The organism is Paenisporosarcina quisquiliarum (genome assembly GCF_043641925.1).
GTDB lineage: Bacteria > Bacillota > Bacilli > Bacillales_A > Planococcaceae > Paenisporosarcina > Paenisporosarcina quisquiliarum_A.
In genome coordinates, this window is sequence record NZ_JBHZRU010000022.1 from 1 (window position 1) to 57,671 (window position 57,671).

General features: G+C 36.7%; 63 protein-coding genes, 2 pseudogenes and 1 riboswitch (1 of these 66 running past the window's edge). Of the genes and pseudogenes, 31 read left to right on the forward strand and 34 right to left on the reverse strand.

Annotation, left to right across the window (positions count from 1 at the left end; translation table 11 throughout):
• The 3 genes from ACHUE4_RS14575 to ACHUE4_RS14585 all read left to right on the forward strand — a co-directional run.
• Positions 1-237: zinc ribbon domain-containing protein (locus ACHUE4_RS14575; RefSeq protein WP_394191316.1), on the forward strand; the 237-nt coding region annotated here is incomplete at its 5' end.
• Positions 238-468: 231 nt separating this feature from the next.
• On the forward strand, positions 469-906 hold the full coding sequence (locus tag ACHUE4_RS14580) for an NUDIX hydrolase (RefSeq protein WP_394191318.1): 438 nt from the start codon (positions 469-471) through the stop codon (positions 904-906).
• A 121-nt stretch (positions 907-1,027) separates the two neighbouring features.
• Positions 1,028-1,600, forward strand: coding sequence for a GNAT family N-acetyltransferase (locus ACHUE4_RS14585; protein WP_394191320.1), 573 nt, complete (start codon positions 1,028-1,030; stop codon positions 1,598-1,600).
• Positions 1,601-1,998: 398 nt separating this feature from the next.
• Here the strand turns inward: ACHUE4_RS14585 and tnpB are convergent, their stop codons facing one another.
• On the reverse strand, positions 1,999-3,132 hold the full coding sequence (gene tnpB / locus ACHUE4_RS14590; RefSeq protein ID WP_394191322.1) for an IS200/IS605 family element RNA-guided endonuclease TnpB: 1,134 nt from the start codon (positions 3,130-3,132) through the stop codon (positions 1,999-2,001).
• Positions 3,133-3,624: 492 nt separating this feature from the next.
• Positions 3,625-3,713, forward strand: a riboswitch (cyclic di-GMP riboswitch).
• A gap of 170 nt (positions 3,714-3,883) precedes the next feature.
• Here tnpB and ACHUE4_RS14595 point away from each other — a divergent pair.
• The 10 genes from ACHUE4_RS14595 to ACHUE4_RS14640 are packed head-to-tail and all read left to right on the forward strand — an operon-like array spanning position 3,884 to position 11,110.
• On the forward strand, positions 3,884-4,240 hold the full coding sequence (locus tag ACHUE4_RS14595; RefSeq protein WP_394191324.1) for a DUF192 domain-containing protein: 357 nt from the start codon (positions 3,884-3,886) through the stop codon (positions 4,238-4,240).
• Positions 4,241-4,242: 2 nt separating this feature from the next.
• Entirely contained in the window at positions 4,243-4,425 is a 183-nt protein-coding gene (locus tag ACHUE4_RS14600; protein ID WP_394191326.1) for a Flp family type IVb pilin, read from the forward strand.
• Positions 4,426-4,458: 33 nt separating this feature from the next.
• Positions 4,459-4,977 (forward strand): A24 family peptidase, encoded by a 519-nt coding sequence (locus ACHUE4_RS14605; RefSeq protein ID WP_394191328.1) that lies wholly within the window; start codon positions 4,459-4,461, stop codon positions 4,975-4,977.
• Positions 4,974-5,357, forward strand: coding sequence for a TadE/TadG family type IV pilus assembly protein (locus tag ACHUE4_RS14610; RefSeq protein WP_394191330.1), 384 nt, complete (start codon positions 4,974-4,976; stop codon positions 5,355-5,357). The genes ACHUE4_RS14605 and ACHUE4_RS14610 overlap by 4 nt, the downstream gene beginning before the upstream one ends.
• A gap of 9 nt (positions 5,358-5,366) precedes the next feature.
• Complete coding sequence (locus ACHUE4_RS14615; protein ID WP_394191332.1) at positions 5,367-6,269, forward strand: pilus assembly protein TadG-related protein; 903 nt, start codon at positions 5,367-5,369, stop codon at positions 6,267-6,269.
• A gap of 8 nt (positions 6,270-6,277) precedes the next feature.
• On the forward strand, positions 6,278-6,952 hold the full coding sequence (gene cpaB / locus ACHUE4_RS14620) for a Flp pilus assembly protein CpaB (protein WP_394191334.1): 675 nt from the start codon (positions 6,278-6,280) through the stop codon (positions 6,950-6,952).
• Between the two features lie 12 nt (positions 6,953-6,964).
• The gene (locus ACHUE4_RS14625) at positions 6,965-7,780 is read left to right on the forward strand and encodes an AAA family ATPase (protein ID WP_394191336.1); all 816 of its coding nucleotides are present in this window, start codon (positions 6,965-6,967) and stop codon (positions 7,778-7,780) included.
• A gap of 13 nt (positions 7,781-7,793) precedes the next feature.
• Positions 7,794-9,230, forward strand: a complete 1,437-nt coding sequence (locus ACHUE4_RS14630; protein ID WP_394191338.1) for a CpaF family protein — start codon at positions 7,794-7,796, stop codon at positions 9,228-9,230.
• The gene (locus tag ACHUE4_RS14635) at positions 9,227-10,189 is read left to right on the forward strand and encodes a type II secretion system F family protein (RefSeq protein ID WP_394191340.1); all 963 of its coding nucleotides are present in this window, start codon (positions 9,227-9,229) and stop codon (positions 10,187-10,189) included. Before ACHUE4_RS14630 ends, ACHUE4_RS14635 begins: the two co-directional genes overlap by 4 nt.
• 3 nt (positions 10,190-10,192) lie before the next feature.
• Positions 10,193-11,110, forward strand: coding sequence for a type II secretion system F family protein (locus tag ACHUE4_RS14640; protein WP_394191342.1), 918 nt, complete (start codon positions 10,193-10,195; stop codon positions 11,108-11,110).
• A 199-nt stretch (positions 11,111-11,309) separates the two neighbouring features.
• Here ACHUE4_RS14640 and ACHUE4_RS14645 read toward each other — a convergent pair whose 3' ends face one another.
• The 4 genes from ACHUE4_RS14645 to ACHUE4_RS14660 all read right to left on the reverse strand — a co-directional run bounded on the left by ACHUE4_RS14645 (position 11,310) and on the right by ACHUE4_RS14660 (position 15,013).
• Positions 11,310-12,128 (reverse strand): GNAT family N-acetyltransferase, encoded by an 819-nt coding sequence (locus ACHUE4_RS14645; protein WP_394191344.1) that lies wholly within the window; start codon positions 12,126-12,128, stop codon positions 11,310-11,312.
• Between the two features lie 32 nt (positions 12,129-12,160).
• Positions 12,161-13,027: a DMT family transporter gene (locus ACHUE4_RS14650; RefSeq protein WP_394191346.1), complete on the reverse strand. Its 867-nt coding sequence runs from the start codon at positions 13,025-13,027 to the stop codon at positions 12,161-12,163.
• A gap of 366 nt (positions 13,028-13,393) precedes the next feature.
• On the reverse strand, positions 13,394-14,239 hold the full coding sequence (locus ACHUE4_RS14655; protein ID WP_394191348.1) for a DUF1206 domain-containing protein: 846 nt from the start codon (positions 14,237-14,239) through the stop codon (positions 13,394-13,396).
• Positions 14,240-14,317: 78 nt separating this feature from the next.
• Complete coding sequence (locus ACHUE4_RS14660) at positions 14,318-15,013, reverse strand: class I SAM-dependent methyltransferase (RefSeq protein WP_394191350.1); 696 nt, start codon at positions 15,011-15,013, stop codon at positions 14,318-14,320.
• A gap of 145 nt (positions 15,014-15,158) precedes the next feature.
• Between ACHUE4_RS14660 and ACHUE4_RS14665 the strand changes: the two genes are divergently transcribed.
• Entirely contained in the window at positions 15,159-16,139 is a 981-nt protein-coding gene (locus tag ACHUE4_RS14665) for an aldo/keto reductase (RefSeq protein ID WP_394191352.1), read from the forward strand.
• A 33-nt stretch (positions 16,140-16,172) separates the two neighbouring features.
• A complete protein-coding gene (locus tag ACHUE4_RS14670) occupies positions 16,173-17,066 on the forward strand; it encodes a phosphotransferase family protein (protein WP_394191354.1) in 894 nt (297 codons plus the stop codon).
• 38 nt (positions 17,067-17,104) lie between these two features.
• Here the strand turns inward: ACHUE4_RS14670 and ACHUE4_RS14675 are convergent, their stop codons facing one another.
• Positions 17,105-17,776 carry a DUF1129 family protein gene (locus tag ACHUE4_RS14675; protein ID WP_394191355.1) on the reverse strand — a complete coding sequence of 224 codons (672 nt, stop codon included), beginning with the start codon at positions 17,774-17,776 and terminating at the stop codon, positions 17,105-17,107.
• Entirely contained in the window at positions 17,763-18,104 is a 342-nt protein-coding gene (locus tag ACHUE4_RS14680) for a PadR family transcriptional regulator (protein ID WP_394191357.1), read from the reverse strand. The genes ACHUE4_RS14675 and ACHUE4_RS14680 overlap by 14 nt, the downstream gene beginning before the upstream one ends.
• Before the next feature lie 140 nt (positions 18,105-18,244).
• Between ACHUE4_RS14680 and ACHUE4_RS14685 the strand changes: the two genes are divergently transcribed.
• The 3 genes from ACHUE4_RS14685 to ACHUE4_RS14695 all read left to right on the forward strand — a co-directional run bounded on the left by ACHUE4_RS14685 (position 18,245) and on the right by ACHUE4_RS14695 (position 20,198).
• The gene (locus ACHUE4_RS14685) at positions 18,245-18,556 is read left to right on the forward strand and encodes a hypothetical protein (RefSeq protein ID WP_394191359.1); all 312 of its coding nucleotides are present in this window, start codon (positions 18,245-18,247) and stop codon (positions 18,554-18,556) included.
• Between the two features lie 362 nt (positions 18,557-18,918).
• Positions 18,919-19,455 carry an RNA polymerase sigma factor gene (locus ACHUE4_RS14690; protein WP_394191361.1) on the forward strand — a complete coding sequence of 179 codons (537 nt, stop codon included), beginning with the start codon at positions 18,919-18,921 and terminating at the stop codon, positions 19,453-19,455.
• The gene (locus tag ACHUE4_RS14695) at positions 19,452-20,198 is read left to right on the forward strand and encodes a hypothetical protein (RefSeq protein WP_394191363.1); all 747 of its coding nucleotides are present in this window, start codon (positions 19,452-19,454) and stop codon (positions 20,196-20,198) included. The genes ACHUE4_RS14690 and ACHUE4_RS14695 overlap by 4 nt, the downstream gene beginning before the upstream one ends.
• A 47-nt stretch (positions 20,199-20,245) precedes the next feature.
• Here the strand turns inward: ACHUE4_RS14695 and ACHUE4_RS14700 are convergent, their stop codons facing one another.
• The 4 genes from ACHUE4_RS14700 to ytxJ all read right to left on the reverse strand — a co-directional run bounded on the left by ACHUE4_RS14700 (position 20,246) and on the right by ytxJ (position 22,620).
• Positions 20,246-20,692, reverse strand: coding sequence for a GNAT family N-acetyltransferase (locus ACHUE4_RS14700; RefSeq protein ID WP_394191365.1), 447 nt, complete (start codon positions 20,690-20,692; stop codon positions 20,246-20,248).
• A 140-nt stretch (positions 20,693-20,832) separates the two neighbouring features.
• Complete coding sequence (locus tag ACHUE4_RS14705; protein WP_394191367.1) at positions 20,833-21,210, reverse strand: nucleotide excision repair endonuclease; 378 nt, start codon at positions 21,208-21,210, stop codon at positions 20,833-20,835.
• 102 nt (positions 21,211-21,312) lie between these two features.
• On the reverse strand, positions 21,313-22,128 hold the full coding sequence (locus tag ACHUE4_RS14710) for an STAS domain-containing protein (protein ID WP_394191369.1): 816 nt from the start codon (positions 22,126-22,128) through the stop codon (positions 21,313-21,315).
• A 150-nt stretch (positions 22,129-22,278) separates the two neighbouring features.
• A complete protein-coding gene (gene ytxJ / locus ACHUE4_RS14715; RefSeq protein WP_394191371.1) occupies positions 22,279-22,620 on the reverse strand; it encodes a bacillithiol system redox-active protein YtxJ in 342 nt (113 codons plus the stop codon).
• Positions 22,621-22,769: 149 nt separating this feature from the next.
• Between ytxJ and ACHUE4_RS14720 the strand changes: the two genes are divergently transcribed.
• Positions 22,770-22,904 carry a hypothetical protein gene (locus tag ACHUE4_RS14720; RefSeq protein WP_394191373.1) on the forward strand — a complete coding sequence of 45 codons (135 nt, stop codon included), beginning with the start codon at positions 22,770-22,772 and terminating at the stop codon, positions 22,902-22,904.
• Positions 22,905-22,936: 32 nt separating this feature from the next.
• Positions 22,937-23,134, forward strand: coding sequence for a diguanylate cyclase domain-containing protein (locus ACHUE4_RS14725; protein ID WP_394191456.1), 198 nt, complete (start codon positions 22,937-22,939; stop codon positions 23,132-23,134).
• A gap of 59 nt (positions 23,135-23,193) precedes the next feature.
• Here the strand turns inward: ACHUE4_RS14725 and ACHUE4_RS14730 are convergent, their stop codons facing one another.
• From ACHUE4_RS14730 to ACHUE4_RS14765, 8 genes and pseudogenes are all read right to left on the reverse strand, one after another.
• Positions 23,194-24,045, reverse strand: a complete 852-nt coding sequence (locus tag ACHUE4_RS14730) for a transglutaminase family protein (RefSeq protein WP_394191458.1) — start codon at positions 24,043-24,045, stop codon at positions 23,194-23,196.
• Positions 24,046-24,141: 96 nt separating this feature from the next.
• Positions 24,142-25,101: pseudogene (locus ACHUE4_RS14735) on the reverse strand (alpha-E domain-containing protein); the annotation flags it as partial.
• Positions 25,071-26,516 (reverse strand): circularly permuted type 2 ATP-grasp protein, encoded by a 1,446-nt coding sequence (locus ACHUE4_RS14740; RefSeq protein WP_394191375.1) that lies wholly within the window; start codon positions 26,514-26,516, stop codon positions 25,071-25,073. The gene ACHUE4_RS14740 and the pseudogene ACHUE4_RS14735, both read right to left, overlap by 31 nt.
• A 323-nt stretch (positions 26,517-26,839) precedes the next feature.
• Entirely contained in the window at positions 26,840-27,910 is a 1,071-nt protein-coding gene (locus ACHUE4_RS14745; protein WP_394191377.1) for an ABC transporter substrate-binding protein, read from the reverse strand.
• A 13-nt stretch (positions 27,911-27,923) separates the two neighbouring features.
• A complete protein-coding gene (locus tag ACHUE4_RS14750; protein WP_394191460.1) occupies positions 27,924-28,703 on the reverse strand; it encodes an ABC transporter ATP-binding protein in 780 nt (259 codons plus the stop codon).
• A gap of 5 nt (positions 28,704-28,708) precedes the next feature.
• Positions 28,709-29,515, reverse strand: coding sequence for an ABC transporter permease (locus ACHUE4_RS14755; protein WP_394191379.1), 807 nt, complete (start codon positions 29,513-29,515; stop codon positions 28,709-28,711).
• A gap of 157 nt (positions 29,516-29,672) precedes the next feature.
• Complete coding sequence (locus ACHUE4_RS14760; protein WP_394191381.1) at positions 29,673-29,828, reverse strand: YpzG family protein; 156 nt, start codon at positions 29,826-29,828, stop codon at positions 29,673-29,675.
• A 68-nt stretch (positions 29,829-29,896) separates the two neighbouring features.
• Positions 29,897-30,364 carry a YaiI/YqxD family protein gene (locus tag ACHUE4_RS14765; protein WP_394191383.1) on the reverse strand — a complete coding sequence of 156 codons (468 nt, stop codon included), beginning with the start codon at positions 30,362-30,364 and terminating at the stop codon, positions 29,897-29,899.
• Between the two features lie 157 nt (positions 30,365-30,521).
• Here ACHUE4_RS14765 and ACHUE4_RS14770 point away from each other — a divergent pair, with 157 nt between their 5' ends.
• Positions 30,522-31,547, forward strand: coding sequence for a potassium channel family protein (locus ACHUE4_RS14770; RefSeq protein ID WP_394191385.1), 1,026 nt, complete (start codon positions 30,522-30,524; stop codon positions 31,545-31,547).
• A 36-nt stretch (positions 31,548-31,583) separates the two neighbouring features.
• Positions 31,584-32,426, forward strand: coding sequence for a DUF1028 domain-containing protein (locus tag ACHUE4_RS14775; RefSeq protein ID WP_394191387.1), 843 nt, complete (start codon positions 31,584-31,586; stop codon positions 32,424-32,426).
• A gap of 34 nt (positions 32,427-32,460) precedes the next feature.
• On the opposite strand, the gene ACHUE4_RS14780 is transcribed toward ACHUE4_RS14775, so the two are convergent.
• Positions 32,461-32,964 (reverse strand): hypothetical protein, encoded by a 504-nt coding sequence (locus tag ACHUE4_RS14780; protein ID WP_394191389.1) that lies wholly within the window; start codon positions 32,962-32,964, stop codon positions 32,461-32,463.
• Positions 32,965-33,071: 107 nt separating this feature from the next.
• Between ACHUE4_RS14780 and ACHUE4_RS14785 the strand changes: the two genes are divergently transcribed.
• Both ACHUE4_RS14785 and ACHUE4_RS14790 read left to right on the forward strand, forming a co-directional pair.
• Positions 33,072-33,722 (forward strand): phosphatase PAP2 family protein, encoded by a 651-nt coding sequence (locus ACHUE4_RS14785; protein ID WP_394191391.1) that lies wholly within the window; start codon positions 33,072-33,074, stop codon positions 33,720-33,722.
• Positions 33,723-33,842: 120 nt separating this feature from the next.
• On the forward strand, positions 33,843-34,967 hold the full coding sequence (locus ACHUE4_RS14790) for an NADH-dependent flavin oxidoreductase (RefSeq protein ID WP_394191393.1): 1,125 nt from the start codon (positions 33,843-33,845) through the stop codon (positions 34,965-34,967).
• Positions 34,968-35,001: 34 nt separating this feature from the next.
• Here the strand turns inward: ACHUE4_RS14790 and ACHUE4_RS14795 are convergent, their stop codons facing one another.
• The 6 genes from ACHUE4_RS14795 to ACHUE4_RS14820 form a co-directional block, all read right to left on the reverse strand.
• Complete coding sequence (locus tag ACHUE4_RS14795) at positions 35,002-35,523, reverse strand: GNAT family N-acetyltransferase (protein ID WP_394191462.1); 522 nt, start codon at positions 35,521-35,523, stop codon at positions 35,002-35,004.
• Positions 35,524-35,562: 39 nt separating this feature from the next.
• Positions 35,563-36,237 carry an SOS response-associated peptidase gene (locus ACHUE4_RS14800; protein ID WP_394191395.1) on the reverse strand — a complete coding sequence of 225 codons (675 nt, stop codon included), beginning with the start codon at positions 36,235-36,237 and terminating at the stop codon, positions 35,563-35,565.
• Positions 36,238-36,352: 115 nt separating this feature from the next.
• Positions 36,353-36,967: a PH domain-containing protein gene (locus ACHUE4_RS14805; RefSeq protein ID WP_394191397.1), complete on the reverse strand. Its 615-nt coding sequence runs from the start codon at positions 36,965-36,967 to the stop codon at positions 36,353-36,355.
• Positions 36,968-37,071: 104 nt separating this feature from the next.
• Positions 37,072-38,172: a Ger(x)C family spore germination protein gene (locus tag ACHUE4_RS14810; RefSeq protein WP_394191399.1), complete on the reverse strand. Its 1,101-nt coding sequence runs from the start codon at positions 38,170-38,172 to the stop codon at positions 37,072-37,074.
• Positions 38,173-38,176: 4 nt separating this feature from the next.
• Positions 38,177-39,253, reverse strand: a complete 1,077-nt coding sequence (locus ACHUE4_RS14815; protein WP_394191401.1) for a GerAB/ArcD/ProY family transporter — start codon at positions 39,251-39,253, stop codon at positions 38,177-38,179.
• Positions 39,254-39,267: 14 nt separating this feature from the next.
• Positions 39,268-40,746, reverse strand: coding sequence for a spore germination protein (locus ACHUE4_RS14820; protein WP_394191403.1), 1,479 nt, complete (start codon positions 40,744-40,746; stop codon positions 39,268-39,270).
• Positions 40,747-40,912: 166 nt separating this feature from the next.
• Between ACHUE4_RS14820 and ACHUE4_RS14825 the strand changes: the two genes are divergently transcribed.
• Positions 40,913-41,767 (forward strand): VOC family protein, encoded by an 855-nt coding sequence (locus ACHUE4_RS14825; protein WP_394191405.1) that lies wholly within the window; start codon positions 40,913-40,915, stop codon positions 41,765-41,767.
• 206 nt (positions 41,768-41,973) lie between these two features.
• On the opposite strand, the gene ACHUE4_RS14830 is transcribed toward ACHUE4_RS14825, so the two are convergent.
• Entirely contained in the window at positions 41,974-42,366 is a 393-nt protein-coding gene (locus ACHUE4_RS14830; RefSeq protein ID WP_394191407.1) for a hypothetical protein, read from the reverse strand.
• 191 nt (positions 42,367-42,557) lie between these two features.
• On the opposite strand from ACHUE4_RS14830, the gene ACHUE4_RS14835 reads away from it, so the two are divergent.
• Positions 42,558-44,081, forward strand: a complete 1,524-nt coding sequence (locus tag ACHUE4_RS14835; protein ID WP_394191408.1) for an MDR family MFS transporter — start codon at positions 42,558-42,560, stop codon at positions 44,079-44,081.
• Positions 44,082-44,174: 93 nt separating this feature from the next.
• Here ACHUE4_RS14835 and recQ read toward each other — a convergent pair whose 3' ends face one another.
• Positions 44,175-45,929 (reverse strand): DNA helicase RecQ, encoded by a 1,755-nt coding sequence (recQ, locus tag ACHUE4_RS14840; RefSeq protein WP_394191410.1) that lies wholly within the window; start codon positions 45,927-45,929, stop codon positions 44,175-44,177.
• A 66-nt stretch (positions 45,930-45,995) separates the two neighbouring features.
• Complete coding sequence (locus tag ACHUE4_RS14845) at positions 45,996-46,589, reverse strand: DUF1836 domain-containing protein (RefSeq protein ID WP_394191412.1); 594 nt, start codon at positions 46,587-46,589, stop codon at positions 45,996-45,998.
• 139 nt (positions 46,590-46,728) lie between these two features.
• Here ACHUE4_RS14845 and trhA point away from each other — a divergent pair, with 139 nt between their 5' ends.
• Together trhA and ACHUE4_RS14855 are read left to right on the forward strand one after the other, a co-directional pair.
• On the forward strand, positions 46,729-47,376 hold the full coding sequence (gene trhA, locus ACHUE4_RS14850) for a PAQR family membrane homeostasis protein TrhA (protein ID WP_394191414.1): 648 nt from the start codon (positions 46,729-46,731) through the stop codon (positions 47,374-47,376).
• Positions 47,377-47,468: 92 nt separating this feature from the next.
• The gene (locus ACHUE4_RS14855; RefSeq protein ID WP_394191416.1) at positions 47,469-47,954 is read left to right on the forward strand and encodes a transporter; all 486 of its coding nucleotides are present in this window, start codon (positions 47,469-47,471) and stop codon (positions 47,952-47,954) included.
• A 579-nt stretch (positions 47,955-48,533) separates the two neighbouring features.
• On the opposite strand, the gene ACHUE4_RS14860 is transcribed toward ACHUE4_RS14855, so the two are convergent.
• The 5 genes and pseudogenes from ACHUE4_RS14860 to ACHUE4_RS14880 form a co-directional block, all read right to left on the reverse strand.
• On the reverse strand, positions 48,534-49,322 hold the full coding sequence (locus ACHUE4_RS14860; RefSeq protein ID WP_394191418.1) for an alpha/beta fold hydrolase: 789 nt from the start codon (positions 49,320-49,322) through the stop codon (positions 48,534-48,536).
• Positions 49,323-49,775: 453 nt separating this feature from the next.
• Entirely contained in the window at positions 49,776-50,201 is a 426-nt protein-coding gene (locus tag ACHUE4_RS14865; protein ID WP_394191420.1) for a hypothetical protein, read from the reverse strand.
• A 151-nt stretch (positions 50,202-50,352) separates the two neighbouring features.
• On the reverse strand, positions 50,353-50,613 hold the full coding sequence (locus ACHUE4_RS14870; RefSeq protein WP_394191422.1) for a protein-tyrosine phosphatase family protein: 261 nt from the start codon (positions 50,611-50,613) through the stop codon (positions 50,353-50,355).
• Between the two features lie 22 nt (positions 50,614-50,635).
• Positions 50,636-50,776, reverse strand: a complete 141-nt coding sequence (locus ACHUE4_RS14875; protein ID WP_394191424.1) for a hypothetical protein — start codon at positions 50,774-50,776, stop codon at positions 50,636-50,638.
• An 11-nt stretch (positions 50,777-50,787) separates the two neighbouring features.
• Positions 50,788-52,311: pseudogene (locus ACHUE4_RS14880) on the reverse strand (type IA DNA topoisomerase); the annotation flags it as partial.
• 184 nt (positions 52,312-52,495) lie between these two features.
• Here ACHUE4_RS14880 and ACHUE4_RS14885 point away from each other — a divergent pair.
• The 3 genes in view from ACHUE4_RS14885 to ACHUE4_RS14895 are tightly spaced (at most 9 nt apart) and all read left to right on the forward strand, a layout consistent with a single transcriptional unit that may run on beyond the window.
• Positions 52,496-53,800, forward strand: a complete 1,305-nt coding sequence (locus ACHUE4_RS14885) for a hypothetical protein (RefSeq protein ID WP_394191428.1) — start codon at positions 52,496-52,498, stop codon at positions 53,798-53,800.
• A complete protein-coding gene (locus tag ACHUE4_RS14890) occupies positions 53,787-56,714 on the forward strand; it encodes a hypothetical protein (RefSeq protein ID WP_394191430.1) in 2,928 nt (975 codons plus the stop codon). Before ACHUE4_RS14885 ends, ACHUE4_RS14890 begins: the two co-directional genes overlap by 14 nt.
• Before the next feature lie 9 nt (positions 56,715-56,723).
• Positions 56,724-57,671, forward strand: partial view of a site-specific integrase gene (locus ACHUE4_RS14895; protein ID WP_394191432.1) — the 5' portion only. The gene runs 747 nt beyond the window's last position; only the first 948 of its 1,695 coding nucleotides appear in the window; its start codon is at positions 56,724-56,726; the stop codon falls past the right edge of the window.

Sequence of the window (57,671 nt, forward strand, 5' to 3'; positions counted from 1 at the left end):
TCTGCTTTTGTATCGAAATTAGAATACAAGGCGAAATGGTATGGTAAAACCATCGTGAAAATAAGCAGATGGTTCCCATCTAGTCAAATATGTTCCGATTGTGGACATCAGGATGGCAAGAAATCTCTTGAAATAAGGGATTGGACTTGTCCTGTTTGCCACGCACATCACAATAGAGATATAAATGCCAGCAAAAATATCCTAGCCGAAGGCTTAAGAACCTTAGATTTGGCATAAACAAAAGGATAGAACCGCAGGAATCTGCGGGGATAGCTTGGTCCATAAGAGAAACCTCTGTTGACAAAAAAATACGTTAACAAGTACGCTCTGTTCCCAAGAATCTCCCACTTCAATCAGACCGTAAGGTCGATAAGTGGGGGTAGTTCAAACAACTCTATATCTTAGTATAAGTTATCTATTGGGAGAAAGGGTATACTATGTAAAAAATAATTCAAATGGAAGGTATATATGGAATATTATAAAGAACTTCGAAAATATGTAGGTCCTCGTCCTTTAATTTTACCCGGCTCTGTCGTGATTATTCAAAATGAATTTGGGGATGTTTTATTACAAGAACGACAAAAAGGGGTTTTCGGTTTACCCGGCGGATTAATGGATTTAGGTGAAAGCTTTGAAGAAACGGCTGTACGCGAAGTATTTGAAGAAACGAACTTAAACGTCACGAGTTTAGAGTTGAAGCAAGTTTTTTCAGGAAAAGAGTTTTACTACAAAGTGGATAATGGCGATGAGTTTTATTCTGTTACAGCTGTTTTTATAGCTAATTCATATGAAGGCTCTTTAAAAGCAAATCTTTCCGAATCTATTGGTATTGACTTCTATTCACTAGACGCTATGCCAAAAGGATTACTCCCCTCAAGCGAAAAATTTCTTAAAACATGTTTATAAGTGTTAGAATAGGGTATACATATCAACGAGGGTTTTTTCCCGTCTCATTTGTTCCTCTATAATCTAACCTCTTAAAACAAAAACTCCGGGCAAATTAAAACTTTGGAAGGAGACTGTTTGTATGAATTGGTACGAAAAACTAAATCAATATTTCCCAGTCGAAGAAATGAAGTCAAAAGAGCATATGGAGACATTACTTGCTGAAAAAGGCAATGTGTATATGAAAGATGAAGGTCCAAAACACGTTCTCATGTACGTGGAGTTTGAAAACTTCATCTTCGTAGACTACTTGTTTGTCTCTAAAGATGCACGTGGCGAAGGACTGGGTCGAAAGTTATTAAATAAATTAAAAGAGAAAAACAAAGCCATTCTACTTGAAGTAGAACCTGTGAACTATGAAGATACTGACACCGAAAAACGTTTGAAATTTTACGCCCGTGAAGATTTCAAACACGCCTCACGTATCGGCTATATTCGTCGATCCCTTGCAACAGGTGAAAACACAGTTCTTGAAATTTTATATTGGTCTCCTGTAGATCAAGATGAATTAGAAATTTACAAAGCAATGAAATGGACGTATGAAAACATTCATACGTTTAAAGACGAACACTTTTATGGTGATTCGTATGACCCTTCTCATGAAGTACTTGAGTACAAAGATGAGAAAAAAACAGATATGCTAAAAGAATATTAAGTACAAGAAAGAGCGCCAACTTCCCACGGCGCTCTTTTTTACATTTATAGAAAGTACATAAGTTTGGATATCCGTTTAAGAAAAACAAAAAGGATGGATTTCCATTGCGACGGACGCTTTCCGGGGGGGCATGGCTTTAGCCGCTTCCTTCGCGAGCTCAGTCCAGGGTCTAAAGGCTCACGCTATTCCCCTCGGGGTCGCCGTCTCCATTTCAACATTTGAAACGTACATAAGCAAAATATCATCATTTGAACTCCCCCCCTTATCGACCTTACGGTCTGAATGAATTGGGAGATTCTTGGGAACAGAGCGTACTTATTGACGTATTTCTTTGTCAACAGAGGCTTCTCTTATTGACCAAGCTATCCCCGCAGATTCCTGCGGTTCTACCCTTTTGTTTAAGCCAAAACTAAGTTTCTTAAGCCTTCGGCTAGGATGTTTTTGCTGGCATTTATATCTCTATTGTGATGTGCGTGGCAAACAGGACAAGTCCAACCCCTTATTTCAAGAGATTTCTTGCCATCCTGATGTCCACAATTGGAACATGTTTGACTAGACGGGAACCATCTGCTTATTTTCACGATGGATTTACCATACCATTTCGCCTTGTATTCTAACTTCGATACAAAAGCAGACCATGATACATCAGAGATTGATTTTGCTAACTTATGATTGCGTAACATTCCTTTGGTATTCAAATCTTCGATACAGACAATATCGTGGTTTTTGATGATGTCTGTACTTAATTTGTTAAGGAAATCGTGACGTTGGTTCATGATTCTTTCGTGCAATCTAGCGACTTTTATCTTTTGCTTCTGATAGTTTTTGGCATCAAGAAGGCTTATCCCCTTGTTTTTAACATTCAATGCACGTCTTGAAAGTTTCCGTTGTTCACGCTTTAGTTTCTTTTCCATCTTTGATGTGAACTTATTATTGTCAATCTTGCGACCATCAGAAAAAATTGCAAAGTCAGTGATCCCTAAGTCTATCCCAATAGATGATTCAGTTTTCTCCAATGGTTGAACGTCTGTTTCGACCAGGATGGATACAAAATATTTACCACTAGGAATTTGTCTAATAGTCGCACGAATAATACGACCTTTTACTTCACGACTTTTTGCAAAGCGAACAAGACCAAGTTTCGGTAATTTTATTTTGTTGTCTACAATGGCAATGTTGTTATTTGTTTCTTTCGTTGTGTAGGATTGCACCTTATTCTTTTTAGACTTGAAGCGTGGTGCTTTATTTTGTTTCTTTAAGAATCGTGAATAGGAATCAGCCAGGTTTTTAAGTGAGGATTGAAGGGCAATGCTGTCAACTTCTTTTAACCATACTAATTCCTTTTTTAAATGTGTTAATTCAGCCGAACAAGAGTGGTACGTTAATCCTTTGCCAGTTTCTTTGTATGTACCGTTCCATCGCCCTAAAAAGCGATTGAATACGAAACGACTGCATCCGATTGTTTTAGCAATGAGGATTTCTTGTTCTTTGGTTGGATAGATCCGGAATTTGTATGCCTTATTGACTAACATAATTTTCACCTCTATCGATACGAATGTTTGTTCTCATTGTATCATCGTGAGGAAAGTTTTGGCTACTGCCAACCGACATTCATCTTCCACCTACTCATCAGGCTTCGCCCTTTTCATTCCTTGAGGGGGAGTCTTCTGTCGTATAAAGATAAATGATAAATGATCAATTGTTGAAAAATAATGACCATAACAACTGAGATTAAACTGTATAAGGTCGGAATAAACCAAATACTTTCCTTAATTTTCAACCAATAACGGTCCATACGCCCATATCCTTCTATATAAACACTGTAACATACAGTGAATATAATCAATACGCGTGACTAATGGAATATGTCTTCTATCACATAATTATAACTTTTAGCGAATAATAAACACATCTATTGACACGCATAAAATTTACCAAAAGGAATAGTTTAGACTATATGCAGAATCTCTTTCTGCACCTATTATAGGCAATAAGAGAAATAAGTGATGTACTTCGTTACTGATTCTCGATAAAGGCAAACCTGATGAAAGTCAGCGACGCAAAGCTACAGGGGCTTCTTGTGTACCAACACAATTGCCAGCCAGCTACCGAAAGAACAGGGCATAAGATTTTAGAGATGCAAAACGAGTGATCACTATTTGCAAGAGGGTATATTGCCCCTTTTATAAAATTGGCCATCACAACATTTTGATATCTACTAATCTATTAGTGAACCCCGCTTTCGGTAGGCGGGGTTCATTTTTTTATGTTGGAGGTGAAGTTGTGCAAGTGATTGACTCGGTACAAGGAACTGTGATTGCGAATAATGTCAAACCTGCGTACTCCTTTGGAAAACGTTTAAAGGGACTTCTATTCACATCATCACTTCCTCGTCAATCCGGAATTCATATTCAACCCTGCCGATCGGTTCACACGTACTTTATGAAATACCCGATTGACATCGTCTACTTAGATGCCAATCAAGTAGTGGTTGGGCTCGAACAATTTGTCGCTCCAGGAAAACGTGGACTACACATCCCTAAAGCTTATTCCGTAATCGAATTAGCAGCAGGCCGCATCGAAGAACTCGCACTTGAAGAAGGACAAAAACTACACATACAACCAAAAGGAGAGAAATAATCATGACACAATGGATCAAGAATTTCATGAACGAAGAAGAAGGACAAGGTATGGCTGAGTACGCATTGGTATTAGGGATTATCGCAATTGGAGTAGTTGGACTATTAGTGTTATTTGGAGACGCTATTGTTGCACAATTCAGAAAAGTGACAGCTGCATTTACAGACGAAACTGCTCCAGAATAAGTTACAAATTTTAAGTGAAAGGAGAAAATAGGGATGCAACTACTAGATGGATTACTCATCGTTTTAATGACAATTTGTTTATTTACAGATTTGAAAAGCAGAAAAATCTATAACCATGTATTGCTTCCTTCCCTCCTTCTCGCTTTAATTTTACAAGTTATCACAAATGGATGGATCGGTTTATCAAGTAGTTTACTAGGATTGGTTGTTGGGTTCGCGATCCTTTTGATTCCATACATGATGAAGGGCATGGGTGCTGGTGATGTGAAGTTAATGGCAGTGATCGGAGCCATTCAAGGACCAGTTTTCATATTAACGACTGCGGTTTATATGGCAATTATTGGCGGAGTGGTTGCACTCCTTCTCATTTTGTTTAGGTTAATAAAATCAAAGCAATGGTTGACTTTATTTCACCGCAACAGCCTCATGACGTATGGAATGAAATTAGCCGTTGTGCGAAATCATTCATCTAATCAAACATTTCCGTATGGTGTTGCCATTGTAGGAGGCGCATTATGCACAATGATTTTCCAAGGAGTGATTCGCCTATGATTCGCGATGAGAAAGGTCAATCTCTCGTTGAATTTGCGCTTGTCATTCCTGTTTTTTTATTGTTTTTAGTTTTCATCATTGATCTTGGTCGAGTTGCTTACACGTATTCGACGATGCATTTTACAGCGCAGGAAACTGTTCGACTTGGTAGTTTTGGTTACACAGATGCTGAAATGGAGTCTTATGCAAAACAACATTTCACAGCTGGAAATGCGAATTCAATGGTCGTTTCGATTACACCAGGTGATAGTATTCGTGAATCAGGAGACGATGTCACTGTAACTCTTTCTTATAAAATGACCGCCATTATGCCTTTAGCTGAGTTAGTGATCAATGGTCCTATTGATATTCAAGTGGATTCGACAATTCGAGTGGAGTGAGGTTAAGCGATGAAAATTAGTGATTTTCACAAAGATGAACGAGGAAATATCATTCTGATTGCAGCTTTTTTAATGCTTGTGCTGACAGCTTTTGCTGGATTAGTCGTTGATGGTGGTCATTTGTATATGTCAAAAGCTAATCTTCAAAAAGCGGCCAACGCAGCTGCCTTATCTGGTGGTCAAGAACTAACGACGAATGCCGGGGAACCTGTAACGAATATTGTTAAAGGAATCTTAGATGCACATGATGTACTCCCCTATCTGCAAAGCATTAATATAACACCTGAGAAAAGCGTAGCTGTTCATTTAAATGAACCTGTCGCATTGTTCTTCTCTTCAATTGTTGGTTTTGACGAAGTGGATGTAAAAGTAAAAGCCACTGTCGAAGTCGGGAAAATGGGACGAGCGTCAGGGGCTGCGCCTATTGGAATTGACGATTCCATTCCCTTAATTTACGGGAATGAATACACGCTGAAAGTGGATGAAACTGCAGGCGATACAGGCTATTTCGGTGCACTAGCACTTGAAGGACCCGGAGCTAAACTATACGAACAAAATTTAATGTATGGCTTCGATGGTGAATTAAAAATTGGCGATATCATTAATACCCAAACTGGTAATATCGCTGGTCCCACTAAAACAGCTGTCGATTATTTGATTTCAACATGCAGTGATATGACAGCTAGGGATTGTCCGAGGATTTTATTAATACCTGTTTATGTTCCTTATAATCAAACCTCTAATCAAATGAAACAAGTGAAAATTACAGGTTTTGCTTATTTTTATATTTCTGAGCCAATGGATTCACATGACAAAACAATCAAAGGCGTTTTCTTAAAACGTGTCGGTACAGGTTTTCAGTTAGATGATGCATCCGAAAAAGGTGCATACACAATTCGATTAGTAGAGTAGGTGTTCACATGCGTTCTCGCACATTATTTTTATTAGCCATTGTCATGGGACTGATCACGACCCTTGTTTTTGCATTCACACTTTCTTCAAAAAATAAAGAAAGTGAAATCCCTGAAGAAACTCAGAAAGTCATCGTTTCTACTCAAATGATTGAGGAGAACACGGTCATTACTGAAGAGATGGTTACGGAAACAACGAAGCCAAAATCCTCTGTCCATGCATCAAGCTTAAAAACGGTTGATGAAGTTATTGGTAAATTGGCGACAACACGGATTGAAAGTGATGAAGTCCTACTTCCCGCTCGTGTTCAATCCGTCCAACAAATCAATGATGTTCTTTCGAAAAAAATCACTGAGGGTAAACAAGCCATTTCCATCCGCGCGAACCTAGTTCAATCGGTATCAAATCTGATTGAAGCAGAGGATTTTGTGGATGTTTTATTTACTGAAATAGTAGGTCCTACAACAGATCCAGTCGTTAAAACATCATTATTATATGGTAAAGTACGCGTTTTAGCGATTGGTCAAAAAATGACGGTTCGTGACGAAAATGATGAGCTTGTAGAATATTCATCTGTCACTATCGAAATAGATCCTAAAGATACGATAAGTTTGGTACAAGCACATGAAAGTGGAACATTACATTTAACTCTACACCGTCGTGAAGTTACGACGAATAATTAAGGAGGTGCCACCTTGGAATTACAAGGACAAATGAAAACAGGAAAAGTAGTTGCCCTATGTAGCGCTAAAGGTGGCGTCGGTCAAACATTTTTAGCTACGAACTTAGCAATTGCGCTTCAAAAAAAATATTTATCCATCACTTTAGTTGATGGAAAGCTACAATTTGGCGATATCGCGATTGCCCTTGATTTAAAAACATCTGTCACGATGAAAGATGTGGCCGAAGACATCGCAAGAATTGACCACTCTCTAATCTCCAACTATTTAACAAATCACGAATCTGGCATTCAAGTTTTAGCAGCTCCAGAACGTCCTGAACATGCAGAGCTCGTAACAAATGATGTGATGAAAAAAGCAGTTCATATGTTAAAAGATCATTACGACTATACAGTTATTGACTGTGGCTATGCATTTCATGAAACGACACTCGACCTTCTTGACATTGCGAATGATATTCTAGTCGTTACCACTCCTGATATGACGGCATTAAAAAACACCAAACAGTTGTTAGAAACATTCGATCAACTTGGTTATACCTCTAAGATAAAATTAGTCATCAATCGATACGATATGGAAGGTTTAATTAAACCTGAAGAGATTCCAGCGATGCTTCAATTGCCTGATGCAGAATTTGTTTCAAACAACTTTAAATTAGCTAGTCAATCTTTAAATATTGGCATACCTGTCGTTAGTCGTCGAAGTGGAACAGATTTAGCGAAAGACTTAGGACGCTTGGCGGATTGTATTGTTAAAAATAATCATGCTGATGATGAAACGGACATTCGAAAAGAACGAACCAAAAAACTGTGGTTTGGACGCAAAAAATAAGGAGGAGATAAACTTGAGTTTACTGAATCGATTGCAACAAAAACAGCAACCTAACGAAGCAATTGAAGTTGCAGAAAAAGTTGAGCAAGTAACACCTGTAGAAGAACGAGTGAATGTCGTTCCTTCCCCCCCTCCTTTACCTGTTGCGCCAGAAGTGAAAATTGTTAAACCCACAGCTGTGCATCAAGAAAAAGAACAAGAATTTAAAAAGCTCATTCAGAAAGAAATATTAGCGACGATTGATTTGAAAGTAGAACATGATGATTTAGATCAACAAATTGATCGATTAGTTCAAGAAGTATTAAAAGAAGAAGAATCTTATCGGAAATCGATTGACCGCAAAAAAGTGACTGCTGATTTGGTCAATGAATTAACAGGATTCGGCCCTATTAACCCCCTTCTTTTAGATGAATCGGTATCTGAGGTGATGGTCAATGGACCTGATCGTGTTTATTGCGAGCGTAATGGACGTCTTGAATTAACCGATATCGAATTTCGTGATAATGAACATGTTCTTAATGTTATCGAACGTATTGTTGCCCCTATTGGGCGTCGTATTGATGAAAGTAGCCCAATGGTTGATGCTCGACTGCCCGATGGATCTCGTGTAAATGCGATTATACCTCCATTAGCATTAAATGGACCGACGATTACCATCCGTAAATTCTCGAAGGACCCTTATACTATTAAGGATTTAATATCATTTGGAACGGTTACGGAAGAAATGGCTTTATTTATCGAAGCGTGTGTTAAAGCCCGACTCAATATTTTCGTTAGTGGTGGTACAGGATCAGGGAAAACAACTACGCTTAATGTATTATCTAGTTTCATTCCTGCGGACGAGCGGATTGTGACGATTGAAGATGCTGCAGAATTACAACTTACTCAAGACCATGTGGTGACATTGGAATCACGACCAGCAAATATAGAAGGCAATGGACAAGTGTCGATTCGTGATCTTGTACGGAATTCCCTTCGTATGCGTCCTGACCGTATCGTAATTGGTGAGGTACGTGGTGCTGAAGCACTTGATATGTTACAGGCGATGAATACAGGACATGACGGCTCACTTGCGACAGGTCACTCGAACAGTCCTCGTGACATGATTTCACGTTTAGAGACGATGGTTTTATTAGCAGGAGTGGATTTACCTGTAAAAGCGATTCGTGATCAAATTTCAGGAGCTTTAGATGTAATCGTCCAGCAATCTCGTTTAAAAGACGGAACTCGCCGGATTGTTAAAATCACGGAAGTTCAAGGGCTAGAAGGTGACATCATTGTTCTCCAAGATATTTTCGTTTATGAACAAGCCGGCGTCGATGCCTCTGGTAAGATCCGCGGGAAATTAATCCCGACAGGTGTTCGGCCGAAATTCTATGAAAAACTTGAGACTTCCGGAATCCATATTCCTCCTCATGTCTTCATTGAAAAAGACGAGATCACGTTATGACGCTAATCGGATATATATTGCTATTAGTCACATCTACTTTGTTTTTTCTAGCTTTATTGGTCAAAGTGTTTTACCAAAAACAACAAATGAACAAACGATTACAGCATTTCATTCATAGTGAAAGTGATGAGCCAAAATCCGAGAAAGAAATGCGTCGCATAGTCGATTTAACTACCGCTAAAGAGAAAGTCCGAAAACGGTTAAAAGCGAAGGATAAAAATAAATCGATAGAAATGATGCTACAACGTGCTGGGATTCCATTAAAATCGGAAGAATACGTTATGTTCCACTGGATTTCAGTCATTTTTTTCGCTTTGTTATTTTATTTATTCAAGCCAGCTATAATGTTGCTGGTGTTTGGTGCAATCTTTGGATTTGTATTACCGAAGATGATTGTTCGATCGAAGCAAAAGAAACGCCTGCAGCAATTCAATAATTATTTACCTGAAATGATTTCAACTGTTGTTAATGCGTTACGTGCCGGTTTTAGTTTCTTCCAAGCCTTACGAAATGTTATGGAAGAGTCACCTTCTCCGGTGAAAGAAGAACTAGCAATTGTTCTGCAAGAAATGCAATATGGAGCTACAGTTGAAGAATCGTTGAACCGCATGAAAGAACGTATGCCAAGTAACGATTTAGACTTGATGATCCAAGCCATTCTCATTCAGCGTCAAGTTGGTGGTAATTTAGCGGTCGTTTTAGAAAAAATCGTTCACACCATTCGTGAACGGATAAAAATTCAAGGACAAATTAAGACGTTAACTGCTCAAGGAAAGATGTCTGGAATGGTTATTGCCTTACTTCCACTTGGTTTAGCGGGTATGTTGTTCGTTGTTAACCCGCCCTATATGCTCGTATTATTCACCAATCCGATTGGTCTTGTTTTACTAGCTGTTGGTGGCGTTTCGATGATGATTGGCTTTTTCTTTATTATGAAAATCACAACAATCGAGGTGTAACGGATGATTGAATTATTTGCACTCATCACCATTTCACTTGTCTTATTAGGCTTAGTATTGGCACGCAATGAAGCCATTCTTTCAAGAAAACAACGTATTGCATTGGTTATTGGTGAAGAACGTCAAGAGAAAGTCGTAGCGACTACCGTGAATGCCAAGGAGTCCTTGTTTCAACGTTTATTTGATACACGCATTAAACAGTTTAAAAGAAGTTTTAATCGTACAAATAAACGAGGTAAAGCGGAAAAAATCGAACGGAAATTGCTTCAAGCTGGTACGCCATACAGTATGACGCCGTTTGAGTTTCGAATATTACAACTCGGATTGTTAATCGTATTGCCGATTTTCATGTTCATTGTCCTTGTACTAGCAAACGTTTCGATTGGCAAACTCCTATTCATGCTTTTAGCTACAATCGCATTAAGTATGTATCTACCTCACGCTTTTCTGAAAATGAAAATTAAATCACGCAATCATAAAGCGATAGTAGAACTTTCTGATTTTATCGATTTACTCGCAGTTAGTATGGAAGCCGGTTTAGGTTTTGACCAAGCGTTGAGTAAAGTAGTTTCTAAAAAACATGGTGTTTTAGCAGATGAATTCCAGCGCTGCCTTGAGGAATTACGTCTTGGTAAGACTCGGAGAGAATCACTCGCTGGCGTTCGTGATCGTTTACAAGTGGATGATATTCAGATGTTAATTGGGAATATAATTCAAGCAGAACAATTAGGAATTGGTATGGTACAAATTTTACGAATACAATCCGAAGAAGTACGAATTCGTCGAAAACAACGTGCAGAAGAAAAAGCGATGAAAGCACCGATCAAGATGCTCTTTCCTCTCGTTATTTTTATCTTCCCTTGTATTTTCATCATTTTATTAGGACCTGTTTTATTGCAATTGATGGAGACTTTTATGTGAAAAACGCCGAAATGGCGTTTTTTTTGTGATAAGAGAATTTTTTATTGGCGTTCGCGGGTGATATTTTGGCGTTCGAGCCTAATTTATTGTTATTTGGACGCGATAATATGGCGATAGCGAACCATAATATGTCGCAACAATGAAATTTATTGGCGTTAGGGCTTCAAAATAAAAAACGAGTCACGTGGACTCGTTTTTTCTATTTATATCGATAATAATCTTGAGCGTGGACCACTTTAAAACCAATTGATTCATAGAGCGATAATGCGTGTGCATTTTTCGTCTCCACTTCTAAATGAACAGAATGTCCCTTAGCGCTTTGTTCGTGTACTACTTGTTGCAACACTTTACGTCCGATTCCTCTTCCTTGATATGATGGCAAAATGGAAAATCCGTAGATCCAAGCTTCTCCGTCTTCACGTTTAACACGGATCTTCCCAATCACTTCCTCGTCTACTTCAATCATTAACATGTCAGTGTCTTCATCGTTATCAATTCTACTCTCATTAGCGGTAGCACTTTCTTCATCTACCCCAAAAGCTTCCACATCCAGACGAACTCGCATGGCAATATCTTTTTCATCGGCTTGTCGTAGGGTAAACCCACTAACGTCTGCCAACTCCTTTTCTTCCCACTGCATTTGATGTTCTGTGAATGCATACTCGGCACTTTGTTTATTCAAAAACTCTTTCGCCGCTTGTGAACTTGCAGGTGCATTGAGAAGGATTTTCTTGTAGCCACGCTTTTCGCATAAGTCCATGGCTTCAGAAAATAATTGTTGGAAATGACCTTTTTTACGCTCACTCGGTTTCACCATTCCACACACTTCTGCAACTGATCCAAACGGATAAATTCCTAGAAAAGCAATAAGTTCATCTTCATGATAATAAAAGAAATCCGTTTGATCCGAATCGCGTCTACGAAGCATTTCCCAGTTCAACTTCAATTGAAGTTCATCAAATGCCTCACATTCCTTTTGCAATGCCTCAATGTCTTGTAACTGTTTAGTAGATAACATGTTAAATTCCCCCTTTACTTAATTAGCTTTAATCACGGTCGTGTTGTTAAATACACCCCACATAATATGACAACCAATCCCACAATCATATGTATCGAAATTGGCTCTTCCAATAAAAAATACCCCCATAAAATGGCCGATATCGGAATTAGATAAGTGACTGAAGTTGCAAATTCCGGACTTCTTTCATTCATGATGTAAAAGAACAATAAATGAGCGATTCCAGAACCGAAAAAGCCGAGACCAATTACTGCGATTAGCACTTCCCCACTTACGTTTTGTGCAAGTGTTTGTAATTGGTTTGGGTTTGTTAGCAACATCATCGTCCCGCCAAATACTGCTCCCACAACTAACGTACACGTTGTAACGAATAGTATGCCTGCCGATTTCAAATGTCTACGTGCATAATGCGACGAAAAGCCATAACACATCGTGGCCAAAATCATCGTCCCTATACCAACAAAACTCTCACCAAATAAGTGCGTGACATCAAAATCCATGATAATAATTATGCCGAAGAACCCAATCGCTATACCTATCCACTGTTGTTTTAATAAAACCGCTCCAAAGAAGACGAGTCCTAGTAATCCTGTGAAGATTGGCGTAAATGCATTTAGGACAGCTGCTAAACTACTATTAATTTGTGTCTGACTAAGCGCAATCAACCCCCAAGGCAATCCAGCGTTCACCACACCTACTACGAGTAATGCTTTCCACGGAACCGGACGAATAATTTCTTTCCGCTTAAACCATAAAAATGGCAATAGCAATAACGCACCTGCAATACAGCGAATAAAGACGGTGCCCCATACACCCGCTGGTTCGCTTAATATTGAAATAAAAACAAATGATAATCCCCAAATAAGACTGAGGGAAATAAGTGCTACGTAAACTCGCATAGTTGTACATCCTCTACAATTAATTCATTTATTGTAATCGTATCATAACTATTTTGAAGTGAAAGATAATTTAAACGATTGAGGGAATTACAGAGTTTGTGGCCGTTGTAAAACACATGAGAACAGCAATAGATAATTCCTTATATGAAAGCTTTCACTTTCAAATGACAATCTTTCACTTTCACGTGCTGATCTTTCACTTTCAAACGCGAACCTTTCACTCTCTTTTCGTTTCTACGAGCGAAAGACCAATTGTTTCCATAAAATAAAACAAAGAAATCCGCATAAGGTTTTCATCTAAAGACACCAAAAAGCTACCACGATAATTATCATCGCGGTAGCTCTAATTCCATACTAAAAATCATTCTATTTTCGATCACCAAAGTTCATGTGTTGATAACGCCCTCGAATAATTTGATAGATTCCATATAAGATTAATCCTATAGCTACTAGTGCTAGTAAAAATTGGCCAAATGGCTGGCTAGCTAACTCTGTTAGTGCCCCACCCAGTCCTTTTGATTCATCTGGGTTATGTGTAATGGCTGTACGAATGAAGAAGAACCCTACCATACTTAGGACAATCCCTCGTGATATCAAACCAAGCTTTCCAGATATTCTAGCAATTTTACGTTCTTTATCATTCATTTCGTACGTTTTAAATTTAGACATGAACTTCTCTTTTACACCACTATAAAGTTCATAAATCCCATACCCAATAATGATGGCACCTACTAGTCCAATGATCCATACACCAAATGGCTGTTCCATCAACTTTGCAGATATTGTCTTTTCCGAATTACCGCCTCCGGCATTCCCTGTATGACTCGCTAACTTAATCGCTCCAAATGCTAAATTCGAGTAAATGACACCACTAATGAAATAGCCAGTTCGTCTAATAAGTCCTTTCGCATCCGTTCCTTCATTCTCCGGATCTTTAAATGCTTTAATAAAGTCCCATAAGATATAGCCAATTAAACCAAGCCCAATAATCCATAATACAATTTCACCAAACGGCATTTCTGCGATTGATTGAAGTGCTCCCGACGTTCCCGTCATTTCCCCTCCAGGTCCAAACGCCGCCAGTGCAGCGAGTATCCCAATCATTCCGTATACTACACCTTTTGCCATATAGCCAAAACGACCAAAACGTCGCACCCATGGTTTTGCTTCTCTTACTTTATCTTTTGCTTCTGCTTTTGACGGCGAATGCATAATGAACACTTCCTCTACAATTCTCTTTGCATATGAAGTTCCCGCTTTGCATTAAAAAGAAACCTATATTCTCATCCATTATTTTCTAGCGTGACAAATCCAGCCACCAAATAACGTCGTTGAGAAGAATTGTGAAATTCGTTCAAATCCTGCTTCCTCTAAAAGCTCTTCAATTTGACCCGCAGGAATAAAAGATAATTCTCGAACGGATTCTTCCATCGCATCGACATCTTCCGGTTCTAAATCCGTTAAATCAAGCCAAATGGATTTCCATAAATTCATACGTTCATCAAATTCAGGTTGCGTTTGATCTCCAAACATAGACACTAAGACAAATGGTGAACCAGGTTTTAAGTTTTCTCTTACTTTTTTCAATAAACTTCTCTTTTCTTCAATCGTTTCTACAAAGTGAAGCACTAGTAGACAAGTAGACGCATCAAAACGTTCCGTAAAGTCAAGATCTTCAATAATTCCTGTATGTATGGAAACACGCTCCTCTATTCCTTCATTCTTCGCTTTTTGAATGGCCACTTCTAACATTGGTTCTGATGGGTCAACTCCTGCAAATGTCCATGTTGGGTTAGCCGAACCAAATGTAACGATTTCATTTCCACCACCTGCTCCAATTACTAATATTTTAGCTCCATCTTCCACATTCGCACGAAGAAAGGATTGAACCATTCGAAATAATGCATCATACGATGGCATGGCCCGTCGTATCCCCTTGTCATATTCTCTTGCCATTTCCATATCAAATTCTAAATCGTCTTTCACTTTTTATTCCCCCGATTATCTTAGCTTGTATGTCTCCTATTATGTGCTTTTCCAATTAAACTTTCAAACAGCTAGTGAATGGCATTCATCCTTTATAGAATGGTACACTTACTCAAAATAACTGTCTTCATAGGGGATGAATTGGTTGAATAAACACATTGAAAAAAGAAAATTAGGACAATCTGATTTATCACTCTCTGCAATTGGTCTTGGCACATGGCAGTTCAGCAAAGGAACTGGATTGGTCGGGAAATTTTGGGGAGCGTTAGATGATGAGTTAACTGGAGAGATTATTAAGACATCCTTAGATGGTGGCATTAACTGGTTTGATACAGCCGAAGTATATGGTGGTGGCGAGTCTGAAAAAATAGTAGCGAAAGCGCTAGATTCTATTGGCGTTACACCTGATGATGCAAAAATCGCAACGAAATGGTGGCCAGCATTGCGAACGGCTGCTTCGATATCGAAGACGATTAACATCCGTAAAGAAGCTCTCAATCATAGACCCATTGATTTATACCAAATTCATCAACCCTTTTCATTTTCATCTGTTGAAAAGCAAATGCTTGAGATGATTAAACTTGTGAATGAAGGACATATCAAACATATCGGGGTTAGTAACTTCAGCGTGGAAGCTATGATTGAATCGCATAGAATCTTAACTGAGCATGGCCTAACACTGGCTTCAAATCAAGTGAAATATAGTTTGCTCGATCGTCGAATTGAAGAAAGTGGCATGATTGAGCGTGCAAAAGAATTGGGTATCTCTATTATCGCCTACTCACCTCTTGAACAAGGTTTACTAACAGGGAAGTTCCACGATAACCCAGCTTTAATTCAACAAGCAAAGGGACCTCGTCGATATCAACGCAAATTTAAAGAAACTGGTCTTAACGAGACAAAACCTTTAATCAATCTACTTGATACAATTGGAGAAAAATATAATGTTAGCGCGAGTCAAGTCGCATTGAACTGGTTAATACATTACCATGGTGACACCGTATTCGCTATACCCGGCGCTACTAAAGCACACCATGCTCAAGATAATGTTGGCGCGTTAACTTTCAAGCTCGATACCGGTGAGCTTGAAGAGATTTCTCGAACTTCTTGGAAAGTTCTCGGATAATAAACCCGCGTGTTGCGAAAGGATCTTACTGTTATGAATCAAGTAAATGAAAAACTTGAAAATTGGATTCAGCTTCAATTAGGACAAGAGGTTACAAAAACAAGTTCTCTAAAAGGTGGCGTTTCATCCGTCATCTCTCATCACGTATTAGACGATCAATCATCCGTCGTTTCCAGGCAAATTTTGAATAAAGAATGGTTAGCTGAAGAACCAGATTTAATCATTCATGAGCGAGCTAGCTTACTCGCTCTTTCAAAAGAAGACCTGCCCGTCCCAACGTTTTTAGCTGCAGATTCAAATGTTGAAGAGTGTGATGCTCCAACTCTTTTAATGAGTGCAATACCAGGAAAAGTTCAGTTAAACCGTAGTGTGTACGAAGCCGGTATGCCACAACTTGCAGAAACCTTATACCGAATTCATCAAACACCGATTCCATCAGACTTTCCATGGAAGTATGCACCATATACGCCTATTCATGAGATGACAGTTCCTAACTGGACCACTAATCCAGACGAGTGGAAGAAAGCACTTCATTTTGTACAACACTCTACTCCATCCTTTACACCGGTCTTTATTCATCGCGATTATCACCCAACCAATATACTTTGGGAGGACGGGAAATTAAGTGGTGTAGTGGACTGGATCAATGCATGTAGCGGTCCTGCATTAGTAGATGTTGCACATTGTCGGATGAATTTCGCTTTGTTGTATGGCGTCGAAACGGCTGACTCATTCCTAAAAGCATATTTTAATGAACATCCCATGGATTATAATCCTCATTGGGATATTTTAAGTGTGTTTGATTTTGTGGATGAAGAGATGGATGTATACGAAGGTTGGACTGATCTTGGGTATACAGAATTATCCTCCAGTCTTATGAAATCAAGAGCTGATGAATACATTCGGCATTTATGTAAGTTCATATAGTAAGCAAAAAGGAGAGCAATTTGCTCTCCTTTTCAAATTCACTTATTATTACGTTTCATTAACCAAGAAACTAATAACATCAATCCCCCAGCTCCAAGAGATGCAGACGCTGGAAATTCAAATGAAGGACCAAAATCAGGTATGAACATATTTGCTGCGATAATCACTGCAAAACTGACTGCACCGAATAATCCAGCTTTTATCATGTCCATCTTGCCATTCGCATTTTCATTAAATACAGACCTGCGAATTAAACCAAAAATAAGTTTCACGCCAATGACAACACTTAGCCCAATTAGAGCTAAAATAATCAGAGTAGGAATCATATAAACAGTTGTGCTCACTGTGGTAAACGATGTAAAGAGAAGTAATATTAATCCTCTACTAACTAAAAACCATCCCATTAATGTAAAGGCAAGTTGGCCAATGAATTTTACCATATCACGCTTTTCTTCTTGGGGTAGCTGTTCAATCAGGTCATCTGCATAACTTTTCGGGTCATGACCAAATACTTCAGCCGCCGTTTTCCCCTCTTTTTGTGCTGCGATCATATGATCTAGCATTTCCATCAACACTTCTTCTGTATGCTGTTCTGATAGTGTTAGGTCTGTACGCAAATACACAACCATGCTCGTATAATACTTCTCATTTTCTTCATTTAACAATTTTCTTTTTTCATTGTTTTGTTGAATTAATTCATTTAAATTCATTTGGATCTCCCTTCATTAATAAAGCGTTAATCGGCACAGATAGTTGCTGCCACTCGTTTGTAATGATTTCGAGTGCTTGAATACCGTTTTGCGTAAGAGAATAATATTTACGGTTTGGACCAGATTCAGATGGTCGCATTTCACCATAAATTAAATCATTCTTTTGCAACCGCAATAGAACAGGGTAAACTGTTCCCTCACTCACATCTGGTAACCCCACTAATTGCAGTTTCTTTGAGAGTTCATACCCATAAACGGGTTCTTTCGAGATAACTGCCAGTACGCATCCATCCAAAATTCCTTTTAGCAATTGACTACGAATCGACATAAAACCACCAAGCTCTCAGTGTATTGTAATACAAGGTAGCAGATATAAATTCAACTACCTTGTTTTGCAAAGTAGTTACTTGAAGTATAGATTAATATTTTATTTCAGTCAAACATATAGTTTAAAAAGGAGTTGTAGATATGACCGAACCCATTCATATAATGATATTGATACTTCAAGTACTCATCCCATTAATTATTTCCTTAATTCTCTTTTCAAGTACACTAAAAACTAGATGGCGATGGTTAATTGCGATTCTATTATTTTTAATGATTAGTAGTCCACTTTCTTACGCACTCATTTATACGTATTTCAATTTTCCGCGTCAAGCAAATATTAGTGTTGGGTCTATTACCCTCTTCGTTTGGTCCAGTGCACTCGTTCTTGGGATTATCGCGATTATCCGAATAGCTTTTATAATTAAATTAGTAAAAAAAGAAACAACGAGATAATGAATCTCGTTGTTTTTTATGTGTTATTAGATTATTATTCCTTTGATTTCTTTACTATATATGGAGCAATATGATTTCTTTGGCATAGCGGGACTGCTGAGACCCCGTAGAATACGTCTTTTGCAAAAGTCGTTTTCCACAAAGTAAGCGTAGAGATGCAATGCACTTTAATGTTTCGAAGCTAGCGCAGCGATGCAGAAACAGAAACAGGAGCACTGTTAAGAAATCGTAACAGTTATACGGAATATCACTGCAACATTTTACAATGCTAAAATTCAAACGAGCGAAAACTTATTTATGTTACTACGGGTAGATAAAATAAGAACTAAGATAGTTAGATCTTGGAAAGGAGTGAGTACTGGTTGTTTCAAAGTAAATGGATTAAACAAATTCAAGCAGACAATCAAGAAGCATTTCGACAATTTTATGAAGCTTATTCGGAATATGCGATTCGAACAGCTTCTGCCATCACGCGAAATCGTGAAATGGCCAAAGACGCAGTCCAGGAAACATTCATACGAGTGTATCGGAATATCGGGAAATATAATCCTACACTTCCGTTTAATTCTTGGTTTTATCGGATTCTAACTAATGAATGCTTACGAATACTGAAAAAAAATTCAATGTACTCAAAGTTTGAACATCCTAACCTTGAAAACGAACCATCTAATGAGAATAAACCTATCCCTCAAACTTCTGATTTATATGAAGAAATACAAGAACTAGATGATGCCTTTCGAATTCCTCTCATCTTAAAATATTTGAAGGGATTTTCAGAAAAAGAAATAGCGGAAATTCTTGAACTGAATCAAAATACAGTCAAGTCAAGGTTGTTTCAAGGTAGAAAACGACTAAAAAATCAGTTGGATTCAACCGAAAAGGAGGATGAGACTTTGTGAGTAATTTTGACAAACGCGTAAAAGAAGAACTTCATGTACGAACAGAAAAACATATTCAAAAGATGAAGGGTGAAATATGGAACGAACTTGAACAAGAATTATTTACAAATAACAAAGGGGAGAGTAATAAGTTGAAAAAAAGAAAAAAAGGGAAAGCAATCGTCTGGTTGATTGCTTCGGCGGCGTTACTTTTAATGCTCAGTTTGCAAAGTGAAACGGGGCAGGCTTTGAAAAGCGAAATCAAAGACTTATTTATTCCCGAGAAAGAAGTCATTCAAAACATTGAAGGGAACGATGAAAAAATAGAAGTTCAGTTAAACGAAGGATCCGACTCTGAATATGTGATATATGTTGATGAAGAACGATATAAATTAACTAAAGGGGAAGAATCTGATATGATTTCAAGCATTATTCCCCCCCCAGAAAATTTCCCTGAAGTTACGATGGAAATTAAACAAGTCGTAGATGAAAAACCTGAAAACTTAATAAAAAAAATCGAAGCTGAGTTAAAAAAAGAGTATCCTGAGCTACGAGCTATAGAAGAAGTAACTGAACCTGTTACCGGATATTTATTACACGGAGCAGGTGGTCATGAACCTGATAGTAATATCGTCCATACGTACGTGATAAGCAATGGAAAAGAAGGAAGCTTCGTTATTATGCAAAAATACTTCTTACTAGCAGCAGAAGGACATGGAGCGCGATTCCACCGTATGCTGGAAACCTTTGAAATCATTGAATGAACAAAAATGAGGAACCAAAACTACAAGGTTCCTCATTTTCTTTATATCTATCCTAACTTCATCACATGTGTGATATGTGGTGCATCATGTGTTTCTTCGAATCCATTCGCTCTATAAAAGGCATCGGCTTTTGCCGACTCTGTCTTACAGGTAATTTCTTTAAAGTTTTCACTTGCATGGTTTTTTAATTCAGAAAGCAATTGTGAGCCTACGCCTTGTCTTCTAACACTTTGCAACGTATAGAACCTCTTTAAACGTGCTGTATCATTACTTTCATAAGGATTTTGACTAATACCACCAATAGCTACTAATTTATCTGGACCTTCCCATACGCCATAAAGAGCTTCACCTTCTTTACTGAACGTATTCGTTCCGTCTTCGTAATCATTTACTAACCGAGTTAAGAACCGGTAACCCTCTTCTTCACTTTCCGCTACCAACTGTGATACATCGACTTTCTTCAAATCTTCTATACGTTGAACTTTAAATGTCATTAGAGTTCCTCCTCTTTCATCAGCATTTTCTTAGTCTTACTCTATGTTTATTCGATAAAGACAAGCTTAATCCCTTTATTTTTTAAATTTTCAATCAATAATATCGAAAAAGAAAAGCTGACCGTTAAGTCAGCTTTTCATCATTGATGAACAAATTTCTTATCTACATTATACTTCGCTACCAGTTTGTTAATCGCATACGTTTCGTAAATTTCACGATCTAGTGCGTCATCCACGAAAAAGATTTCGATTTTTACTACTTCCTCACGATGATTTTTTATCGGAGAAACATTGTCTTCGAAATGTTTTTTCACACGTTGTCTTAACTTACGTGCTTTTCCTACAAATAGTAACTCATTTTCTCTGTTGAAGAACATAATGAGTCCACCTTTGTCGCGTGGAATTTGATGAAAATCAATAAATCCATAAACTGATGGGATTTCTACTTCATTTTCTTTCACTACTTGTGTACGTTGTCTAATTACTAAATCTGGTTTTGGCAATTCGATCTTAATCATATTCAGTCACGTCCTCGCTATATCTAGACTGTTATATTATCATATTTACGGCATAAAATCTAATTTCACTTAGCGAGTCATTGAATACCGGATAGAATTGTTCTATCTAACACTTTCAATAGCTTGTCGTACGCTCGCAAAAGTATGGAATGAGGAAAAATCTATCCCTGCTTGAACAACTGCCATTGATAGGTTGGGACGAATTCCTGTAAATAATACGTGTATGCCTAAAAGTTGCAATACGTTGTGAATTGTAAAGACGTGATGGGCAACCTCTTGATCAATCGTCAAGATACCAGAAAAATCAATGATCAAATGTTCCACTTCAAGAGTTGGAATGGTCGGTATTACATTATTCAATAAATGCTGAACACGTTGTTGATCGATAATACCGATCAATGGTAAAACCGCAATTCCTTCTTGAACCGGCACAATCGGTGCAGAAAGTTCATTAATTTCTTTTTGACGGTCATACATTAAGCCATCACGGTATGCTTCATAAGCAAAAATCGTTTCAATCATGCTAACATCCATCAGGTAACTAACACGGTTGTTAATGGTTACAACATCTTCAGTCGATAATTCGTGGTCAATTGAAATTTGAGTGATTCTCTTTAAAAATTTCAAGCGATTTTCAGCATATGGTTTAATTAGCGCGGAAAGTTGTGACAACAATTTAGCTTGTTCCTCGCCATATTTTTTACTCCACTCTATTAGTTCTTCTGCAGCAACTTCATCACTTTCTTTAAATGATTCTGCTAATAAAATAAGAAATTCTGCATTCGATTTCACTGAAAGTTGAATTAAATCTTCAGTAATTTCAATTTCGACAGTCGCCAAACTTTCCTCAACCATTTCTCGAGAAATTTCTTCAGCATGGTTTATTAAATATGTACCTACACGGTTAATTGCTTCCATCGTTCACACGTCCTCATCTTAATGTCCAAGTCTATCAAGCTTCTAAATGGATTCTACTATAAAACGCAGCAATAAACACGAATATTCAATAATTTCCTAAAAAAATAAACAAAACCCACTCATTTTTAGAAAAGAGTGGGTTCTATTGCACTATTTTGATTGATAATTTTCAATCGCTTGTCCGATTTTGGTTTCAGTTATATTCCAATGAGATTCGTGCCAAACCGGCTTTTCATCTGAAATTAAAAAGATTTGTGGCGATTTATGTTGAACACCTAAATTACTTTCGATTTCATTCGATACGGATCTGCTTTCAATAACTTTTACAAGGTACGTTTCCACGTCGGATTTAAAAGACGTAAATTCTCGATAAGCAGCTGCACTCACTGGACAAGTTGTACTGTGTTTGAAGATTAGTACGGGTTGTTCTTTAGATTTCTGTAATACTTTTTCCCATTCAGGTAAAGTAGAAATTTCTGTATATGTCGACATCATAAAACACCCTTTCCTCATTATTTCAACCATTATCTCAATGAACGCACGAATACGCACGTATCTTGCCTTTTTATTTGGTTTATAAGCACGGTTTTTCGGCTATAAAGGAGGAAAACAAATACACAAAAAAGAAGGAGGAAACAGCATTGTCAAAAGATATGACAAGAAAAGAAGTGATCGAAAAAGTCGCAACTTCTCTAGGCGTAGAAGATTATACCGAAGTAGATCTCGAGAATGAATTCAATGATGATGTCGATGACAAAATAGAAAATGAGATCTAGTTAGTAAAATACTGCTCGCAACCACGTATTAAATAAGCCAAGCCGTTGGTGCCTTAAACCTGACGTATCAGTACAACGGCGAGCCGCTTCCAGACACCATCAGTATTGGTGCCATTCATTGCAAACGATCTCAACTAAATCGAATTTTAGACATGTACGTTATGGCAGACGATGAGTTGTATCAAGCAAAAAACAACGGACGCAACCGTGTTGAACTTCGCGTTTTATGAACGCGAACCACAAAAATAAAGATGACGCCGATATCGTGTTGGCGTCATCTTTATTTATTTCATTGATCGATTAAGCTAACTGAAACTTTCACGTCGAGTTTATGATTTCCTCCACGGTAAATACCTTGAACAGGGCTTACATCCACATAGTCGCGTCCTACTCCAACACGAATGTGATTTTCTAAAGCTTCTACATTGTTCGTTGGGTCTAAACCTACCCAACCAATCCCTGGGACCATAACTTCTACCCATGCATGGCTAGCTGCATCACCAATTAATGCTGAATTTTCTCCTACATATAAATATCCGCTAACATATCTTGCTGGAATAGATCTTGATCGAAGAATCCCCAACATGACATGGGTAATGTCTTGGCAAACTCCTTTTTTCAAATCAAAAGACTCCGAAGCTTTTGTCGTGACATCAGTTGAAGAACCATCGTACGTAAAGTGATTATGCAAGTAACCCATTACATTAATTGCGTATTGAACTGGGTTAAGCATTTCACCGATTTCTGAGTCAACCTTATTCATTTGTTCTGCAGTCAAAAATGTATAGGCTGTGTTGCTTAAATAAGCTAAATAATGATCATGGAACAAAGTAGAATGGAAAATCTCTCTCATTTCAGGTGAATAATCGATTCGGTGAATGAAAGGACTTTTTTGAATGCTGACGACTGAAGTTGCTTTTACTTCTAAATGATCATGCTGATTGGCAATGAAAAATGACTCCACACTATTTCCCCAAAGATCGGTATGTTCTTTCGTTAAGGAAACTGGTGTAATTTCAGCACGATATGAGAGCAATCGTTGACACTCATCAGTTCTCGGTTTTAAGCGTATTGAATTCATACTTTGATCAACCATCGTATCATATTGGAAAATATTTGTGTGTTCAATTTTGTATTTCATAGACGATTTCCTTTCAACGAGCTGTGGTAAATCTTGTTCTGCATTCTGAATTTGAATTTGTGCAGATTCTGGCTCAATTAAATAATACGTCTTTGAAAAAATTTGTCCAATCTCATTACACTTATTTTGGAATTGATTTAAAAACGATAACATACCATCCGAATTAACTTCTTTTATTGTCATGACATCAAAGTCGTTCAGTAATTCATTCAACGCACTGTAAAGTTTTTCAGAATAAGGAGCAACTTTTGCGTTTTCAAGCGCATCGATTGCTGAGCGCACATGGTCCATATTGTAACGAATCGATCTTGGGAATGAACCATCCGCTATAAGGAAAGTCAGAATGGTTTTTGGGTCCATTTTAGGTTGATTCACCTTAAGATAAGCTTCGTACCCATTAACCATTCGTAAAGCAGAAAGCCATGCATAATAGTCTTCACCTTTATACGCCAACTGGGTTTCGCGGGTATGTTCGCACACCACATTCAATATACGTGCCGTTTTTTCTGCTCGTTCTAACCATTTGCCGATTTTTATCATTCGATACGCTACTCCACGAGACATACTAGATTCAACAATACCTTGTGCTGTTAATGAAGCTAGTTTTACTTTACGGAAAAAACTTCTCAAATTCCGGATGGAAAAGGATTCCCTTTCTGCTTCTACTCCATATAAATAAATATCATTCCAAACTTCAAATAGTTCATTTGGCAAATGATCTCGACTGATGCGTGCATTTTCTCTCGCAATCCGTACGCAAGTTAATATGGAATTGGCATTCTTTTCGTCAAAAGCTAAATACCGAATATATGTTTCATCCGATGCTTCTGAGTGTTGGAATGCGCTAAACTCTTTTTCTGTTGAACATATTTCAAAAAGAATTTCCCATTGCTTTCCTTCAATTGAATCTTCCGAAAATGTTTCAACCATTTGAGTTAATTGGACATCTAAAACTCGAGTATTCAATTCTGCTCGTTCTATATTACGGGACATCCAATAGAGTGAATCCGCTACTCGACTTAACATTAGCTTCTCCCCCCTGACTTCATAACCCATGTATCTTTTCCGCCGCCACCTTGTGATGAATTCACCACGAGAGACCCTTTTTTCAATGCTACACGTGATAATCCTCCAGGAAATACATGTGTTTCCTTTCCACGTATAACAAATACACGTAAATCAACATGACATGGGTAAAACTCTTCCCCTTGGTATGCTGGAGCTCGTGATAACTGAATGGTTGGTTGTGCTATATATTGATGTGGTGCTTCTAGGATTTTCTCTCGAAAAGTGTCGATTTCTTCTATGGATGCATGCGGACCAATTAACATATCGTACCCACCTGAAGCTCCCACATTCTTCACCACTAATTCAGACAACCTTGATAGAACCCAGTCACGTTGAACCGGGTCTTCTAAACGATAGGTCTTCACGTTATCGATAATCGGCTCTTCATTCAAATAAAAACGAATCATATCTGGTACGTAAATATACATTGCCTTATCATCTGCAACTCCGTTACCAATTCCATTCAAAATCGCTACATTCCCATTTCGATAGGCACTCAATAGTCCTGGCACTCCTAAAGTAGAATCTTCTCTAAACGCTTCAGGATCTAAAAAGTCATCATCAATACGACGATAAATAATATGAACTTTTTCCAACCCACGAATCGTCTTCATATAGACAATGTCGTTCACGACAATTAAGTCACGGCCCTCAACGAGTTGAAGTCCCATTTGTTGCGCTAAAAACACATGATCATAATAAGCTGAATTGTACATGCCAGGAGTTAACAAAACAGCACGTGGATTTTCCACACCTGCAGCAGCATGATCCATGATTGCTTCGTGTAGGTAAGTCATCTGATGTTCCAAAGTCTCAACAGAGTGTTTAGCGAAAAATTCGGGATAAATTTGTCTCATCACATATCGATTTTGATAGACATAAGACATACCTGAGGGATTTCGAAGATTATCTTCTAGAACTAAGTAATTTCCATTTTCATCACGAATTAAATCAATACCTGCCATGAAAATGTGATTATTTAAGGGAACTTTCAATCCTTGAACTTGTTTCGCATAGTAATACTGATTTGAATCAATCAATTCTTTAGGGATTATTCCAGCTTCAACGATACGCTGATCATGATACACATCATCTAAAAACCGATTAAGCGCTTCTGTCCGTTGAATCATCCCTCTCTCAATCGTCTCCCAATCTTCGGGTGGAATAATGATCGGAACAAAGTCAAAAGGCATCGTTCTTTCTGCTCCAACATTATTATGATAAACAGTGAACGTGATGCCTTGTCTTAAAAACGAAAGCTGCGCCATGTCATGCTTTTCTTTTAACTCCTCTTCTGTAAACGTATGTAACATCTCATAAAATTTTTGATAATGATTCTTCGGCTTCCCACTTGCTTCAAGCATTTCATCAAAAAACGGCTTTACGTTGTAAGACTGAAACATTGGACCACCCTCTCTATTAAAAAGTTAGAATAGTTTGATAATTATAGTTCTAGTGTACCACACTAATCTATGTTTCTTTACCCCCATAAAGCCTATGACAAGCACTTATGGAAAAATAAATAATCTTAAAACGAGTTGCCATGTAGGCAACTCGTCGTTGTTTGATTATATGGCGATAGATGCCGATAATTTGGCGTTTGAGAGAATATATTTGGCGATAGCGGCCGATAATCTGGCGGTAGCGAGTCATAATATGGCGTTAGACCAAAAATCGCGTTCGTCCAAGCTGAAAAACGAGTTGCCACGTCTCCGATCACAATCGATTATTCATATTCCCCAATAATTTCAACCGCTTTTTCAGTGAGGCTAGTATCGATCGCTTCGTCGAATTTGAATTCGCCGCGAATTGCTCCATTTTTCTTATACAGTTCGTATTGATCACGGATATCGCCGATGAACATTTTCCCGTCTGGGTTTAAGCCGGTTACATAAACATCTTCCCAAACCGCAGCGTCCTTCAGTCTTGTATATTTTGTCATGATTTCGATGATTTCATCTTTGCCAATGTCTTTCTTAAAGGCATCGTTATAATCGCGCACCCCTTTTAAATAGGCAGCCATAAAACGAAGCGATACATCTTGCTCTTCATTCATAAATTGTGGCGAACCTAATACCATGGCAATTTGCGCTTCAGGTGCATAGTCAGTTGCATCTCCAAATCGAACATGGATTCCCTGTGCAACACCCGTCGTAATTAGTGGTTCAATTTGAAGTGCCGCATCAATCGATCCATTTTCAATGGCCGCCATCATATTTCCGAATTCAGGCATTAAGACAAATTCTACATCGTCCTTTGTCAGACCTGCATGATCAAGCATTTGATGGAAGATATAATCATCTACTCCATGCTCTGAAGAAACAGCGATACGTTTTCCTTTTAAGTCACTGTAATCTTTGATTTCATCAGCTAAGTCATCTGCAATGACGAATGTGAAATAAGATTTCCCGTCCGCATTATGTCCTTTGTCTGCAATAATTTTAACGTCGATCCCTTGTGCAATCGCATTGAAGAACGATGCGGATGAAATACCGCCCGCAATATCCACTTCTCCTGAAGCAAGAGCTGGCAACATATCATCACTGTTTGCGAATGTTGCAAATTCCACTTCGATATTGTAATCCGCAAAATAGCCTTTGTCGTTAGCGATATAAAAACCCGCTCCGGATGCCGCTCCATCTTCTGCAATAACCACTTTCGTTTTCTTACTTAACGGAGCTAAGTCTCCCGATGGATTATCTTTACTCACGTCGTCATTCACATCTACGGATTCTTCATTTGAACATCCACCAATTAATAACACCAGGATCCCGAAAACGCATAACCACTTTTTCATCCGAATGCTCCCTTCACTTTCTTGACTCTTGAACTTCCTCTTGCAAATGACTCCAAATATCTAAAAACTTTTCGGCCATCGACGGATTGGATCGAATGTCGATTACCTTTCGCGGATGCGGTAAATCCATCTTTATTTCTTTCAAAATTTTGCCTGGTTGTGAACTCATCAATAAGATACGGTCGCTTAGAAAAAGGGCTTCATCTATGCTGTGAGTGATGAACAAGACTGTTTTTTTCGTCTCGGACCAAATGGATAGTAACTCTTCTTGTAAAATGTATTTATTTTGTTCGTCAAGTGCTCCAAATGGTTCATCCATCAATAAAATCTCTGGATCGTTGGCGAATGCTCGCGCAATACTAACTCGCTGCTTCATTCCCCCAGATAATTCTTTTGGATACATACGGGCGAACTTAGATAACCCGACTTTATTCAAAAAATAATGGGTCCGCTCTTTCACAATGGACGCAGGTAAATGGCGCATGTTTAGTCCGAACGCCACATTTTCTTCTACAGTTAGCCAAGGAAGAATGCCGCGTTCTTGAAATACCATGGATTGCAGCGGCCGCTCCTCACTACTTTTAGCAATTGAAAAAGTTCCAGCACTTTGGTTTTCCAATCCAGCTAATATTCGAAGCAACGTCGTCTTCCCACATCCACTTGGGCCCACAATACAAACGAATTCACCATCCGCTATATCGATGGAAATGTTATCGAGGGCAGTCACACTATCCTGTTTTTTATAAAAAACTTTCGTTAAATCTTGAATGCGAATTTTAGGTGTTTGTTCCAGATTGGTCACCTCCATGGTAAAAGTTTTCGTTGTAAAGCTCTGATCAGGAGTGAGAACAAATAGCCAAAAAACGATATGAGGATGAGCCCCACAAACATTTCTTTCAATAAAAACGCACTATACGAGGTCCATATTAAATAGCCGATTCCTGATTGTGCCCCCATCATTTCAGCAGCAACAATCGTTAATAAGGCAATTGCTTGCCCCATCTGAATCCCTTCAAGCATGACTGGCAATGCGCCTGGTAAAGCAATTTTCAGAAAGAAATCTTTTTGGCTGGCTCCGTAATTTTTGGCTACATCAATATAGATGGAGTCAATCGTAATGACACCTGCCACCGTGTTAATGACAACCGGGAAAAATACACTCCCTGCAATCGTTACAATTTTTGATGTTTCACCAATGCCAAAGACGATTAATATTAATGGCAATAAAGCCAGTGTTGGTATGGGCATTAACGCCATGATTAGTGGGGATACAAAGTGTCGAATTGGTGCATACAATCCCATACACAAACCAATGATAATTCCGGGAATTACGCCTAACAAAAATCCAGCAAGTATTCGAAAAAGAGAGATCCCCATATGGCTAAATAGCTCACCACTTGTTAGCAAGCTAGTAAAAGTTGATACAATTTGAGTCGGCGGAGGGAAAAATCGGGAATCGATGATACCTGATTGTGATAAAAATTCCCATAACACAAGTAACAACAACGGAGACGATATGGTCAACGCTGCTTTCATGCGACCCTTTCTTTGCTGTTTTCGCCATTCACGCTCTTCCGTTACAACTGGATTTATCTCTTCCTTCATAGTTCACCACCTCTTCTTCAAAATAATATGTAATCTGTCGAAAATGTGTGCAATTAGAAACAGTTCAAACAGTGAATAAACAAGTCTCAACTTATTATTTTCCACAAAAAAATGACCCAGCAAAAAAAATCTGGGTCATAACCTCTTCTTATTAAAATCATTTCAGACGGTGAATCTTGGCAGCCGTTTTCAAAATTTGTGTTGACTGGGATTCTTCAGTATTCCCATTCAATTGTGTATTTGTTCTTTTTGGTCGAGTCCAATTGTGATGAAATTGTGCTGACTTCGAGTCAAACGGTTGTTTTTTACTCATCCACTTCACCCCTCTTTCTTTGAAATAAAAAGAAGAAATCAGTCATAGTTTGCGTTACCTACTATTATTTATTCACTAGGGAATGAATCCTTTCTTTTTTGGCAATTTGCCAATATCTCTCTAAAGCCTTTTTCAAATTTCTCGTTGTCTTCTTTTTGACGTTTTTTTGGTCCTTTCATGCGCCCACCTGCTTGTCTCACTTTCTGTGACATGTGTCGGCTATATAATAATTGGTCAATATTATCGTTTGTATAAGCTCGACCGTTTTGGTCAATCACTAACCCTTGTTTTGCTAACACCATGGCTGCAAGACCATAATCTTGAGTCACAACGATATCGCCTTTATTCACCCGATTCACGAGAACAAAGTCAACAGCATCTGCACCTTTTGAAACCATGATTGTTTCAGCGCCTTCACGTTGCATATTATGAGCGGTATCGCAGAACAAATACACCGGTATGGAGAACTGCTTTGCAATTTTAATGGTTAAATCTACAACGGGACATCCATCTGCGTCTACTAAAATATTGGTCATCAGTTCATTCCTTCCTGCTGTTTTCAGTAAATCTCCTCTAAACCAACCTTCAACCTTTTTGAATAAAGATTGAAATACTTATACCTCTATAGCACCTTGAATAGAAAACGTGTAAACTAGGATTTATCGAAAGATTCAGGCGATTGGAGATAACCATATGCATTTTTTCTTGAAAGTAGGACTTGGTTTAGTTCGAATGAAAAACTTATCCTTATTACTAGCCACATTATTCTTTATCTTATTTTGCACGGTAACTATTTATATGTTAGAACCCCAAACTTTTGAAAGTCTTCTCACATCATTTTACTTTGTAATGACCACCTTTTCCACGGTCGGATATGGTGATTATTCACCTACTACAATCGAAGGTAGGTTATTTACCATTCTTATGTATTTATTCGGCATTGGATTACTAGGAGTAGTCATTGGAAAAATTGTAGACACATTTTCTATATTTAGAAAACGGAAGGAAGAAGGCAAATTGGCTTATACCAAAGAAAATCATATCATTATTGTCGGTTGGGGCAAAAAAACAGAAACAGCAGTTGATGAAATATTGGCATCTGATACAACGAGTGAAGTGGTGATTATTGATACTTTACCCAAATCTCCTACAGATGTTGCATTAGAACGAGTACATTATGTTCAAGGTGACCCTTCCGAAGAAGAAACGTTTAACCAAGCAAATATTAAAAAAGCCAAATCAGTCATTATTTTTGCAGATGATGCCATTCAAATTCCTTCTTTGCGTGATGCCAAGACACTTACGATTGCAATAACTGTTGAACGATTAGCTAGTCATGTCCACACGACAGTTGAGATTATGACAAAAAAACAAATCCCTAATTTCTCACATGTGAAGGTGGATGAGTTTATCTTATCTCAAGAAACAACATCTTTGCTTGCGGTTCGTTCCGCCATGCATCAAAACGTCAGTACCATTGTGACGCAATTAATTAGCAGAAGTATTGGTGAAGATTTGTTTGAAGTTCCTAGAAATGATAAGTGGCAAACCTATGGGGATGCTTTTCATGAATTACTCTCAAATGGCGCAACTTTAATTGCGGACCGTGATCATATGGATATCAATAGAAAATTAAACGAGAATATTCCTTCAGATGCCATATTGTATGTTATCTGTGATGATGATACTCACCGTAGATTGCTAGCTTTAAATAAATAGTTTAATATCCCAAATTTGCTCAAGGAGGAAATTGACATGACATTTTCTATCGTTGGATATGATCCACAAACAAAAGAGCTCGGTGTTGCTGTTGCATCAAAGTTTTTAGCAGTTGGGGCAGTTGTTCCCTTTGCAAAAGCTGGAGTCGGAGCGATTGCCACACAGTCGTGGGCGAATTTAGATTATGGAAAACATGGGTTAGAGCTTTTAGAAAAAGGTCTTTCCCCTCAACAAGTTCTTGAAAAATTAATACAGTCAGATGACAAATCTGCCTCAAGACAAGTTGGTATCATCGATGCTTTAGGAAGAAGTGTTACATTTACGGGAGAAGATTGTTTCGATTGGGCTGGTGGTTTTGCTGGCGATAATTTTGCAGTTCAAGGAAATATTTTAGTGGATCAACATACGGTTGAAGCGATGGAGTCAACTTTCCTACAAACACAAGGTTCATTAGCCGAGAGATTGTTGTCTGCCTTACTGGCGGGAGATTCAGCGGGTGGTGATAGCCGCGGGAAACAATCTGCAGCCTTGTTAATTGTTAAAGAAAATGGCAGTTATGGTGGCTACAATGATCGCTATATCGATTTACGAGTAGATGATCATGAGGAACCTGTTCAAGAGCTAACTCGATTATTAAAGTTACATAAACTGTATTTTGAGCCTACATTGCCTGAAGATGTGGTTGAAGTGCAAGGCTTTCTTGCAAAAGAACTTCAAGAATTATTATACGAAAATGGCCATTTACAGCGTGAGCTTTCTGAACATGATGATTTATTAAACGCTATTGAATCATATCATTTAATTGAAAACTTTGATGAACGTGTCCAACCTCGTGGCATGATTGATCAAAAAGTTGTGGAATATATGCGAATTAAATAAATGAGAAAAGCCATTCTATTGATGAATGGCTTTTTTATTCGGATAATTGCTCTGCCAACTTGAGCAATTCTCCTTCAATTTGAGATTCTTCTAATTCCGGCATTATTAACGTGTATAAATATGTAACATCTTTAACAACAACATCTAATCGATTTGGTGCCAAGTAAAAAGCTTGATATCCATTTTTCAATGTGATTTCTTTAGGTGTGGTATCAGGATATTCCACATTTGCAGTAGTGGTTGTAATTATTAATTCATTTGTATTTTCATCACTTGTTATAAAACTAGCTTCTGGATTGAGCCCTTTACCTCCGTAATCTGTAATGCCTAAAGAATTGAATTTCTTTGCATTGAATGGTAATTGCTCGGGTAAATTAACCTCGTACGGCAATGAATCAATGGCTACATCAACAGAAGGTGCACTATAAAATTTCATGGCTACCTCACTATTTTTCGATTCAACTAACTTAGATGTATCTAAACTATTCTTACAAGCTGTTAACATTAACAAGCTAACTACTAAAATAATTTTCTTCAAACATATCCCCCATATTGTGATTATACAGTTATTTACTATTTTCTGGCTGTTTTACCATAAATGAATATACATATATCGAATGCTTGAAAGGAGTTATCAACTAATACATGAAGATGCCTTATAACTTTAAGTTATTTTTATCGCTAAGTTTTTTCTTCGCATTTGGATTTGGGTTGATAGCTATCTTAGTTCGTCTGAATAAAATGGATCGTTTCGACAAATTAGTCACAACTTATTTTCAAGATTTCGAGACTTCATTTTTAACAAATATCATGCAATCTTTCACTTACATTGGTTCTATGTCTTTCATTCATATTTTAGCCTTTGTCATTTTTATACTATTTTACTTCTTTTTGAAGGATCGATCAAAACTTCTTCTTTTCATTATCGTCTTACTCGGTTCACATTACCTTTTCCGTCTATTAAAACAATTCTTCAAAAGAGCAAGACCCGATTTTCATCGTCTAATTGAGATTGGTGGATATAGTTTCCCAAGCGGGCATGCGACGAATGCTATCTGTATTTATGGAATACTCACCTTTGTTTTGTGGCATCATATCCCCGCTCGCTGGGGACGCTTCATTTTTTCTATTTTTAGCATCTTCATGATTCTTTCAATCGGACTCAGCCGAATCTATTTAGGCGTTCATTTTCCAAGTGATGTATTAGCTGGCTATTTAGCAGGTGGTTTTTTGCTGACAATGATTATTGGGTGTTATCAATTTGTCATAGTAAAAATTGATGAGAGAACGTCCTAACACTACTCATAAATTCAGATTTAGGCATATCTTTTAACTACTATATGGCGAAAGCATAGAGTGACACTATGCTTTTTCTTACTACTTACTATCCACACTACGTTTTGGAGGTACAAAAATATGACGAATGAAAAATACAAACCACTCTTAGAACCATTTGACTTTTCAAATGGTGTTTCACTTAAGAATCGCATCGTAATGGCGCCAATGACGAACTACTCTTCCAATGAAGATGGTACAGTTTCAGACGAAGAAGTTTCTTATTATATTCGTCGCTCAAAAGGTGTCGGTATGGTGATTACTGCTTGTACATATGGAACCACAAATGGTCAAGGTTTTCCTGGTGAGTTTGCAGCACATACAGACGAAATGATTCCGAGCTTAAAGCGATTAGCTTCAGCTATTAAAGATGAAGGCGCAAAAGCTATTTTACAAATCTTCCATGCTGGAAGACAGGTGCCGAAAGAGATTGCACCGAACGGTGATGTTGTTAGCGCAAGTGCTATCGCTTATCCTGCTGAAGGCAAACCTGTTCCTCGTGCATTAACGGAAATTGAAATCGAAGCAATCATTCGTGACTTCGGAGAGATGACTCGACGCGCAATTGAAGCTGGATATGATGGAGTTGAAATTCATGGTGCCAATACGTACTTAATACAACAGTTCTTTTCTCCACACTCAAACCGCCGTACCGATCGATTTGGTGGAACGTTAGAGAAGCGAATGACCTTCCCATTAGCTGTTGTAGATGAAGTGAAACGCGTTGTGAATGAGTACGTAAAAGAACTATTTATCGTTGGGTATCGTTTCTCTCCTGAAGAACCGGAAGAACCGGGTATTACGATGGCTGATACACTCATTTTAGTAGATAGATTAGCTTCAAAAAATCTAGATTATTTACATGTCTCTCTTATGGATTTTTGGTCTACACCTAAGCGAGGCGTTGAAGATACTCGTTCACGTATCGAACTCTTACAAGAAGTCATTGGGGATAGAGTTCCGCTTATTGGTGTTGGATCCATCTATACCGCAGAAGATGCACGAAAAGCTCTAACTTCTGGAGTACCGTTAATCGGGTTAGGTCGGGAGTTATTAATTGACCCAGAATGGGTTCAAAAGATTGAGCAAGGTCGCGAAGATGAAATTGTCACAAAGCTTGAAATCGATAAACAAGAAGAGTTAGATCTTCCCACTCCCCTATGGCAAAGAATCATAAAAAATCCAGGATGGGTTCCTGGCATATAAATAAAAAAAGATTGAAACGGCATTGATGCTCGTTTCAATCTTTTTTTTGATATTCAATAGCGAACAACCGAACATCTTCGGAAGTTGACGTATATTTAATCTTTCCTTCGTCTTTCATTCCCAATTTCTGAAGAAGGTTTGCAGATTTTTCATTATCAAGTGAAGTAAAGCCAACAATTCGGTGGTGCCCTAAGATTTCAGCACCATACGATAAGGTGCTTTGTGCTGCCTCAAACGCATACCCTTTGCCCCAATACTTAGAAAGTAATGCAAATCCAAGATCAACATCTTTTAAGAAATCACGATATAAAAGACCACAAAGTCCTATTGGTTTTGCGTTTTCCTTCAATTCAATTAAGTACAAGCCAATTCCATGCTCATTATACATAGTCATGGGTCCTTCTTTGATGTACTTTTTCGCATCTTCAACTGTACGAATGCCGCGGTCTCCGATGTATTTAATCCAATCTGGTTCATTTAAAAGGGTTACGATAAACTCTGCATCTTCCTCAGATAAATGTCGGAGTATTAGCCTGTCTGTTTCTAAAATTTTTATGTCCTTCACCTCTTACACTTATAAAGATTTCTTACATAATTAGTCTCCTACTTTTTCAATCAACTCAGGCGAATTATTTTTCAGAGAGTTCACTTTGTCCGATACTTCGTATGCTTCTAGATGACCATCTTCGAGAGGAATTAAAAACTTCTTTAAATCAGCCAAAGTATTCAATTCTGGATTTAACCACTTTTGTTCATCAGAGGGTTTTAAAATGACAGGCATTCGATCATGAATATGTGACATAAGTTCATTTGGTGATGTTGTTAAAATCGTACATGAATGAACAGTATCCCCTTCAGGAGATTTCCAAGATTCCCATAAACCAGCCATTGCAAAAAGTTCATCATTTTTCATTTTGATGCGCATGGGAATTTTTCGGTCGTCCGTTCGTTTCCACTCGTAAAAAGAATCTGCAATGATGAGACATCTTTTCCTCTTGAAAGCTTCTCGAAAACTAGGCTTTTCATGTACAGTTTCTGAACGGGCATTAATCATTTTAAAGCCAATCTTCGATTCTTTTGCCCACGGTGGAATTAGGCCCCATTTTAAAAACCCGAGTCTATTTTTCGAACCATCGTTAACGACTGATAGGACCATTTGAGAAGGTGCAATATTATAGCTTTCTTCGTATTTAGTTATATCGAAAGTGGCTTCCCCAAACCGATCTTCTATTACTTGAAAGTCAGCAGTTAAACTATACCGTCCACACATTTCTTTCACCGTCCTCTATTAGCAATATATTCGTTGTTTACTCCTTGTTTTCCCTTTTATTCAGCTAAAAAAACCGTCCATGATCAATCGAAAAGGACGGTTTCACAACTTGCAATTATTGATTAATATACAACTCAAATGTATCTTTGAAATCTTTTTTAGCGTATTTCATCCGATTCTCATGCAACCAATTTTGTGAGAATCGAGCAATATCTTCAAATGACTGAGCAGGAGTCACTTGGTTATTGCTAATACGCCCTATAGATTGAGAAGCATAACTCAAGCTAGTTTCAGCAATTGCATATTTCTTTTCGTTTTCTTTCACTTCCAGTGAGATTGCAAATAAGACTTTATAAAGATCTTTAATTTCCGTTAAAAACCGTTTATGAATATCAACTGATAATGGTGTACTGCCAATCGTGAATTTGATTTCGACATCTAAATCGATGGTACCCGCCGTTTCTAGAGCTACATTGGTAATTGGATGCAGTGCATATTCGTACCGCTTCAATGTTCTTTTTTTACTAACGGCATTTGCGCCGTCCACGTGAATTAGTGCTTTGTTTGTAAAACAATATTCATCTGCTTTGGTCTTAATCAAGAAGAAAATTTCTTCTCCTGATTCGTGCATAACAAAATCGTCTGCTTCAGTCTTATCAAAATCAGCTTTCGGTACCACAATGCCAATATCCGATAAACCTAATGCTTCTGCCGCTAACTTTTTAAACATCGATTTTCCCCCTTAAATTTCAATCGTATGTTTCTATTACGAATAAACATACACGAAGTTTCAATTTATCAGAATGCCGATTTTGAAATTCTATTTTTATTCATTTATTTCAATGCCCCTACACTCGTAAGTTTTGTTTCAACAGTTATCTCAAACTGTGCTTTTGCTAATAATTCTTCCGTTAAACCAGTTGGCCAATCTCCTTTATAACGCATTCGAAGGGTTTCAAACATGCCAATAGGTTCGATTGAAAGCTCCTGACATTTTTCTAACAAAGATCTAATATCGTTTTCGATATTTTTACTCACTTCTTTTTCAAGAGTTTCAACATGCTTTTTATTGGCTAAGTCTTTATCGCCTTCATATTCACTTAATGTACCTTCAAATTTCAAGTCCATGATAACCTTCGGTGATTCTAAATTTTCGGTCTTCACTTTAGCTTTCGATTTCACAAATTCTAAAGCTACTTTCTCTTTCTCTTCATCGTCTAGAGTAAGAGCAAATACACTTAATTTTTCTCTACCACGCAATATTTGAATAATCTTGGCTTCTTGTTTGGTGAAAATGGTCTCCATTTTTCCGTTACTGAACATGGCAAGTCCTTCTATATGGATGACGTCATCTTTTAGTTCCACATATGGTGCAATCGTATCCCTTAATGGATCGGTTTCATCATAGACAAATTCATGTATCGTTGTGAAAGGACTGAAAAATGTATATTGCCTTGGGTGGAATAAATTGTTGATATAGGAACTTGTATTCTGTTTGTCTGGGTATTCCATTCTCAGCATTTCTTCAGCAGATTCTTTTACTACCCCTACAAATACACTTGACCTTACATCTGCGTCTTTAAATAAATACTCAACCATTTCTTTCATTTGTCCTTTTCTAGCAAATTCCTCGCTGAATAATACGACTCTGAGTTGTTTCAAAGAGACTGTTTTATCTGCACGGGAAGAAATATCAACCAGCCCTTTATGCAACATATCCGTATCAACCGTAATGACTTGCGTATGTTTCTCCGCCTCAAGAGCCGGTTGCGGCATAATAACCGTCAATCTCATGTTGTCATTATCAATATAATCAAAACCAGCAACACTAATCATTCCTAATCTTTCTAACGATGGTTGCGTTCCTTGCTTAGTCGTACACCCATTCAATACTAAAAGAATACTAATCGCCATTATGAATCGAGAAGCTGTCATTTCTTCACCTCATTTTTCTCCTTCTGACCAAATGAACTAGACATAAAAGGATCGGCCATAATATAAGACCATAACTAAAAAGGAATGTTTGTTCATAAAAAGTTTTTTTTACAGTTTGAGAAATAGGAAGATTAATGACGACATACGTCAATATAGCAACAGCATAAATATGATATTGGCTATTTTTATTTCGAAGAGAATCTACACCTTTTTTAGCCATCCATAAATAAGCTCCAGCTGTCGTTAAGATTAAGAATACCCATAAAGTAATTCCTATCTTATCAATTCTTTCAACAAAAGAGAGGTCTACCGCTTGGAACAATTTCAAAACAGGAAAGAGAATATGCTCCAGTTGCCATTCCGTAAAATACATAACACTAACAATTCCAACCATTAAGTAGAACAATATTGTTATCCAAATGCCAATCGATGCATGTTTGAAGGCTTTGTCGGGTTTTCGGATATATGGGAAAAAGAACATAATTAATTCATATCCAACAATTGAATTGTATCCACTTTTGATTGCTTCCCCAAACTCCTTACCTGTGAAGTTAAAAAGTGGAAGAAGATGCCGAATTTCTCCATTTTCAAATCCCCATCGCAGAAAATAGACCATCCAGCCTGTTAAAAAAAGTGTCAATATACAAAACCTAGCAAGGGATTTTATACCTCCTTTAACGATAAACACCGTCACTAAAATAAAGAAGATTAAATGTCCCGTTATCGATCGCTCTGGCAATATCGAGACTTGTACGAGAACTAAATAATTATCTATAATCGCAGCAAAAAGAACGATTGCATATAGGAGTAATATAAAATTTAATGATTTTCCAATCCATTTTCCTAAAAGTTTTTCATGGATATCAAACAAGTCATCATCTTTATACTGTAATCCAAGCCAAATCATAGGGATGATTGTTAGATTTGCAACGAGACCAAATAGAAGTGGGATCCACCATTGACTGTAGCCTAATGGACTTAACGAGTTATTCATAGACAGTAATCCCATGCCAACTATAATATTCTGAATCAGAAATATTACATGGTACCCATTTAAAATTTTCTTTTTAGTTACATCCAATTTCAATCCCCCCGCTATTTAGTAGGTTTTTTCTCTCTCTTTGCTCTAGACATTCCAGTTCTTTTTTGAACAAAAGTTAATGGAAAACGAACGACACTATCAAACAGATCTGACCAGGAGCGTGGAATAACAGGTGTCAAATATGGCGTTCCAAGTGATGTTAAATTTAATAAGTGATTCATCAGCCAAGCAAACGCCAACATTTGACCTAACAAGCCGAATAATCCAGCTGCCAAAATAAAAATGTACCGCACAAAGCGACTGGCATTACTCATAAGGTAATTGGGCATTAAGAATGATAACAGTGCGGAGACAGCCACAAGGACAATGAGTGTATTACTTACAAGACCCGCTTGAACTGATGCAGTCCCAATTACAATACCTCCCACAATACCAATTGTCTGACCGATTTTGGTAGGCATTCGAGACCCAGCCTCTTTCAAAATTTCAATGATTAGTTCTATAAATAGCACTTCAATTACCGGAGGAAAAGGAACCCTACTTCTTGATTCCATGATCATAATCAATAATTCAAATGGAAGGATTCCTGGATGATAAGATAGAGCTGAAATATACGTAGGCGTCAGCATAATGGTGATAATAAAGCCCATAAATCGCAAAATTCTTAACAGACTAGCCGTTGTCCAACGGTTATAAAAATCTTCTGGAGAATTAAACATTTCAAGAAAAGATGAAGGACAAATCATGACCGTTTGACTATTTTCCATTGCTACAATGATTCTTCCATCCAATAAGGAATTCACCGCAGCATCTGGCCTCGATGTCGCACCGTATTGTGGGAAAGGTGAATAAGGATTATCCTCAAGTAATTGTTTAAGAATGACGAGGTCAACATACCCTGTAAAATCAATTTGCTGAATGCGTTCTTGTAGCCTCTTAAGATTTTCATCATTAACGAGATGCTCAATATACATAATAGAAATCTTAGTATTTGTTTCTTGACCAATAGTGTAATCTTTACTTTTCAACCCTGTCTGATGAATTCTTCTTTTGATAAGAGATAAATTTACGGTCAGTGACTCTGTAAAAGAGTCTTGTGGACCAAGTACGGTCGCTTCATTTTCAGAAGAAGTAATTGCTCGTTCTGGCGGACTGAATGTATGAGCTTGCAAATATTGTTGTTTATTGTGGTGAAAAATAACGGTATCACCGTTAACAATAGCCATTAAAAGCTTTTGCTTATTGCTTCCATCAATTGCATCAAATGTATTCATTACTGAGCCTTTATCATTTACAAGTGGAAAGATGATCATTTTATGTAAAAGGACAGGCTCAATTAGCGAACTCAAATAGATCACTGTAACAAGTCCATCTTTTGTTTGATACTCTTTGAAAACAGCATCATCAATATCAGTTAAATCTTTTTTAAGAGCGTCTAACGAAATTGGTGCGAGTTGCTTCTGATGTGATGGCGGAGAAGGTTTTTCCTTACTATTTTCAACTGCTTGTCGTGCTCGTTTCCATATTTTCATTCATTCACTTCCCTTCGTTTTGAAGGTTTCGTATTTGAAGAAAGTTTTGCCATATGGAATGGTATTTATTCGCAAAACGATATGATTGACATTCATAAACTCATGCCTTAATATTAGTTACATAAAGTAACTTAATTTATAAATGTAACTTAAAAGGAGAATGTATATGTCTTTTCATCAACATCCATCAACTTATCCAAAGCATGTCCATTTAATCGTGTCTGACTTAACAAAGTCGACAGCATTTTATGAAAACATTATTGGACTACACATCTTGAATAAAACCGAGGACAAAGTAGAGTTCACAGCCAATCGATCAGATGTTTTATTAATCATCGAGCAATCTCAAGAGAATAATGTTCACATACCTGGGTCTGCAGGCCTTTATCATTTGGCACTCCTACTTCCATCCAAAGAAGAATTAGGTGCGTTATTTAATCACATCCGCAATACGGGGTATCCGTTTAGTGGTGCCTCTGACCATAAAGTTAGTGAGGCGCTCTATTTGAATGATTTAGATGGCAACGGAATTGAATTGTATTATGACCGCAGTCCAGAAACGTGGAATTGGCAAAATGAACAAGTTGAAATGACCGTAGATCCACTTGATATTGAGGGCTTAATTGCCAGTGCAACTAAAGCGGAATGGTCTGGCATATCTTCAGGTACAGTCATGGGTCATATTCATTTAAGCGTATCGAACTTAGAAAAAGCCGAAGAATTTTATGTACATGCATTAGGGTTCGATATTGTTAGCCGCTATGGATCTCAAGCTACATTCATCTCGTCAAATGGCTATCACCATCACATTGCCCTCAATACTTGGGGACGACCTAAGGCGATAGAACGCAATAATCACACGCTCGGATTACATGAGTTTTCACTTGTTTATCCAAATCTAGAGACTCGTGAATTGGTCGTAAATCGTTTGCAAGATATAGACGCGGTCGTTACTGTGAAAAATAATATCGTGCGTGCGATTGATCCTTCTGGTGCGAAGGTTTTATTGTTAGTAGAATAAATACAAATTACCTCGAGCTGAAAATGGCTCGAGGTTTTTTATGGCGTTTGGAATGAATAATCTAGCGTTTGAGAACGATAATATGTCGTTCGGATGTAATAATATGGCGCAAACTATCATTAATATGGCGTTACTCTAGAATAATTTGGCATTAGAGCAAAAAAAGGCATGCCAAGTCTAGCAGGCATGCCTCCTTTTGTGTTCAACTACTCTACTTCAACCGTGTACGTTGCTTGGAACTTGAATGAGCCTGTGTACTCTTGACCAAATCCATTGATTGTAACTTTTGTTACATCATCGTAGACAAATGATACTGCAGAGTTTGCTTGAATTGGTAGTACAAAGACACCACCACTTCGCTCAAATCTAGCGTTAATTCCGTCATCACTGAAGTTTTCAATAGTACCAGCTAAAACTACAGGTAATGAATTTGGTTCAACGTCAAATATATGGTTGTCTGCAGTGCTAGGACCACCTGCGAAAGGAACACAGTTTTCAAACGTTAATGTTTGAAAGCGATCTCTTTCTGGTCTTTTTGGACATTTACAATCACAGCGGCCGATAGATCCTATAGGTTGTTTGTAATTATTATTGCACATCTATTTTCAACTCCTTGATTAATAGATTATGTAGACTCTATTAATTCGAGCGGGCGAAATGGAAAGAATATATCTTTTTGTCAATGTTGGTTAATAGAACTAGTTAGCATTTTCAATTCCAATCAAAAATTCTCTTATTAGAATTGTACTGATATACTATTTCTATTATTAGGTAAGAGGAGCTAAACAATATGGGGGATAAAACAAATTTGCGATTGGTCCTAACTGGACTACTTTTAGCTATATTAATGGCTGCTATGGACAATACCATTGTGGCAACTGCACTAGGTTCAATATTAGCTGACCTTGGAGGCGTAGAGAGTTATGTGTGGATAACGTCTGCATATGCGGTTGCTGTTTTAGCCGGGATGCCGATTTTTGGGAAACTATCAGATATGTATGGGCGGAAGCGATTTTTCGTTTTCGGTTTAACTATTTTTCTAATTGGGTCTGCACTTTGCGGCATTGCTGAATCTGTTCCTCAACTTGCAGTTTATCGTGCCATTCAAGGAATTGGTGGGGGTGCTTTATTGCCAATCGCATTTACGATTGTCTTTGACGTATTCCCTCCAGAAAAACGAGGGAAAATGACAGGATTATTAGGGGCAGTATTTGGAGCTTCTAGTGTTCTAGGTCCATTATTAGGTGCTTTTATTACAGATACGATTAGCTGGCATTGGGTTTTTTATGTGAATGTGCCAATAGGGATTGCGTCTTTAGTTTTAATTCTTCGGTTTTATAATGAAACAAGGCAACATGCGAAGCTTAAGATTGATTGGCTAGGTGCCATTACGCTTGTGACCGCAATTGTGAGTCTGATGTTTGGTCTTGAGCTTGGCGGGAAAGAGTTTGCCTGGGCATCTTGGCAAAGCATCTCATTGTTTAGTATTTTCATTGTCTTCTTTATTGTGTTTTTATGGGCTGAAAGGAAGGCATCAGAACCTATCATCTCGTTTTGGATGTTTAAGAATCGCTTATTTGCATCATCTCAAGTTTTAGCATTTATATATGGCGCTACTTTTGTCGGTTTAACCATTTTCATTCCTATTTTTGTTCAAGCTGTTTATGGTGGATCCGCTACCAATGCAGGAATTATATTGATGCCAATGTTACTTGGATCAGTTGTGGGAAGCGCTTTTGCTGGTTTTGCACAATCAAAAATGACGTATCGTAAGATCATGGTCATTTCAGTCGTCGTGTATTCATTCGGTATGATTTTCATGTCAACGATTACGCCAGATACAAGTCGATTGTTATTGACCATTTATATGATTTTAGTCGGTTTAGGCGTCGGATTTTCCTTTTCTTTATTACCATCTGCTAGTGTTCATAAAATGGACTATCGCCATCGTGGATCAGCAAACTCAACAAATTCATTCTTCCGTTCACTTGGTTTGGCTTTGGGAATTACAATATTCGGTTCCCTTCAAACGAAATTATTAACGAATGAAATTACAACGAAGCTTGGTGCATCAGGAGATCAAGCAGCGAGTACTATTGATAATTTACAAACGGTTTTCCAACCAGAACAGCGTGCTCAAATTCCATCAAATATTTTAGAAGTTATCGTAAATGCCATGTCAAATTCGATATCTGCTACATTCTTATGGTCCCTTATTCCGATAGCCATTGCGGTCGTCGCTGTTTACTTTATGGGGAATGAGAAGTTGGAAGTCTCGAAGAAGTCTCTGGCGAATGAACCTTTACAAGATTAGCACTATTTTTTACTAGATTAGTTTTAAAAAGAGCTTCTGAATTTATAAGATATAAAAATGGCCCTATCGCAAACGCGAGGGGCCATTATATATTTATCCATTTATAACTGCTAAAAATGCATCGCCATATTTCTCGAGTTTATTGGCACCTACACCACTAACTTTTAAGAACTCATCTTCATCTTTTGGTCGTCGTGCACACATATCCTGCAACGTTTTGTCTGAGAAAATAACAAATGGTGGTACATTTGCTTCTTCTGCTAAACGCTTACGTAAAACTCGTAACTCTTCAAACATTGGATCATTATCCGCAATTTGTTTTGTTACGACGACTCCTTTTCTTAAGACCTTGCGATTTCCTTTAAGTACATCTTTACTATGTTCTGTAACATAAATGGTCGGAAACGATCCATGCTCTACTGCTAATAAATCTTGAGAAATCATAAACTCCATCAGGTTAGCCACTTCTTTAGCACTGTAGTGTTTTAAAATTCCGTAAGTCGTCAACTTATCAAAACCAAATTCGATTACCTTTTTATTCTTAGAACCAGTTAACACTTGAGCAGTCAGCATTTTACCAAACTTCTGCCCCATTCGAATAACACAAGAGAGCACCATCTGAGCGTCTGTTGTGACATCTTGGCTTTCACGATCATCCATACAATTGCTGCATCTTCCACACGCCTGTGCATCGGTATCACCAAAATAATGAATGATAAATTGTTGCAAACAATTTTCGGTATGACAGTAATCAACCATTCCTTGAAGCTTTACAAGTTCCCCAGGGATTCGACTTTGATCTTGCGCTTGATCGATTAAGAAACGTTGCGTTTGAACATCTTGAGACGCATACATCAAAATACATTCACTCGGGAGACCATCGCGACCTGCACGGCCCGCTTCTTGATAATAGCTCTCCATATTCCGTGGAATTTGATAATGAATGACATATCGAATATTGGATTTATCTATACCCATTCCAAAGGCGTTCGTAGCAACCATAACATCCACTTCATCCTTCAAGAAACGCTCTTGTTCATAACGTCGATCCTCATCATATAAACCTGCATGATACTTGGCAACCTTCACTCCGCGTTTATGTAACATATCGTGAACATGATCAACCGTTTTTCGAGTTGCCGCATAAATAATGCCCGCTTCATTTTCGTTTTTCTTTACGTAATCTTTTACGAATTTCTCGCGATCTTGACCAGGAATCACTGAAAACGATAGGTTAGCGCGTTCAAATCCGGTCATAACCGTGTGTTCTTCTTTTATTGCTAAAATCCTGCAAATATCTTCCCTAACTTGAGGGGTGGCTGTTGCCGTTAAAGCCAACACAGTCGGTGTATTTGGAAATAACTCAGTCATTCGACTAATTAAGCGATAGCTTGGTCTAAAATCATGACCCCATTGTGAAATACAGTGAGCTTCATCTACTGCGATAAGCGGCACCGGTATTCCTTGTAATTCATTTAAGAAGGTTTGTGAGTCTAATCGTTCTGGTGCAATATATAGTAATTTAACTGCTCCGCGTTGAACATCATAAAGGACTTCTCTTACTTCCTCATGACTTAGCGAGCTATTAATATAAGCCGCAGAAATACCAGCTTCTATTAATGTATCAACTTGGTCTTTCATTAAAGAAATAAGTGGAGATACCACAATGGTTGTACCTTCAAGAACCAGTGCAGGGATTTGATAACAAATCGACTTTCCTCCACCAGTAGGCATAACACATATGGAATTCACTCCATCCAATACTTGTTGGATCGCCTGTTCTTGTCCTTTACGGAACGTTTCATATCCGAAATACGATTGTAAATACTTCCTTGCTTGTTCTAACAATAATGTCACTCCTTAATCGGTGCCTGGCACTCAAACTTTCGTGTTTGTTTCAACTATTTCAATTGTTTATTTTTTCGTGTTTGTATCCGTACCTGGAACTGCAACAGTTTCTGTTAGGTCATCAATCAGACGTTCGGCTATTTTTCGGTATGAGTTACTAATGTTTACGAGAGACGCGATAAGCATAATTTGTTCTAATTTCTCATCTTCCGCATCTATTACTCTTTTTACTTCTTGATGCCTTAGTGGAATGGATTCACTCACATTTTCTGCATTCGTTTTCTGCAGCGTAAGTAAACTAGTATAGAACGCATCTAAGTTTATGTCATCACTTGTGATCTTATCGTTAATAATTTGTAGCGTTGACTTAATATCCGTAATCGAAAGAGCACCTTTTAATTGGTAGATTAAGCTTATTAATATGAGATGCTTTTTTGAGTACTTTTTGTTTTTGATTGGAATAAACAACTTGCCTTTCGCATAGTTGTTAATCATCGTTTTAGTTAGAATTTTTTCATCTTCATTTCGTTTTGTTTCTTTGTATTTTTGATCAAATAATTGAATGACTTGATCCATATATAAATCAATTTCAGGCATTTCTTCTAATGACACACTCTTTTCGAGTGATATCTTCTCTAGTAAATCATTGATATTTTCCATTACGCCACCTCAAATATATCTGTTTCCTTATAATTTATTTTACATGAAAAACCTTTGAACGTAAATGTTGACTACATGATGAATTGATTATATATTGATAAGTAGTTATTATTACTACTTATCGAAATGAGGGTGTTTTATGAATCGTTATATTCGCGAACCTTTTAACTCTTTATCACATTTTTTAGGTGCTGGTTTATCCGTTATTGCTTTACTAATGATGGTGGAAAAAGCAATTTCAAATGAAGAAACCATTCTACAGGTCATAGCTGTCTCCATTTTCGGATTAAGTATGATTCTCTTATATTCAACGTCTGCCATCTATCATATGGTACTATCTACGGACAAAACAATTGCCTATTTCAGAAAACTAGACCACTCCATGATTTATATTTTAATAGCTGGATCTTATGCGCCGCTTTGTTTAATTGCTTTAGAAGGTAAAACGGGAGTCATATTATTTTCGATTGTAGCTTTCCTTGCAATAGCAGGTGTTTTATTTAAAATGGTTTGGTTTCATTCTCCAAGATGGTTATCCACCGGTTTATATATTGCAATGGGCTGGATTATTGTTTTCCTTGCCGCACCGTTATCAGAGCGTTTAAGTATGAACGGCCTTCTTTTATTAATTGGCGGAGGCGTCATGTATACCATTGGTGGTGCCATTTATGCAGCGAAACCCAATATCTTAAAAATTTCACCTTTAGGGTTTCATGAAATTTTTCACATTTTCATTCTTCTCGGGACACTTTGTCACTTTTTATGCGTTTATTTTTATGTGTTGTAAGCGTTCTTGAACCAACAGTGAACCTCTACCCAAGCTTCTCCATTCTGCGTACATAGACTAGGAAGAGAAAAGTGTAAGGGAGGTACAAATTTTTGGTTAATCAATTTCCTGGTTTCCCTTTTTCAGATCGAGACTCTACACCATTTGGCATACCCGGTTTCCCTGGACGAGGAGGACCACAATTCGGAATTCCTGGCTTCCCTGGACAAGGAGGGCCACCGTTTGGAAGACCTGGATTTCCGGGACCTGGTGGACCACCATCCCAAGGGCCAGGTTTTCCTTCGCTACCAGGTGGTGTTCGTCCCCCATCGAATGTTCCTTCAGGACCGCCTCCATCGTTTACGCCACAGCAAGCTCCTCAAGCTAGAGGTGGAGTTAGCGCATTTGCAGTAGATCCTGGAGCGATTCGTGGATGTTTATTCCGCTTTACGTTTATTTGGTTACGAAACGGTCGATCTTTTTGGTTCTACCCAACTTTCGTTGGCAGAGAATCCATAGCCGGCTATCGTTGGAACGGATTTAGATGGAATTATTATGGCACTGACTTAGACCGCGTTTCATCTTTCCAATGTTTTTAAATGAAGAACGGTTAATCTGTAAATAATCTAAAAGAGCATGGAATTAATTTTCCATGCTCTTTCTCATTGATTAGATAACTAGAAAAACCTCCTATATAAAAGGAGGTTTCAGATTGATGATAAATAAATATGTTGATCTCCATTTTGACGGACGCTTTCAGCGGGCAAGACTTCAGCCGCTTCCCTCGCGTTGCTCAGTCCAGGGTCTTCAGTTCTTGCTCATTCCGCCCGAGTCGCCGCCTCCATTTCAATCAACTGAAATTCTTGTAAATATGATCGTCTATTATTCATAGAAAGTTATACAGATTTGATATCTAATTGCTTAATGCTCTACAAACCTATTTTCGCAGAAAGGTGGTCGACTATTTCTTAAGACTCCTGCGGAAAATCGAAACACTCTAGACCCAAAGGTTTGTGTTTCGTCCGCGGAAAGTAAAAGAAATAACCGACCACCTTGTTTTTTTCAAAGGAAATAATATTAAAAACTTATTTTTATGAAGTTATATAAACTAATAATCCTTTGTTTACAATCTGAAACCTCCTACATAAAAGGAGATTTTTTCACATATATTTTATGTTTTATGATTTCAAAAAATGTTGAATTTCAGATATTAGAGCTTCAGGTTTTTCCATCATACTCATGTGTCCTGCTCCTTTAATTAAAGCTTGAGAAATAGAGTCTTTACGTACAGAAAACGTCTTTTCCGGAGGAATAACTTGGTCCTTTTCTCCAGCAATTAATAAAGCAGGTAGTCTGCTGTTTTTTAAGACATGATTACGGTCTGGTCGCTCTTTCATCGCTTGTAACATGCCAATTGCGCCTTCTTCAGATGTACCATAACCAATCTCTTTCGTCTTTTGAACATCTGCAGCATTCGTTTCTAAATTCTCTTCAGCAAACAATTTTGGTATTAATCCATCAACAAATTCAGTAATTCCCTCTTTCTGCACTTTTTCAATCGAAGCAGTTCGTCCATCCTTTGCTTCTTCTGAATCCGCGTGAGCTGTTGAGTGAATTAGAGAAAATCCTAATAAACGTTCTTCATATTTTTCTGCAAACGCTAAAGTTATATAACCACCTAATGAATGACCAAATAACGTTACTTTTTCAATACCTAATTTATCTAAAAGTTCTTTCAAAGTATCAGCCATATACTCTAGCTGGTAATTTCCTTTAGGAAATGTCGAATCACCATGCCCCGGTAAATCGGGTACAATCACACGGTTTTTCTTTGATAAAACTGGCATTACTTCATCCCAATAGGCGTGACTTCCACAAAATCCATGAAGTAAGACAATGACTTCTCCATCACCTCGATCTTGATAAGATAATGAAAGGTTAGATAATTCGATTTTACGTAGACTCATTCAAACAACAACTCCCGTATTCTTGATTTCTTAATGATTACCCTTTTTTGACAAAAGATAAGCATGAATTCAAGACTTGAGACAAAATGAACACAAAGTGAATGAAAACACACCAAACTATACTCCTTTTTCCCTAGAGCAGTAGAATAATTTGGGGTTTTCTAATTAGTGTAAAGATGGAATAGATATAAAAATGGGATTTTATTGTATTTAATTTTGAAGATCATTCTGCAAGCATGATCTTAGGTAGGTAATGAATTGGAGTGGAAGACGGTGACTCCAGCGGGAATAGCGTGAGCTGAAGGCCCCGGAAGAACGGAGTGATGAGGAGACTGAAGTCATGCCCGCGGAAAGCGTCCGTCTGGAACGGAAATCTTAGTATTTCCTATGTTTTTCTTATACTCATATACACAAAAAAAGCATACGTAAAATTTCTACGTATGCTTTCGCTTATTATGAGAAGAATTTAATTAACTGGTTGCTAGATGGTTCTTGCAATGGATATGACTCTTCAGGGTCTGCTTGACAAACCACATGAGGAGTTGGAGTTTCTTTTACGATAAACTTCCAATGAGAAGACTTAGAAGTACTTGCTGCTTTTAATTCCTCACGCATCATTTTCTTTCTGAAATTCGCAAGTTTGGCGATTAAGAAACGTTCTTTATAACGAATCAATAAATAACCATTGTGTGCAATACGGTTATATTTGTTCAAACTAACTTCTCGTAGGTCAAAAACATTTGTTTTGTTTTGGACAGAAGGAGAAAGAACAAAAAAATCGCGTTTCTTAAAGATGGTTGTATTTAAATGTTGAATAAGCCCTAATTCATTTGTCAAAAAGTCCTTGTTAACGGCATTTGGTACTTGAGTATTTTCCATTCTTCACCTCTTCTTAAAAGTTCTCTTGTTTTAAGTATACTCCTATTTGACGAAAATTGCACTTTGTCAAAAAATGTCACTAGTATTGTTTAGTTCAAATGAAAAAAGGAAGCCACCTTTATATAAGGTCGCTTCCTATAGTTTATGCGGATTAGGCTTCGTATATTCGCTTTAATGCTTCTTTTAATTGAGGTTTTACATCAATTTCAGGACGTACCATTTTCACTTTCGCTTCAGCTTCATCAATCGTATCTGCTAAACGCAGTTCCATTAAGGTTGCTACAGCCATAGTTCCTGCTCTTCCACGACCTGTATTGCAATGAAAGAAAACTTTCTTGCCATCTTGATAATCCTGTACAATTTGTTTGACACCAGTACGTATGGATTCGTCTTGAAACTCACCATCATCCACAATTGGTTGATGCTTACTAATATCACCTGGATGATGCAGAAACTTCCGCTCTCAAATCGTACACAACGTCTATTTGTTCATTTTCAATTGCATTAGGAACATCTGTTACGCCACCAATAAAAATCCGATCATCCACTAATGACTGATATGTTTTTGTGCTCATTTGTTTTCCTCCTAAAGAAAATTTAATGTTATCTTACCATTTGTTAATTCCAATTTCGCATTAAAGGTTTTACCGGATTTTGCTACAAAACCTTTTACAATGTCCGTTGATCCTTTAACACACAAGTCTTCTATATGCTTTACACTTAGCCTTTTTTTCAAAAAAATCGCAGGGAATGTTTGTTTACAGCCCGCCTTATAAGCTGAACATCCATAAAAATTCTTCCTTGAAATGATCGTTCCTTTTTTACAAGTTGGACATGGCGCTACTTCTTTTCTTGTTGAGGTGTTTTCAATGGTCATGTGAAAAGTTTTTTCATTTAATTGAGTCGGCACATCTAGAATGAGTTGGTTTAAATACTTAGCTATACTTCCTAAAAAGAGCTCAGACGAACCTTGTCCATTTCCAATTTTCCGTAAATAGCTCTCCCACTTCGCAGTCATCACTGGACTTGCTAATAGATTGCCATCAATGGCTTCGCATAAGACTCTTCCCTTTTCAGTAATGTTCACAATATTTCTTTTCACTTCAATATAGCCGTGTCGTTTGATTGTTTCAATTATTCCGCTTCGTGTAGCTTCCGTGCCTAGTCCTTCCACCTCTTTTAATATGTCCGTATCTATTTGGTCTTCAACAAATTTCCCACAAGTTTTCATCATGGCAATCAGTTGCCCTTCGGTATATGGCTTCGGCGGTGAAGTTTTACCTTCTTGAATAGTTGCTTTACTTTTTACTTCTTCATGAAGTTTCAATTGAGGTAAAGTTGGTTCTTTAGTAGATGCAGGTTCCTTTTCATTTGAAAATAAAGATTTCCAGCCTTTATCAATTTCTGTTTTTCCAGTGGAATGAAAAGCCAGTCCATTTACGTCTGTTTGTACGTTTGTTTCTTGATATAAATAATTGGTATGGAACATCGCGAGAGTCGTTCGAACCACTTCTTCGTATAAATTACGTTCGTCAGGTGCCAATCCAGCTAAAACTTTGTCACTCGGAATTTTTTTGGTGGGGATAATGGCGTAATGTTCTTGAACTTTCGTATTGTCGACATAACGACTATTTGCTTTTCGCGATGCTACTTCAAATGGTTGTTGAATTATTTTTTGATAAGATTCTACTTGGTTTTCGAGATATGCAAACTCATTTAGTGTTATAAATTGTGTGTCAGTCCTCGGGTAAGTCACTAATTTCTTTTCATACAATTTTTGCATCGTTGAAAGAACTTTTGCTGGACTATACTTCCACTTGCGATTTGCCGTTGCTTGCAGAGTAGACAATGCATGCAATTTTGGTGGAAGTATTCTTTTATCTTCCGTTTTAAGTTTTGTAATCACACCAGGAATTGTTCCATCAATTACGTGTTTTGTTAATAGTTCTTGGGCTTCTTCCCGCGTCTTATACTTACCTTTGACTTTACCTTTATATACACCGTGTTCGGCTTTAAAGACTCCCTCTAATTCAAAAAATGGCTCTGGATTAAAACGTTCGATTTCTAATGCACGCTGATATATCAAATAAACAGTAGGTGATTGCACTTGTATAACTCTTTTAGGGTGTTATTAAAAAAACAAGTGGATTTAGCACTTTAACCCTTACTTAATCCTTACTTACAAGCAATTTATTAATACTTGAGTATTTAACCAAAAAATGAATTCTAGGTTATAATCACTTTATAGGATTTTTGTTAAATTATTTTGTTTATTAATGAAAGAGGGTAAATAGATGGAATTATATGTAGTTCGGGAATATGACATATTAGAAGTAAATGGAGAAGTTGAAACTTATATTTCAACAATTGGAATTGGCATTAAGAATACAAGAACAAATATTATCTATCCCTCACCAATTACAAATTTTATAAAATCAATGTATAGAAATAAAGGTAAATCCCTAAGCAGCCAACGAAATAGTGCATATGCAGTAACTAGATTTTTAAATTACATAACACGTCAAATTAGTGAAGAAAATAATGATTTTATAGATTTAAAAAATATTGGTTTATGTGGTCTAGGATTAATTCATGGTTCACAATATATTTCTTTTTTATCCTTAAAAGTTAATGCAGGGAGTCTTTCCACTAACTATGTTAATGACCAGATGCAATATTTAATCAAGTTTTACTACTGGTTAAAAATCCAAGGAATTATCCATGACGATTTTAAGATTGAATACAAATCTATAAAAAGAGGGAATTTTGAGAGAATAGTTGAGGTCAACCCCTTCGACAATTTTGAACTAGGTACTATTTTAACTGGTAGAGATGAAAGAGTTTTAAATAAATTATCGGATTTCGGTTCAAACAGATATAATCTGACTATAAAATTTATCAACATTGCCAGAAATGTTGCACCAGAAATTGTTTTAGGCATATGTTTTCAGTTTTTTGGAGGAGTAAGAAGATCCGAGGTAGTGAACTTAACACGTCAAAGTATAATAAATCACGGAGATGGGTTAATCCTACATATAAGAGATAATCAAAAATTGCTATTTCCCAATGTAAAAAATACTTCTGATATTCAAGTGAAGACACCAAGGAATCAAACTCTTTTAATGAATGACTTAATGTTAAACATTTATAAAGAACATTTAAGTAGACTTGATGGTTTTAAAAGAAAAAACAATAATTCAAATGTTTTGTTTGCTTCTGAACATACTGGTTTGCCTATAACAGGAAAGCAATATCATTCTAAATTTATGAAAGTAAAAAAAGCTTTATTAAATACTCTTAGTACAGAAGAAAACATAAATGACTACCTATTGTTAGCTGAAACTAGCTGGTCTACTCACATCGGTAGGGGTATATTTACTAACTTTTTACTTGATCTTGGACTTAATCCAACTCAAATAGCTATAGCAAGGGGTGATAGAAATATAAACTCTGCACTGGCATATGTTGATGAAAAGACCGCTATTGAAAATATGAAAGTGGCTATCAATAATATTCGCGAGGCTTACGAAAAAAGAGAATCAATAATTAATTCAGAGACATTAAAAAAGTGGAGAGAGGTGGAAAATGGATATTTCTAAGGAAAAATTATACCGAAAATTTGAGATAGCAAAACTTCTGGAAGTTTCATATACAGGTAAATTAAAAAAGATATTTAAAGAATATAATTTCCATCCTGTTCTGACCGATGAAAATAATATTGAATATTATCAGGCAAGTGTATTAGAATTTTTAATTAATAAACAGAATGAGCTTTACCAATATTTCAATGAAACTTATTATACCTATGCCGAAACAATATCACTATCACTAAATGTAACTTCATATGACTTGAATTTATCTAACCCTATAGAAATACCAAATCTAATAAAGATCAAGAAATTTCAATATTCTAGGCTCGGATATGAAATAAAAGCACTTAATAAAAGAATCGAACAAAAAGAAATTCTTCAGACATCATCCTCCTATTCAACCAGAGAAGTTTTGTTATTATTCAATTTTAGAGATATTGAAAAACTTTTAAAAGAGAATAATATTGAACCAATAATAAAAAAACAAGTTGGTAGAAAATTCTATAGGTGGAGCAAAAAAGAAATTGACAATTTATTAATAGAAAGAACAAAACAATACAACTATTTCGACAAAAACTTTTTGACAAATAACGAGGTGAAAGAATTATTAAATATTACATTGATTAATAGTATTTTGATAAAGAAAGCGAATTTAGTTACTGAGAAGCTACCTTCACTTATAAAATATAATCGTTTTCAAAGTACGCACATTGTCTATACCAAAAATTCAATTATGGAATATATTGAATTTAAAAAAGAAAAAGAAAAAAATATATTAAAATCTAAACTAGAAAAGAAAAAGAAGATTAATTTAAAAAATGAAATGTTATTAAATAATTTCATTACATTAACCAATATTAGTGATTTATTGGGATTATCATTACAAATTACGAAAGAAGTCTTAAAAGAGAATGATTTAGAACCAAAGTATATAAATAATAGTGGTAAACACTATTTAAAGAGTGCTATTCACTTACTTAAGGAAAACCAAGATCTTCTCTATAAAACATTTGAAAAAGAGTACATGACAATGAATGAGATACGTTCAGAAAAAAAAATCGGATTAAAACCATATCGTAATTTAACCTCCATATCGGTTCCTAAAATCATCATGAAAGGCAAATATAAATCGAAAATTTATGTTTACCCTAAAGTTGAGATTGAGGAATTATATGTTATTCGTAAAAAAGAACAGCACTTAAAAGAAATACTAAAAGATGTAAGTATTCCCTTCCCTGTTTTTGAAAAATTAATATCTGAAAAAGGTATTAACTTCTCACCTAATGCAACATTAACTAAAAAATATTGGACTTCTTTTGTGAGACAAAAGTTAAATAAAACCCAAGGTAGTAAGGCTAATGTAAAAGTTCTAATTAATCGTTTAGTAACAATTACAGGTATAATTGCTAACTCGACAATAGAAAAAGAGATATTTTCCTATTCAACAAATGAATTAAATTTATTGTTTTTTAACACTGAATTATATCTTGATTATCAAGTAGTCATTTTCTCGTTTTTTAATGTAATTAACGATGAGACACATTTTAATATATTTGATTTCGCGAAACTTAAGAATCCTAATATAGTTAGAAGAAGTAAAGTGACTAACAATAAACAAGTATACTCACCTAAGCAGTTTATAGAACTTTTAGATTATGCAAGTAAAGTAGAATTACATAAACAAAATGCAATTATTGATATTAATAATGCTTTAAAAAATATAAAAAAATACAAAAAATATGACTCGGCTTGGCTTTATGTTTTACTCCACTTGAATAACGGATGGCGGTCTTCTGATTTTACTTATAAAATCCCAAGGTTGGAATTACCACCGAATATTAGTATTAATACAGATTTTTCAAAAAATCCTTTAAGTTCTAAGGAAGCAAAACTCATCATAGTTCAACTTTCAAGTAAATTACAGTCTTTCAAACATTCTAAAAACAGGAAATCAAATTACTTCTTTTGTTCTGAAGAACTAGAATATCCTCTCGCAAATGCTTTGATGATTTGTGAATTAAGAACAAGGTTAATAAATCCGAATAATATACATCTGATTGATTTTATGAATGAGGATAATGAGATGCTTACTGGTACTCAAAATTTATTTTTCAGTAATTATAGCAAGGATTTTAAATTTGGATCATTAAAAATGAATCGTACTTTCATGGGATTAATGACTGATGTAATTAAGAAAAAAACAAATAGAAATCCTTTAGAAATTACAAAATTCATTCGAAATCACACTGATATAGAAACTACAAATGTTTACATTGATATTCCTCAAGAACACTTGGACTATATTTCTAGTCAACTTTTTGATAAAGGATATTTTGGATATACGTATGACCTATTTTTAAAAGTATTACTTGAATCTGATCAAAACGATCCTATTAGTTCTATAAATAAATCCAATATTATTAAAAATGTATTTGGTGATATTTATAATATTGAAAACTTATCAAAATATATAAACCACTTAGAGAAGGAAGATGAAGCGCTCCTTAATTACTTGAAAACTTTAACAAAAAAAGAACTTCTTGAAAAAATGCTTTTAATAAACCTTGGACAACTTCCTGCAAAAGAAGAGAATTATCAATGCATTTTTGGGAAGTGCATTTTTTTAGAAAGAGATTGTAGCAGGTGCCCTTTCTCTATTCCCCATTTTTATGCTTTAACCAAAATCGGTGAAAACATAGTAAAACGTCTTAATGATTATAAAGAAATTCATAATAACTCTATGTATCTAGGAGAAAAAGTAAGAATTTCAAATTTACTAATTTCAGATCTATTAATATTAAGCTACGCTAAAGAAAAGTTTGGAGAAGATGTCTTAAGTGCATTTATTAACATTGAGTATGCAGAGTTAAAGAAACAAATAAAATCACTACCTAATCCATATGAATATATGTCAAATCAATAGAGGTAAAAAATGCTGAATATAAAGAGCGAAGAGATTGAATTGCTTGAGATTTATGTTAACGAAGAATTTGACTTAACACGTTCAATTTTTGAGTCGAAGGAGATATTAACTAAATACTCAAATGAAAATCATTTTAATCAATGTGATTTTGATGAAGATTTATGGACTTTACATGATGAATCTCAAAAAACAAATCGTTACATAAACTTTGACCGACTAACTAACCTTAATTTCAAATCCGAACACAATTTTAAAACTATTATAAAATGCTGGGCTTCTACTTTAATTGATCGAGGATACGTTTCAGGTACTACTACTTTAACGGTAAAAAAGCTCTTGAAAACTCTTACAATATCGAATGGATTTTCACAGAATTTTATTGAAGAAACTTTTGAATTTTTATTGAATAGAAGTGAAAGATCCCAATTATTTCTTTGCAATGCAATTCTAAACTTTATTGATTATTATCCATTAATAGATGAAGAAGGTATCTACACAGAAAAAATATGGGAAATAAAATCAAAGATTCAGATTAGTATTGGTATTAGAGAAATTCCAAGCTCACATGATATATTAAAATTTTCACTGGTAGTTGAGGATTATTTTAAAATTAATTTATCTGATGAGTACTATCGTAAATACTTCTGTATTTATCTTTGGTGGAATCTCACAACTATAATACCTTTAAGAATTTCAGAGTTCTGTGATATAGATAGAAATAGTTTACTTGAGAAAAAAGATGGATTTTTTTTAAAGTTACCTAGAAAAAAACAAAATAGTCGTAGAATACAGGTTATTGATACGATTTTGATACCAAAAGAATTGGGTCTAGCAATAAAAAAATATTTAGACGTCACTGATAAATATGGTAAATCAACCACCCTGCTTTCGTATGTGTCCTTACCGATTGAAAAGTTTTATATTAATCTAAAGATTGATTCAAATTCCTTCAGTACA

Bases quoted from the DNA above. Each gene is read 5' to 3' on its own strand.
- ACHUE4_RS14580 (WP_394191318.1), top strand. From the start codon at position 469: ATGGAATATTATAAAGAACTTCGAAAATATGTAGGTCCTCGTCCTTTA.
- ACHUE4_RS14585 (WP_394191320.1), top strand. From the start codon at position 1,028: ATGAATTGGTACGAAAAACTAAATCAATATTTCCCAGTCGAAGAAATG.
- tnpB (WP_394191322.1), bottom strand. From the start codon at position 3,132: ATGTTAGTCAATAAGGCATACAAATTCCGGATCTATCCAACCAAAGAA.
- ACHUE4_RS14600 (WP_394191326.1), top strand. From the start codon at position 4,243: ATGACACAATGGATCAAGAATTTCATGAACGAAGAAGAAGGACAAGGT.
- ACHUE4_RS14605 (WP_394191328.1), top strand. From the start codon at position 4,459: ATGCAACTACTAGATGGATTACTCATCGTTTTAATGACAATTTGTTTA.
- ACHUE4_RS14610 (WP_394191330.1), top strand. From the start codon at position 4,974: ATGATTCGCGATGAGAAAGGTCAATCTCTCGTTGAATTTGCGCTTGTC.
- ACHUE4_RS14615 (WP_394191332.1), top strand. From the start codon at position 5,367: ATGAAAATTAGTGATTTTCACAAAGATGAACGAGGAAATATCATTCTG.
- cpaB (WP_394191334.1), top strand. From the start codon at position 6,278: ATGCGTTCTCGCACATTATTTTTATTAGCCATTGTCATGGGACTGATC.
- ACHUE4_RS14635 (WP_394191340.1), top strand. From the start codon at position 9,227: ATGACGCTAATCGGATATATATTGCTATTAGTCACATCTACTTTGTTT.
- ACHUE4_RS14640 (WP_394191342.1), top strand. From the start codon at position 10,193: ATGATTGAATTATTTGCACTCATCACCATTTCACTTGTCTTATTAGGC.
- ACHUE4_RS14645 (WP_394191344.1), bottom strand. From the start codon at position 12,128: ATGTTATCTACTAAACAGTTACAAGACATTGAGGCATTGCAAAAGGAA.
- ACHUE4_RS14650 (WP_394191346.1), bottom strand. From the start codon at position 13,027: ATGCGAGTTTACGTAGCACTTATTTCCCTCAGTCTTATTTGGGGATTA.
- ACHUE4_RS14655 (WP_394191348.1), bottom strand. From the start codon at position 14,239: ATGCATTCGCCGTCAAAAGCAGAAGCAAAAGATAAAGTAAGAGAAGCA.
- ACHUE4_RS14670 (WP_394191354.1), top strand. From the start codon at position 16,173: ATGAATCAAGTAAATGAAAAACTTGAAAATTGGATTCAGCTTCAATTA.
- ACHUE4_RS14675 (WP_394191355.1), bottom strand. From the start codon at position 17,776: ATGAATTTAAATGAATTAATTCAACAAAACAATGAAAAAAGAAAATTG.
- ACHUE4_RS14680 (WP_394191357.1), bottom strand. From the start codon at position 18,104: ATGTCGATTCGTAGTCAATTGCTAAAAGGAATTTTGGATGGATGCGTA.
- ACHUE4_RS14685 (WP_394191359.1), top strand. From the start codon at position 18,245: ATGACCGAACCCATTCATATAATGATATTGATACTTCAAGTACTCATC.
- ACHUE4_RS14700 (WP_394191365.1), bottom strand. From the start codon at position 20,692: ATGACATTTAAAGTTCAACGTATAGAAGATTTGAAGAAAGTCGATGTA.
- ACHUE4_RS14705 (WP_394191367.1), bottom strand. From the start codon at position 21,210: ATGATTAAGATCGAATTGCCAAAACCAGATTTAGTAATTAGACAACGT.
- ACHUE4_RS14710 (WP_394191369.1), bottom strand. From the start codon at position 22,128: ATGGAAGCAATTAACCGTGTAGGTACATATTTAATAAACCATGCTGAA.
- ytxJ (WP_394191371.1), bottom strand. From the start codon at position 22,620: ATGTCGACATATACAGAAATTTCTACTTTACCTGAATGGGAAAAAGTA.
- ACHUE4_RS14730 (WP_394191458.1), bottom strand. From the start codon at position 24,045: ATGAAATACAAAATTGAACACACAAATATTTTCCAATATGATACGATG.
- ACHUE4_RS14740 (WP_394191375.1), bottom strand. From the start codon at position 26,516: ATGTTTCAGTCTTACAACGTAAAGCCGTTTTTTGATGAAATGCTTGAA.
- ACHUE4_RS14745 (WP_394191377.1), bottom strand. From the start codon at position 27,910: ATGAAAAAGTGGTTATGCGTTTTCGGGATCCTGGTGTTATTAATTGGT.
- ACHUE4_RS14755 (WP_394191379.1), bottom strand. From the start codon at position 29,515: ATGAAGGAAGAGATAAATCCAGTTGTAACGGAAGAGCGTGAATGGCGA.
- ACHUE4_RS14760 (WP_394191381.1), bottom strand. From the start codon at position 29,828: ATGAGTAAAAAACAACCGTTTGACTCGAAGTCAGCACAATTTCATCAC.
- ACHUE4_RS14765 (WP_394191383.1), bottom strand. From the start codon at position 30,364: ATGACCAATATTTTAGTAGACGCAGATGGATGTCCCGTTGTAGATTTA.
- ACHUE4_RS14770 (WP_394191385.1), top strand. From the start codon at position 30,522: ATGCATTTTTTCTTGAAAGTAGGACTTGGTTTAGTTCGAATGAAAAAC.
- ACHUE4_RS14775 (WP_394191387.1), top strand. From the start codon at position 31,584: ATGACATTTTCTATCGTTGGATATGATCCACAAACAAAAGAGCTCGGT.
- ACHUE4_RS14785 (WP_394191391.1), top strand. From the start codon at position 33,072: ATGAAGATGCCTTATAACTTTAAGTTATTTTTATCGCTAAGTTTTTTC.
- ACHUE4_RS14790 (WP_394191393.1), top strand. From the start codon at position 33,843: ATGACGAATGAAAAATACAAACCACTCTTAGAACCATTTGACTTTTCA.
- ACHUE4_RS14800 (WP_394191395.1), bottom strand. From the start codon at position 36,237: ATGTGTGGACGGTATAGTTTAACTGCTGACTTTCAAGTAATAGAAGAT.
- ACHUE4_RS14805 (WP_394191397.1), bottom strand. From the start codon at position 36,967: ATGTTTAAAAAGTTAGCGGCAGAAGCATTAGGTTTATCGGATATTGGC.
- ACHUE4_RS14810 (WP_394191399.1), bottom strand. From the start codon at position 38,172: ATGACAGCTTCTCGATTCATAATGGCGATTAGTATTCTTTTAGTATTG.
- ACHUE4_RS14820 (WP_394191403.1), bottom strand. From the start codon at position 40,746: ATGAAAATATGGAAACGAGCACGACAAGCAGTTGAAAATAGTAAGGAA.
- ACHUE4_RS14825 (WP_394191405.1), top strand. From the start codon at position 40,913: ATGTCTTTTCATCAACATCCATCAACTTATCCAAAGCATGTCCATTTA.
- ACHUE4_RS14830 (WP_394191407.1), bottom strand. From the start codon at position 42,366: ATGTGCAATAATAATTACAAACAACCTATAGGATCTATCGGCCGCTGT.
- ACHUE4_RS14835 (WP_394191408.1), top strand. From the start codon at position 42,558: ATGGGGGATAAAACAAATTTGCGATTGGTCCTAACTGGACTACTTTTA.
- ACHUE4_RS14845 (WP_394191412.1), bottom strand. From the start codon at position 46,589: ATGGAAAATATCAATGATTTACTAGAGAAGATATCACTCGAAAAGAGT.
- trhA (WP_394191414.1), top strand. From the start codon at position 46,729: ATGAATCGTTATATTCGCGAACCTTTTAACTCTTTATCACATTTTTTA.
- ACHUE4_RS14860 (WP_394191418.1), bottom strand. From the start codon at position 49,322: ATGAGTCTACGTAAAATCGAATTATCTAACCTTTCATTATCTTATCAA.
- ACHUE4_RS14865 (WP_394191420.1), bottom strand. From the start codon at position 50,201: ATGGAAAATACTCAAGTACCAAATGCCGTTAACAAGGACTTTTTGACA.
- ACHUE4_RS14875 (WP_394191424.1), bottom strand. From the start codon at position 50,776: ATGAGCACAAAAACATATCAGTCATTAGTGGATGATCGGATTTTTATT.
- ACHUE4_RS14885 (WP_394191428.1), top strand. From the start codon at position 52,496: ATGGAATTATATGTAGTTCGGGAATATGACATATTAGAAGTAAATGGA.
- ACHUE4_RS14890 (WP_394191430.1), top strand. From the start codon at position 53,787: ATGGATATTTCTAAGGAAAAATTATACCGAAAATTTGAGATAGCAAAA.